Raw genomic sequence first — 56145 nt, 5'->3', positions numbered from 1 at the left:
ACCGCGCCCTCGTCGATCTCGCCCGCCGCATCATGGCCGCATAGGACCGCCGATGGACACGCTGACCCGCATGCGGACCTTCGTAGAGGTCGTCGAGGCCGGCGGCTTCTCGGCTGCCGCCCGCAAGATGGGCCGGTCCAAGGCGCTGATCTCGAAATATGTCCGCGAACTCGAGGACGAACTCGGCGCGCGGCTGCTCAACCGCACGACCCGTACCCTGTCGCTGACCGAGGTCGGCCAGACCTATGCCCGCGACGCGACCGAGATCCTGCAGCGCATCGACGACCTGCAGAGCTCGGTGGGCGACGCGCATGCCGCCGCCCGCGGCCGCCTCAAGGTCAGCGCGCCGCGCACCTTCGGCGACGGCGAGCTCGGCCGCGCGATCATGGATTTCGTGCTCGAGGAGCCCGACATCTCGCTGGAGCTGCATCTCGAGGACCGCTTCGTCGATCTCGTCGACGAGGGCTTCGACGTGGCGATCCGCATCTCCTCGCTGAGCGATTCGAGCCTCATCGCCCGGCGCCTCTCCTCGTTCCGCATCGTCTGTTGCGCGACCGACGAGGTCATCGCCCGCTACGGCCTGCCGGAGATGCCGATCGATCTGGCCGACCGACCCTGCATCGTCGACTGGAACGTCAATCGCGGCAGCTGGCCCTTCATGGTCGAGGGCGAGCGGGTGACGATCGCGGTCAAGGGGCGGGTGGAGGTCAACAGCCCCAATGTCGCGCGCCAAGCCGCCCTCGCCGGCCTCGGCTTCGTCATGGTGCCCTATCTCGTGGTCCGCGACGACATCGCGGCGGGACGCCTCAAGGCGGTGCTCGAGCCCTACGAGACCTCGGCGGTCGCGATCCATGCCGTCTATCCGCATCGCCGCCACCTTTCCGGCAAGGTGCGCGCCTTCATCGACTATCTCGTACGCTGGTTCGAGGGTGCCGGCCGCAACGAGGGCGGCTGCTGAACGACACGATCTGGCCGCAGTTTTCGGGCGAAGTGGATCGCATCGCCGCCGGGATTCCTCATGCTGAACCGCTTTCTGATCGTCTCCTTCGCCGTTCTCGGCAGCACGCTCGCGGCATCCGCCCATCCGCATGTCTTCGTCGATGCCCGCGAGGAGCTCGTCTTCGATGCCTCAGGCAAGATGACGGCGATCCGCCACGTCTGGCAGTTCGACGAGGCCTTCACCTCCTTCGCGGTGCAGGGACTCGATGCCGATGGCGACGGCAAGCTTTCCGACGAGGAGCTGAAGCCGCTCGCCAAGGTCAATGTCGAGTCGCTGAAAGAATACCGCTATTTCACCAATCTCAAGGTCGGCAACAAGCACATCCCGGTCAATCCGCCGACCGAATATTGGCTCGACTTCCACAGCGGCCGCCTGACGCTCTTCTATACGCTTCCCTTGCGAACGCCGGTGGCGCCGGGACCGGAAACGACGCTCGAGGTGTTCGACCCAGAATATTTCGTTGCCTTCAACTTCGTGAAGGGCCACCAGATCACGCTCGACGGCGCCCCGGCCTCCTGCACGACCACAGTCCGGCCGCCGCATGCGCTCGACGACGCCACCATGGCGCAGATCGCGGCGATCCCCGCCGATCAGCCCGACCTGCCGGCCGAGCTCGCCGATGCCGCGGCCAGCCTCGCGACGCTCATCTCGGTGCGCTGCTGATGCGCCGCCTCGCCCTCGCTCTCGCCGCCCTCCTCGCGCCGGCCCTCGTGCAGGCCGCGCCGAGCCCCTTCGGCATCGCGACCCCCGACGGCGGCGGCACGGTCGCGTGGGCGGGTCCGCTGCGCGGCTTCTTCGTCTGGATCGCGGCCGAGCAATCGAGCTTCTACCGCGCGCTGACGGCGGCGCTCTCCGCCTTCGCCGACAACCCGCACGCCGCCTTCATCCTGATCGGCCTCTCGCTCGCCTATGGCGTCTTCCACGCGGTCGGCCCCGGCCACGGCAAGGCGGTGATCGCCTCCTATCTGCTGGCGACGGGCGATACGCTGAAGCGGGGCATCGCAATTTCCTTCGCCTCCGCCTTCGTCCAGGCGTTGACGGCGATCGTCGTGGTCACGATCGGCGCCGTCGTGCTCAACGTCACCGCCGTCACGATGACCCGCGCCACCGATGCGCTCGAGATCGCGAGCTTCGCGCTCATCGCCATCTGCGGCGTCTGGCTGCTGTGGTCGAAGACCCTCGGCCGCCACGGCGACGAGGCCGGCCCGGCGCCGCATGTGCATGACGCGTCCTGCGCGATCAATCACGGTCGTCTCGGCCTTTCCGGGACCAATCTTTCCGGCAATCTCGGTTCCGGCCTCGGCCGCAATCTCGGCGGCGCGCCTCGCCTCGCCTTCTCGGCCACCCCCGTCTCGGCCTCCTCCGCATCGGCGGCGGCGGTCTCCAGCTTCGCCTGCGACTGCGCGCACGGCCATGCGCCTGATCCCTCGACGCTCACCGCGCCGCTGACGCTGAGGAGCGCCTGGACGGCGATCCTCGCCGTAGGCATCCGCCCGTGTTCGGGCGCGGTGATCGTTCTCGTCTTCGCGCTGTCGCAGAAGCTGTGGTGGGTCGGCATCCTCTCGGTGCTGGCTATGGCGCTCGGCACGGGCGTTACCGTCGCGGTGCTGGCGGCGATCGCCGTCAAGGCCAAGGATATCGCGCTGCGGGTGTCGAACCGCGGCGAGTCCCCAATCGCGCTCCGCGTGATGCGCGGCGTCGAGATCGCCGCGGCGGCCGGGATCCTGCTGTTCGGCCTCGCGATGCTGGGCGGCGCGCTCGCCGGGCTCTGAGCCTTATTCGGCCGCGGTAGCGAGCCCCCCGCGCGCCGCGATCCGCTCGCGCATCGCCTCGCCGAAGGCACGGAACAACCGTCCCGACGGCGCATCCGTCGCCACCCAGTATTCCGGATGCCACTGCACGCCGACGGCGAAGCCGCGCGCGCCGGTGACGCTCACCGCCTCGATGGTGCCGTCCGGCGCGACGGCTTCGACCGTGAGCCCTTCGGCCAGCCGGCCGACAGCCTGGCGGTGCAGCGAGTTCACCTGAAACGCCTCGGCTTCGACGATGCGGCCGAGGCAGCCGCCGGTGGTGATGACGACATCCTGCCGGATGGCGAAGCGCTCGGCCTGCACGTCGGAGACCGGCGCGCGATGATCGTGCCGGCCGGGCAGTTCCTGCACCTCGGAGATGAGCGTGCCGCCGAGCGCGACATTGAGCTCCTGGAAACCGCGGCAGATGGCGAGAAGCGGCACGCCGTGCCGGAGCGCCGCGCGGATGAGCGGCAGCGTGGTGGCATCGCGCGCATGGTCATAAGGCTCCGACGCGGCATCGGCCTCGGCGCCGTAGATCGGCGGATGGACATTGGAGCGGCTGCCGGTCAGCAGCACGCCGTCGACCCGCTCCAGCAGCGCCTCGATGTCAAGCGCGTCGCCGAGCGAGGGGACGACCACCGGCAGGCCGCCGAGGCCGATCGTCACCGCCTTCACATAGGTCTCGGCCGCTGCGTGCCAGCGATAGCCGTCCGCGTCGCGCACATCGGCGGTGACGGCAACGAGCGGTATGGGGCGGGAATGGCTCATGGTCGAATCCGGTCACTTCGGCTCGGGGCTTCACTACACCCGGCAGGAAAAGATGGCGAGACCGCAGGAAGGCTGCAAGGCTGTCCGTCACACTGCGCCGGAACGGCGGCCGGCCGCAGCGATTGATGCTTCGCATGCCTGACCGACGGCGCTATTGCGGTTGAAGCGCGGCCGCGCTCCGACCATCCTCCTCCCCCATCCTTTCCGGAGTTCCCCCATGGCCACCAAGCTTCCTACCCGCCCTCTCGGCAAGACCGGGCTCGAGATCACGCCGGTCGGCATCGGCGCCTGGGCGATCGGCGGCGAGGCCTGGGGTCCGCAGGACGACAAGGTCTCGGTCGACGCCATCCGCCATGCCGTCGCCCGCGGCATCAACTGGATCGACACGGCCGCGATCTACGGCCTCGGCCATTCCGAGGAAGTGGTCGGCGAGGCTCTGCGGCAGATTTCGCACGAGGAACGCCCGCTCGTCTTCACCAAATGCGGTCTCGTCTGGCCGGAGGAGACGCCCGAGCGCAAGCATGTCCGCCGCTCGGGCAAGGCGGAGAGCGTCCGCCGCGAGGCGGAAGCCTCGCTGAAGCGGCTCGGGGTCGAGGTGATCGACCTCTTCCAGATGCATTGGCAGCCCGAGGATGCGCCGATCGAGGAGTACTGGCAGGCGATGCTCGATCTGAAGCAGGAGGGCAAGGTGCGCCATGTCGGCCTCTCCAACCACGATGTCGCCGCGCTTGAAGCCGCCGAGGCCGTCGGCCATGTCGAGACGCTTCAGCCGCCCTTCTCGATGATCCGCCGCGATTCCGGAGCGACGGTCCTGCCCTGGTGCCTCGAACACGGCACGGGAACGCTCGTCTACAGCCCGATGCAGGCTGGCCTCCTCAGCGGCGCCTTCTCGGCGGAGCGCGTGGCGAACCTGCCCGACAGCGACTGGCGCAAGAAGGACGTCCAGTTCACCGACAATCTCGACAAGAACCTCGCCCTCGTCGACGCGCTGCGCCCGATCGCGGCGAAGCACGAGACCTCGGTCGGCACGATCGCACTCGCCTGGGCGCTGACTTGGCCGGGGCTGACCGCGGCGATCGTCGGCGCCCGCTCGCCCGAGCAGGTCGACGGCTGGATCGGCGCGGCGAGCCTCGCGCTCGACGGCGAGGACCTGACCGCGATCACCGCCGCGATCCGCGCGACCGGCGCCGGCAGCGGCCCCGTCGAGCCCTTCTGAACGCGCGCGATACCGCGTCTTCCCCGTTGACAGAAAGGGGCGGATGACATCGGCTGTCCTTCCTGAAAAGCGCCGTCATAAGGCACCACCGGGAGGGATCATCCATGGACGAGACACGGCTCGACCGCCGCAAATTCTTCAAGACCGCCGGCCTCGGCGCGGGCGCCACGCTCGCGACGACGGCCCTCGCCGCGCCCGCCATCGCACAGGCGATGCCGGAGGTGAAATGGCGCGTCCAGTCGAGCTTCCCGAAATCGCTCGACACCATCTATGGCGGCGGCGTCACCATCGCCGAGACCGTAGCCGCGCTGACCGACGGCAAGTTCCAGATCGATCTCGGCGAGGCCGGGCGCTTCGTCCCCGGCCCGCAGGCGCTCGATGCCGTGCAGAACGACACCGTCGAGGCCTGCCACACCTGCTCCTATTACTTCGTCGGCAAAGATCCGACCTTTGCGATCGGCACGGCGCTGCCCTTCGGCCTCAATGCCCGCATGCAGAACGCCTGGATCATCGAGGGCGGCGGGCAGAAGCTGCTCGATGATTTCTACAGCAACTACAACATCGTCTCCTTCGTCGCCGGCAATACCGGCGTGCAGATGGGCGGCTGGTTCCGCAAGGAGATCAAGGGCATCGACGATCTCAAGAGCGTCAAGATGCGCATCGCCGGCCTCGGCGGCATGGTGATGGCGAAGCTCGGCGCCGTGCCGCAGCAGATCCCCGGCGGCGACATCTATCCGGCGCTGGAAAAGGGCACCATCGACGCCGCCGAATGGGTCGGCCCCTATGACGACGAGAAGCTCGGCTTCTACCAGGTCGCGCCCTATTACTATTATCCCGGCTTCTGGGAGGGCGGTCCGTCGATCCACCTTTTCGTCAACAAGGCGAAATGGGAGGCGCTGCCGCCAGCCTATCAGGCGGCGCTGAAGGCGGGCGCCGCCACCGCCAACCAGACCATGCTCGCGAAATACGACGTCAAGAACAACACGGCGATCCGCAGCCTGGTGGGCAAGGGAGTCAAGCTGCGCCCCTTCCCGCGCGACGTGCTGGAAGCCGCCTATGGCGCCGCCTTCGACATCTATGGCGAGATCTCGGCGAAGAACGCCAAGTTCAAGACCATCTACGAGCCGTGGAAGAAGTTCCGCGACGAGAGCTACCAGTGGTTCCGCGTCGCCGAATACACCTTCGACTCGTTCGGCTTCGCCCAGCAGGCCAAGGGCGGCTGAACAGGACTGCTTAAGGAAGCGATCCCGATCTTTGGGACCGTCATGGCCGGGCTGGTCCCGGCCATCGATGTCTTCGCAGGACCCGACTGAGGGTCACTTCGTGGGCGCTCCGAAATCCGGCTGCGGCAGGGCTCCATCGACTGGGGCGCCGAAATCGGGCGCCGCCGGCGCCGCGTCGCCGGGCGTCTCGAACGGGTTCTGCGCGCCCTCCTCTCCGAACGGGTTGCCGCCGCCCCCCGCGGGCGCCTGATCGTCCGGCATCGGCACGTTGAGCTCGATCGTCGAAGGATCGATGGCCTTCTCCGCCTTCAGGAAGGCGGAGACCGTCTCCGGCCAGATGATGACGATCGCGACGAGGATGATCTGGAGCGCGACCCAGGGAATGGCGCCGAGATAGATGTCGGAACTCTTCACTTCGCGGGGTGCGATGCCGCGCAGATAGAACAGCGCGAATCCGAAGGGCGGGTGCATGAACGAGGTCTGCATGTTCACGCAGAGCAGCACGCCGAACCAGACGAGATCGATGCCGAGCGCGGAGGCCACAGGCGCCAGAAGCGGGATGATGATGAACGCGATCTCGAAGAAATCGAGAAAGAAGGCGAGGAAGAAGATGAAGATGTTGACGAATATCAGGAAGCCGATCTGACCTCCGGGAAGGCCGGTCAGCAGATGCTCGATCCAGTGCGCCCCGTCGACGCCCTGGAATACCAGCGTGAACACAGTCGAGCCGATCAGGATGAACACGACCATCGAGGTCAGGCGCATGGTCGATTCCATCGCCTGCCGCACCAGCGGCCAGGTGAGGCGGTTATGCATGGCGGCGAGCACCAGCGCGCCAATGGCGCCCATCGCACCGGCCTCGGTCGGGGTCGCGAGACCGAGGAAGATCGTGCCGAGCACGAGGAAGATCAGCACGATCGACGGGATCATGCCCCAGAGGATGCGGCGGATCAGCGGCCAGCCGCGCTGGACGCGGATATCGGCCGGCAGCGGCGGCACGTAATGCGGCCGCATGATCGAGACGGCGAGGATGAACAGCGCGAAGAGGACCACCTGCAGCACGGACGGTCCGATCGCGCCGCGATACATGTCGCCGACAGAGCGGCCGAGCTGGTCGGCGAGGAGGATCAGCACCAGCGAGGGCGGGATCAGCTGCGTGATCGTCCCCGACGCGGCGATCACGCCGGTCGCGATGCGCATGTTGTAGCCGTAGCGCATCATGATCGGCAGCGAGATGACGCCCATCGCGATGACCGACGCGGCGACTGTTCCCGTGATTGCACCGAGCACCGCGCCAACCAGGATCACCGCATAGGCAAGCCCGCCCGGTACCTTGCCGAAGAGATGGCCGGTGCCCTCGAGCAGATCCTCGGCGAGCCCGCAGCGCTCGAGGATGGCACCCATGAAGGTGAAGAACGGGATCGCCAGCAGGAGTTCGTTGGAAAGGATGCCGAAGACGCGCAGCGGCAGCGCCTGCAGGAACTCGGGCGTGAAATGGCCGGTGAAGATGCCGATGATGCCGAAGAAGAGCCCGACTGCCGCCAGCGAGAAGGCGACCGGGAAGCCGATCAGCATGAACAGCACCATGCCGGCGAACATCACCGGGGGCATGATTCCGTAGGAGAACATCGGCGCGTCTCCTACTGCAGCGGCTTCTCATAGGTGGTTTCGAGCGTGATCACGCCCCGCACCGCCGCGATGCGCTTGATGAGCTCCGAGAGCGCCTGCAGGAAGAGCAGCGCGAAGCCGAGCGGCAGCATGAACTTGACCGGCCAGAACGGCAGCCCGCCCGGATTGGCCGAATGCTCGTCGAGGCGGAAGGAATCGGCGAAGAACGGCACCGACAGCCAGAACAGCAGCACCAGCACCGGCAGCATGAACAGGATGATGCCGACGAGGTCGATCCAGAGCCGTGTCGCCGGGGACACCCAGGAATAGAGGATGTCGACGCGCACATGCTCGTTCTTCTTCAGCGTCACCGAGGCGCCGAGCATCACGATGGCCGCGAAGAGCTGCCACTGGATCTCGAGGAAGGCGTTCGAGGAAAGGCTGAAGGCGTAGCGCGATGCGGCGTTGCCGGCGCTGATGAGCACGGCGAGGAGCACGAGATAGTCGCAGACGGCGCCGATGCGCGTGTTGAGCGCGTCGATCGCCCGGCTCATGGCGAGCAGGAACGGCATGGATCGGATCCCCTCCCGGATGCCGGCCACCGGATCTTGTCGCCCGGTCGGCCAGCCCCTCCAGCGGGCGGCGCCCCGCCGCCCCGATCCCTCAAGCTAGCGCGCTTTTCATGAGCCGCGCCAGATCGCTATTTCTCGACGATGCGGCCTTCCACCTTCGGCGCGATCGTCTTTTCGGCCGCGACATAGTCGATGACCTGGCTCGCCATCAGTTGCGCATCGATCGGCCCGAGCAGCACCTTCGCGTCGCGGAAGACGGTGTAGCCGTCGCCACCACCGGCCATGAAGTCGTTGGTGGCGAGCGTGTAGGTCGCGGCGGGATCGAGCGGCTTGCCGCCGACCGTCACGGAGAGGACGCGCTCGCTCGGCCGCTTCGAGAGATCGACCTCGACGGCGAGCCCCGACACCTGCGGGAAGCGGCCGCCGCCCATGTCGGCCTGGCTGAAGCCGTTGACGAGTGCACCCTTGAGCTCGGCGCCCGTCACCTCGAGCTTCACCGTCTTGTTGCCGAAGGGGAGCTCCGCGAAGATATCAGCGCGGGTCAGCACGGTACCGGCCGGATATTCGCGGTCGGCGCGGATGCCGCCGCCATTGGTGATCGCGACATCGGCGCCGGTGGCGGCGCGCATCGCATCGGCGATGAGATTGCCGATCGCCGCCTCCTCGCCGCGCACGGTCGCCCGCCGGCTGTCGAGCGCGGTCTCGCTGGTGCCGATATCGACCTTGAGCTCGGCGTCGAGCTTGTCCTGGTAGCCCTTGACCACCGCGGCGATCTTCGGGTCCGGCGTCACGGTCGCGGTGTCGACGATGGTGAAATGCGGCGTCCAGCTGACGCTTGTCTTGCCGTCCTTCTCGGTCTTGTCGACGCTGACCGTCGTCACGACGACGCTGTCGCCCTGCGAGCCGCTCTCGGTCAGTACGGTCTTGCCGTCAAAGAAGGCGAGCAGATGCTCGTCATGGCCCGAAAGGATGAGATCGCCGGCATGGCCGCGGGTGAGCGCGATGTCGACCGACAGCGGCGTATGCACGACGCCGACGACGAGATCGGCGCCGGCCTCGCGCAGCGCCTTGGCGCGTGCCTTGGCCGTCTCGATCGACGAGTTGAACACCATGTCGCCGGGGCTGGAAACGATCGGCGTATCCTCGGTCGTCAGCCCGTAGAAGCCGATCTTGATGCCGTCGACCTCGACCATCTTCGTGTCGATGGTGTTCGGCGGCTGGCTGCCGTCCGGCTCGCGCATGTTGGAGGTGACGACCGGGAACTTCGCCTCGCCGATCCGGGTCTCGAAATTCGCCTTGCCGAGGTCGAACTCGTGATTGCCCGGCGTCATGACGGCGACGCCCATCTGGTTGAGGATGTCGACGATATGCGCGCCCTTGTCGATGCCGGAGAGCAGCGAGGGCGACAGCGTGTCGCCGGAATGGACGAAGAAGGTCGGCCCCTTGGCACGCTCGGCCTCGACGACGGCGGCGACGCGGGCGAAGCCGCCGCGGCCCTTCTCTTCCTCCATGCGGTCGATGTCGTTGGTCTGGACGAAACGAAGCGTCACGGTCTCGGCCAGGGCCGCGGCCGGGAGAGCCGTTGCGAGAAGGGCGGCGAGGAGCGCGCCGGCGGGGCGGATTGTCGCGAGGGCGATCATCGGGAACTCCTTTGGAACCAGGACGGGACGGCGGAACTCTAGACGCCCAATGTGTCAACCGCACCGCGCGCTGTCACGCCGGATCGCCGCACGGGGTTTGAGGCGCGCGCGGCGGGCCCTATGTTCAGCGCCAATGAGGCTCCGGGGACCCGAGAACACATGATGGATGCACTGCCTGACGCGACGGCCCTGCCGCCCGGCCATCCGCCGGTGAATTTCGGCCGCATCGGCGTGCTGATGGTCAATCTCGGCACGCCCGACGCGACCGATTACTGGTCGATGCGGCGCTATCTGAAGGAATTCCTGTCGGACCGGCGCGTCATCGAGGTGCCGAGGGCGATCTGGTGGCCGCTGCTCAATCTCGTGATCCTCACCACGCGGCCGAAGCGCTCCGGCCATGCCTATGCGTCGATCTGGAACAAGGAGCGCAACGAATCGCCGCTGCGCACCATCACACGTGCCCAGGCCGAGAAGTTGGCGCCGCGCTTCGCCGGCGATCGCCGCATCGTCGTCGACTGGGCGATGCGCTATGGCACGCCGTCGATCCCCGAGCGGTTGGAGGCGCTGCAGAAGGCGGGCTGCGAACGCATCCTCCTGATGCCCCTCTATCCGCAATATGCGGCCTCGACGACGGCGACCGTCAACGACAAGGCCTTCGACGCGCTGAAGGCGATGCGCTGGCAGCCGGCATTGCGCACGCTGCCGCCCTATCACGACGACCCGGTCTATATCGACGCGCTCGCCACCTCGATCACGCAGTCGCTGGAAAAGCTCGATTTCGAGCCGGAGATCGTGCTCGCCTCGTTCCACGGCCTGCCGAAGGAGTATCTCGACAAGGGCGATCCCTATCACTGCCACTGCCACAAGACGGCGCGCCTGCTCCGGAAGCGGCTCGGCTGGTCGGAGGATCGGCTGAAGCTCACCTTCCAGTCGCGCTTCGGCCGCGCCGAATGGCTACAGCCCTACACCGACGAGACGGTGGAGGGACTGGCGAAGAGCGGCGTCAAGCGCCTCGCCGTCGTCAGCCCCGGGTTCGCGGCCGACTGCGTCGAGACGCTGGAGGAGATCGCGATGCAGAACGGCGAGATCTTCCGCGAGCATGGCGGCGAGCACTTCGCCGCCCTCCCCTGCCTCAACGACAGCCCCGAGGGGATGGCGCTGCTCGAACACCTCGCCCGCCGCGAACTGATGGGCTGGGTTTAGCGAAAGACGGACTTCGCGGCCGGACGAGCCCGGCCGCGCGCGCCCTCACCCCGCCTGCGCCGCCTTGATCGCCGGATAGAGGCGACTCCACAGCGCGAAGCGCTCGGCATAGGCATCGACGAGGGCGCGGTCGGGCGCGAAGGTGCGCAGCCGCTTGGCAGGCGGGCAGACCTCGGCGGGCGAAAGGCCGGTTGCCGCGATGCGGGCGAGGCGGGCCGCGCCGAACGCGCCGCCGATCTCGCCGTCCTCGACCGTATGGACCGGAATGCCGAGCACATTGGCGATGATTCCGGCCCAGAGCGCCGAGCGCGAGCCGCCACCGACGAGGTCGATCTCGGCGACATGGCTGCCGGCGGCTTCCAGCACCTGCTGGCAGCTCTTGGTCGCGAAGGCGACGCCTTCGAGCACCGCCTGCGTCAGCACCGCCCGGTCGCTCTCATGCGCGAGGCCGATGAAGGCGCCGCGGGCCGCAACGTCGTTGTGCGGGGTGCGCTCGCCCGAGAGATAGGGCAGGAACAGCACCGGCGACGGCGCCGGGACGCTCTCGCCAAGCGCGGCCAGCAATTCGCCTTCCTTGACGCCGACGAGGCCCGAATACCAGGAGAGCGCCGAGGCGGCGGAGAGCATCACGCCCATCTGATGCCAGGTCTCGGGCAGCGCATGGCAGAAGGCGTGCACCGCCGAGGACGGGTTGGGCAGGAAGCGGTCGGTCGTTACCCAAAGCACGCCCGAGGTGCCGAGCGAGAGGAAGGCCGAGCCGGCGGCGATCGCGCCGAGGCCGACAGCCGCCGCGGCATTATCGCCGGCGCCGCCCGCGACGACCGGGATCGACGTCATTCCCCAGCGCCTGGCGAGATCGGCCGAAAGCGGCCCGCCCGACTGCGAGCCTTCGACGAGGCGCGGCATGTGCGAGCGATCGAGCCCGGTCGCCGCGAGCACGGCGTCCGACCAGTCGCGCTTGCCGACATCCAGCCAGAGCGTGCCGGAGGCGTCCGACATCTCCTCGACCATGTCGCCCGTCATGCGGTAGCGCACATAGGCCTTGGGCAGCAGAACATGGCGCGTCTCGGCGAAGATGTCCGGCTCGTGCTTCCGCACCCACAGCAGCTTCGGCGCCGTGAAGCCGGGCATCGCGAGATTGCCGGCGATGGCGTGCAGCTCGGGACAGGCAGTCTCGAGTTCCGCGCATTCGGCCGCCGAACGCCCGTCGTTCCACAGGATGCACGGGCGCAGGACCTTGCCGTCCTTGCCGAGCAGCGTGGCGCCATGCATCTGGCCGGAAAGGGCGATGCCCTTCGTCGCCGCGACGGCGGCAGGATGCGCAGCCGCGAGCGCGTCCATAGTCTCGACCGTGGCGGTCCACCAGCTCTCCGGGTCCTGCTCGGACCAGCCGGGGTGAGGCCGCTGCACGGTGAGCGGCCGCGATTCCGACGCGATGACGGCGCCGTCCTCGGACATCAGCACCGTCTTGACGCTGGACGTCCCAATGTCGATCCCGACAAACATCTCTTCCTCCACATGGCCATCAGGACGACCACCAGGCCGCGCCGATTTTTGAGTTGCGTACCGCAAAACCCGCCTGTATACCACCCCCATCAGGCATCAGACGGACCGCGAGATCCTGTCGGGGAGGCTGTTTTTATTTGATTATCGAATCAAATATTGAGCCGTATCGCCTCTTCCGCCCCTGACGTACGCCCCTCAGACGCCCTCTGGTCAAGGCCGTCGATCCCGGCCCGGCTCATGCGGCCACCGTCCTCATAGCCCGGCGATCATTCGAGACCGCAAGAGTTCGAGACCACAAGGAGGAACCGCCGGTGACTTCATTCTTCACCCAGAAAGAGACCATCACGTTCGAGGGCCAGGACGCAACCTCGCCGCTCGCCTTCCGCTGGTACGACAAGGACAAGGTCGTGCTCGGCAAGCGGCTCGAGGACCATCTGCGCTTCTCGGTCGCCTATTGGCATTCCTTCACCTGGCCGGGCGGCGACCCGTTCGGCGGCGAGACCTTCCTGCGTCCCTGGATGCACGGTTCCGACGCGCTCCAGCTCGCCAAGGACAAGGCCGACGTCGCCTTCGACATGTTCCGCCTGCTGGACGTGCCCTTCTTCGCCTTCCATGACGTCGATGTCGCGCCCGAGGGCGCCTCGCTCAAGGAAACGATCGACAATCTGAAGGTCATCACGGACATCTTCGCCAAGAAGATGGAGACGTCGAAGACCCGCCTGCTCTGGGGCACGGCCAATCTCTTCTCGCATCGCCGCTACATGGCCGGCGCCGCGACCAATCCCGATCCGGACGTCTTCACCTATGCCGTCGGCCAGGTCCGCGCGGCGATCGACGCGACCCATGCGCTCGGCGGCGCCAACTATGTCTGCTGGGGCGGCCGCGAGGGCTACGAGACGCTGCTCAACACCGACATGAAGAAGGAACTGGACCAGCTCGGCCGCTTCCTCAACATGCTCGTCGACTACAAGCACAAGATCGGCTTCAAGGGCCCGATCCTGATCGAGCCGAAGCCGAAGGAGCCGACCAAGCACCAGTATGACTACGACACCGCGACGGTGTACGGGTTCCTGGAGCGCTACGGCCTTGCCAAGGAAGTAAAGCTCAATCTCGAGCAGAACCACGCCATCCTCGCCGGCCACTCCTTCCATCACGAGGTGATGCTGGCCTTCGCGCTCGGCATCTTCGGTTCGCTCGACATCAACCGCGGCGACAATCTCCTCGGCTGGGACACCGACCAGTTCGCGATGGATGTCGGCGAGCTGGTGCCGGTCTTCCACGAATTCCTCAAGGGCGGCGGCTTCACCACCGGCGGCCTCAACTTCGACGCCAAGATCCGCCGCCAGTCGATTGATCCGGACGATCTCCTGATCGGCCATGTCGCCTCGATGGACGCCTGCGCCCGCGCGCTCATCGCCGCGGCGCAGATGCTCGAGGACAAGGCGCTCACCGGCCCGCTCGAGGCCCGCTATGCCGGCTGGGCGAGCGCCGACTCGAAGGCGATCCTCGCCGGAGAGAAGAGCTTCGACCAGGTCGCCGACCGCGCGCTGACGATCGCCGATCCGCAGCCGCGCTCGGGCAAGCAGGAAATGCTGGAAGGCATCGTCAACCGCTACGCGTAAGTCAGCGCGAGGCCGTGGCGCGGCGTTGGCTGCGCCACGGTTCAGCGATGCGGCACCTCTTCCGCCGTCATGCCCGGGCTCGTCCCGGACATTGACGTCCCGGAGATGGCCCGGGTGCTCGGCATCACGACGCTGGCGCGAGGTTCAGGCAGGCCTGATTGCGTCTGCGTCCGAAATCCGCGAAGCTTCGTCCCGGGGCGGAGGGGTCGCGCATGGATGTCTTCGGCTTGAACGTGACGGTGCTGGTGCTCGTCGCGCTCGTGGTTCTCGTGCTGGCGGCCGGCGTGAAGACCGTGCCGCAGGGCTTCAACTACACGATCGAGCGTTTCGGCCGCTACACGCGGACGCTGAAGCCTGGCCTCAATCTGATCGTGCCCTTCATCGACCGTGTCGGCGCGAAGTTGAACGTCATGGAGCAGGTGCTCGACGTTCCGACCCAGGAAATCATCACCAAGGACAACGCCACCGTCAGCGTCGACGGCGTGACGTTCTTCCAGGTGCTGGATGCCGCGCGCGCCGCCTATGAGGTGCGCGGGCTGGAGAATGCGCTGCTCAACCTCACCATGACCAATGTGCGCACGGTCATGGGCTCGATGGATCTCGACCAGCTGCTGTCGCATCGCGACGAGATCAACGACCGCCTGCTGCGCGTTGTCGACAGCGCCGCGGCGAGCTGGGGCATCAAGGTCACCCGCATCGAAATCAAGGACATCGTACCGCCGGCCGATCTCGTCGATTCCATGGGTCGCCAGATGAAGGCGGAGCGCGAGAAGCGCGCGCAGATCCTCGAAGCGGAGGGGCTTCGCCAGTCTGCCATCCTGCGCGCCGAAGGCGAGAAGCAGGCGCAGATCCTGCAGGCCGAAGGCCGGCGCGAGGCGGCCTTCCGCGATGCAGAGGCGCGCGAGCGCGCCGCCGAGGCCGAGGCGAAGGCAACCGAGCTCGTCAGCCGGGCGATCGCCGAGGGCGACGTGCAGGCGATCAACTATTTCGTGGCGCAGGGCTATACCAAGGCGATCGAGGCGCTCGCCTCCGCGCCCAACCAGAAGGTGCTGATGCTGCCGATCGAGGCCTCGGCGCTGCTGGGATCGATCGGCGGCGTCGCCGAGATCGCGCGCGAGGCCTTCGGCGGCGAGCCGCATTCCGGGCCGCAGCAGCGTCGCGGCCCGACCGTCCCGCGCAGCGGAGCAACCGGCGAATGAACCTCGACTTCGTCGCTGGCCCCTGGGGCTGGATCGTCGCCGGCCTCGTGCTGCTCGGCCTCGAACTGTTCGCGCCCGGCGCTTTCCTGATGTGGCTCGGCCTTGCGGCCGTCGTCGTCGGCCTCGCGACTCTGGCCGTCGATCTGCCCTGGCAGGTCGCGGCGGTCCTTTTCGTGGTTCTCGCGTCGATCTTCGTCCTGATCGGTCGGCGCATCGCCGTCCGCCGGGCGACCGCCGAGGACGATCTCCGCCTCAACGACCGCGCGGCGCGGCTCGTCGGCCTCACCTTTCCGCTCGCCGATGCGATCGAGGGCGGGCGCGGCCGCATCCGGGTCGACGATTCGAGCTGGGGCGTCGAAGGGCCCGACCTGCCGGCCGGAACCACCATCCGCGTCGTCGGCCATGACGGCGCGCGGCTGAAGGTGGTCGCGGCCTGAGCTCAGGCGACGCCGAGCCGCAGCAGATCGTGCATGTGCAGGATGCCGATCGGGCGGCGATTCTCGACCACGAAGAAGGCGGTGATCCGCGTCGTATTGAGCAGGTCGATCGCCGTGCCGACCAGCATGTCGGGCGGGATGGTCTTCGGATCGCGCGTCATCACCGCTTCCACCGGCCGCTCGAGCAGGTCGGGGCCGATATGGCGACGAAGATCGCCGTCGGTGACGATGCCGACGAGGCGCCCCTCGCCGTCGGCCACACCGACGCAGCCGAAGCGCTTGGCCGTCATCTCGGCAATCGCCGCCGCCATCACCGTCCCGGCCGGAACGAGCGGCATCGCCGCGCCGGCATGCATGACATGGGTGACGAAATGCAGGCTCGCGCCGAGCTTGCCGCCCGGATGATAGAGGCGGAAATCCTGCGCGGTGAAGCCGCGCGCCTCAAGCAGCGCGATGGCAAGCGCATCGCCGAGCGCGAGCTGCATCAGCGCCGAGGTGGTCGGCGCGAGACCGTGCGGGCAGGCCTCGTCGGCGCGCGGCAGCAGCAGCACATGATCGGCCTGCCGGGCGAGCGAACTCTCGGCATTGGCGGTCATCGCGACGAGCGGATTGCGGAAGCGGCCGGCAAACTCGACGATGGCACGAAGCTCGGCCGTTTCGCCCGACCATGAAAGCGCGAGGATCACGTCGTCCTTGCCGACCATGCCGAGATCGCCGTGACTGGCCTCGGCGGCGTGCATGAAGAAGGCCGGCGTTCCGGTCGAGGCGAGCGTCGAGGCGATCTTGACGCCGACATGCCCGCTCTTGCCGACGCCGGTGACCACGACCCGTCCGGTCGCCCGGCGGATGAGCGCGACCACGGCGACGAAGCTCGCCGCGAGTTCGTCCTCCAGCGCCCGGCCGAGCGCGGCAAGGCCCGCGGTCTCGCTCGAAAGCGTCCGCAGCGCCGAGGCGAGCGCGTCCCCCGCCTCCGTTTCCCCGCTCCGCTGCCGCTCCATCGCCGCCACTCCGCGCCTGTTCGAATTGACGCCTCCGTTTAGCACGGCCTGGCGCCCTGCCCGCAAGGAGCCGTGACAACCGCTCTGGGTAGCCTCCTGAAAACCATCTCTTAACCAAGCCTGTTTACATTTCGGAAACCATGAAACCGGGCCGCCAGAGCCCGGTCAGGCAAGGACGTCCGAAGGCCGATGCGTCCCCTCTCCCGCACCCTGCTCCACGCGGCGCTGCTCGGCATGCTCGCGCCGGTCGGGCACGCGCTTGCGCAGGGGGTGCCGGCGGGGAGCGGCCCCGGGATCGGTTTCGATACGGCCGACGACTTCTCGACCCTGCGCGGCACGGATCCGGGACAGCCGGTGGAGATCTCGCCGGTGCAGGGCATCGAGGCGATCGATGTCGGCACGCTCCGTACGACGACGACGGATGCGGCGGAGGAGTCGCAGGGCCGCGTCACCCGCCAGGCCGCCGAGCAGCCCGTCACCGGAAACGAGGAGGATGGAACGGCGAAGCGGAAGAAAACCGCCGACGCGCGCGACGAGACCGCCTATGACCCCACCGGCATCGCCGTCGGCAGTTTCACGCTGTTTCCGGCGCTCGAGCTGCGCGGCGGTTATACCTCCAACGCGGCGCAGGTCAGCACCGGCGGCCCATCCGGCCTCGTGACGCTGGCGCCGGACATCCTGCTGCAGTCGAACTGGGACCGGCACGACTTCCAGTTCCGCCTGAAGGGCGCCTACGAATACTTCACCGACACCACGGTCTCGCCCGATCCCTATCTCTATGTCGAGGCCAACGGCCGCATCGACCTGCCGCGGGACTGGGCGCTGCGCCTCAAGGCCGACTACACCTACGACACGCAGTCGACCAACCAGCTCGGCTATCCCGGCAATGTCGACAACCCGCCCGGCGTCAGCACCTATGATGGCGGCGCGACGCTCGACGGATCCGTCGGCAACACCATCCTGCAATTGCGCGGCACCGCGACCTATACCGGCTACGACCCCGTCGAGGTCGGCGACATCACGGTCACGCAGGCCTATCTGGACAACACGCTGGTCAACGGCGCCGTCCGCGTCGGCTACAAGGTCTCGCCGACGCTGGCCCCCTTCGTCGAGGCGGAGCTGTCCTCGCGCATCTTCAACCGCCCCACCGACCCGCTCGGCTACAGCCGCAATTCGAACGGGATCACGCTGAGGGGCGGCCTCGCCTATTCGGCCGACCCGATCCTCAAGGGCGAGATCGCGCTCGGCTGGCGGCATCAGCAATATGTCGATTCGCAGTTCGATTCCTTCGACCTGCCAACCATCGACGCCTCGCTGATCTGGTCACCGACGCCGCTGACGCAGGTTGCCCTGCTGGCGGCGACCTACGTCGATCCGGCCTACGACATCAACGCTTCCAGCACGATCGTCTACGATCTCGGCCTGCAAGTGCAGCGCTATATCCGCCGCAACTTCACGCTCGAGGCCGACCTTGGCTACCAGTACCAGCATTATCTCGACTTCGACGTGAACCAGGTGACCTACGAGGCTGCGCTGCAGGGCACCTGGAAGCTCAACCGCGAGGCCTGGCTGGTCGGCCGCCTGCAGCAGGAATACTTCCAGAGCGCCAGCGACGGCGGCTCCTATCCGACCACGACCGCCACGATCGGACTGCGCCTGCAGCGCTGAAGCGGCCGCGGCCTCGCCCGATGCTTTCCGATGCTTTGCCGTGTCATCAAGCGGACATGATCCTTCGGCATGGTTCCGCATCATGGCTTTCAACCATCGCAAGACCATCACCTTCCGCCTCGCGCAGACGGCCCGCGCCGCCCGCGGCCGGTCCGGCATGCATCTCGTCAGGATCGGGCTTCATCCCGGCCAGGAAAGCGTCCTGAAGGCGCTGGCCGAGCAGGACGGGCTGTCGATGAGCCAGCTGGCGCAGACCCTCTCGGTCCAGCCGCCGACCGTCACCAAGATGGTGAGCCGGCTTGCCGCACAGGGCTATGTCGAGCGTCGTGCCTCCAAGGGCGACGGCCGTCAGGCGCATGTCTTCCTCACCGCGCAGGGCAGCGAGACGATCGCCGATGTCGATCGCGGCTGGAAGCGACTCGAGAAGGAAGCGCTCGTCGGCATCGACGAGAAGGACGTTAAGCGGCTGCGAAAGCTGCTGCGCCAGATCGAGAAGAACCTCTCGGCAAGCATCGACGAGCCGGAGGAGCCAGCCGAGGACGATGGCGAGGAGCATGGCGAGGCCGGCAACCGCCGCCCTGCCGATCCCGCAGATGCCGACGCCGCCCGCGTGGAGGCCGAGCCGGCCTGAACACAGCGCATGGCGCGCATGCGCCGAAGGCACGTGCATCCGCTTCAGTGACGACCTATAACGGGGCGAAGCATCGCGGCGGCACCCCCGGTCGTCCGCCCATGCGCGCCGCTTCCGCGCCAGCCGGTTCCCGAGTGCCCGCCTCCCGCAACATTCCCGCCCGCGGCTTCGTCGCCCTCGCGATCATGGTCGCGCTGCTGAACAGCACTGCGTCGTCGCCGCTCTACGCCGTCTATCGCGAGCTCTGGTCGCTCGACACCTTCACCATCAGCGCCGTCTTCGCGACCTATGCCGGCGGCACGCTTCTGGCGCTGCTGGTGCTCGGCCGCCTCTCGGACCGCCTGCCGGACCGGCGCATCGTCATCTGCGGCGCGCTGCTCCTCGTCATCGCCGGCTCGCTCGTCTTCGGAACGGCGTCCGACCTCGAGCACCTCTTTCTCGGGCGCTTCCTGGCCGGCGCCGGCACGGGCGGCGTCGCGGGAACGGCGAGCGCGGCGCTGCTGGAGCTCGATCCGAAGCTCGACGCCCGCCGCTCGGCGACGCTCGCCACCTCGGTCTTCACCATCGCCTGCGCCCTCGGCCCGGTCATCACCTCGGCCTGCCTTGCGCTCGATCTCGATCCGCTCCGCCTCCCCTTCCTGATCGTGGCGGCGCTGTCGCTGGTCGCGCTCGCCGGCCTTGTCGCGGTGCCGTTTCCGGCGCGGCGGAGCGCCGGCAGTCCGCCGCTCTCCGCTACGGCGGCCGATGGTTCGGCGCAGCCGCCGCGGATCGCCGGCTTCGCCATCGCGGCCGCAGCCGTCTTCATCGCCTGGGCGGTCGGCTCGTGCTTCGCCGCGCTCGGTCCGAGCTTCGTGCGCGATCTGCTCGGCGCTCGCTCCGTCGCCACGGCGGGCCTGATCGTCACGGTGTTCCAACTCGTCGGGGGCATCAGCCAGATGGGTTTCGGCAGCGTCGCCTCGCCGAAGGCGCTGGTCATCGGAAGCGGCATCATCGCGGCCGCGATGGCGCTCTGCGCGCTGGCGATCGAAATCGCCGCGCCCGCGCTCTTCGTCGCAGGAACCGTGCTGGTCGGCATCGGCTATGGCGCCGCCTTCGTGGGCGCGGCCGGCGTCGTCAACCGCGTCGCGCCGCCGGACCGCCGCGCGACCTATGTCTCGGCCTTCTATGTGACGGCGTATCTCTCGAACAGCCTGCCGGTGCTGCTGCTCGGCCGCCTCTCCGACATGATCGGCCTCGCCGATGCTTTCGTGGCCCTCACCGCCTTCGCCGTCATCTCGGTGATGCTGCTGCTTCCGGCTGCCGTCCCGATCCTGAAACCCTTCGCGCGCCGGCCGGCGCGCTGATCCTCAGGCGGTCTCGGCCGGGCAGCCGAGAATGCGATCGAGCGTCGCGAAGATGCGGCCGATCTCCTCCTCGGTCAGCGGATTGGCGTCGAAGAGCTGCAGACAGCGCAGCCCCTCGACCACGAGGAAGGCGATCATCGCGATCTCGGGTTCATGCGCCCGGCGCAGACAGGCCGCGACCCGCTCATTGTGCTGCCGGATCGGGTCCAGCATTTCCGGGGTCTCGGCCATTGCGGCGAGGAAACCCTGCGCCCCGCCTGGCTTGGCGACCGGGGTCAGCAGGAAAGCCCGCATCATGCGAAGCGCCACCCCGTCCCCGTCGGCATCGGCGTCGCCCCCGCAGGCCGGGATTCCGGCCGCCGTCGCGACCGTCTCCAGATGCCGCTCGACGATCGCCTTGATGAGAGACGCTTTGGTTGGAAAGTGATAAAGTAGGCCGCCCTTCGAGACACCGGCCTGCTCGGCCACGGCCTCCAGCGACAGATGGGCTGGTCCGACGGCGTGGGCGACGGCCGTCGCCGCTTCCATGATCCGCTCGCGGGTCGCCCCGCGGGGTACTTTAGGGCTCTGTTCCAGGTCCACGCCTTCTCCTTGGCCGACGACTGTTGCCGTTCGGCAATGCAACCGCGCAATTCGATCTATTGCGGCGCAACATGTTGACTTGACCGTCCAGACGGTACACTCTTTCCGGATGCCCGATCAAGCGGCGACTGCGCTGCTGCGCGCCTGCGCCGCATGAAGGGCCGCCCGAGAGGCACAGGCTGGGCGCAAGCCCGAAACTTGGATTGGGTCATGCTGAGTAAGGTCCTGCGGATCGTCATCGCTTTTGTCCTGCTCATCATCGTCGTCGTCATCTGCGGCGCGCTGATCGGGCTGAACATGTTCTCCGACAAGGCGATGGCGCAGTTCTTCGCCAACATGCCCCGGCCGGTCGTCACCGTCTCCGCCATCGAGGTGAAGCCGACGACGTGGAGCCCCGGCATCGACGCCGTCGGCACGGTCGCGGCCTCGCAGGGCGTCGACGTCGCCGTCCAGACGGGCGGCATCGTCGAGAAGATCCTGTTCAAGGCCAACGACAAGGTCGAGGCCGGACAGCTCCTGGTGCAGATCGACGATGCGGTCGAGCGCGCCAATCTCGGGTCCGCCCAGACCTCGGTCGCGGTCGCCCAGGAGGCGCTGGCCCGCGCCCAGCAGCTGCTCGACCGCAAGGTGGGCACCATCGCTTCGCTGCAGGACGCGCAGAACAACCTGGACAAGGCCAAGGGCACGCTTCAGCAGCTCGAGGCGACCATCGACCAGAAGGCGGTGAAGGCGCCCTTCGCCGGCACGATCGGCATCGCGCGCATCGATGTCGGCCAGTATGTCCAGCCCGCGACCGTCGTTGCGACGCTCCAGAATCTCGACACGATGAAGGTCAACTTCACCGTGCCGGAGCAGCAGCTCGGCTCGCTGAAGATCGGCCAGACCGTCCAGTTCGGCATGGAAGCCGACAACCTTCCCTACAAGGGCGCGATCACCGGCATCGATCCGAAGATCGACCCGGCCTCGCGCCTCGTGAGCGTCCAGGCGGAGCTGACCAATTCCGACGGCGCGCTGCGTCCCGGCATGTTCATCCATGTGCGCATCGACCTGCCGGTCGAGAGCAACGTCCTCGCGCTGCCGCAGACGGCGGTCACGATCAGCCTCTACGGCACCTATGTCTATGTGATCGAGAAGGCGCCGCCGCCGGCTGCGAAGCCTGCCGACGCCGCCGCTGGAGATGCCGCAGCGCAGCCGGCGCCCCCGCCGCCCGAATTCGTCGCCAAGCAGGTCTTCGTAACGACCGGCCGCCGCTCGGGCGACACGATCGAGATCGTCAAGGGCGTCACGCCCGGCGAGCTGATCGCGACCTCGGGCCAGAACAAGCTTTCGCCCGGCAGCCCGGTCGCCATCGACAAGGATGGCGAGCCGCCTGAGGGCGCCGTCAAGCCGGCCGGAGCCGTGCAGCCATGAATTTCTCCGAGATCTTCATCCGCCGGCCGGTCCTCTCGACGGTCGTCAGCTTCCTCATCCTGCTCCTCGGCGCGCAGGGCATCCTCTCGATGTCCATTCGCCAGTATCCGAAGGTCGACGAGACCGTGATCACGGTCACGACGGCCTATCCAGGCGCCAGCTCGGACGTGATCCAGGGCTTCATCACCGCGACCATCACCAAGTCGGTGTCCGCGGCCGAGGGCGTCGACTATGTGACGTCCTCCTCGGCGCTCGGCCTCTCGACCGTGTCGGTGCACATGCGCCTCAACACGGATCCGGACAAGGCGCTGACCGAGGTCATCGCCAAGGTCCAGCAGGTGCGCGGCGAATTGCCGACCGAAGCCAAGGACCCGGTCATCCAGAAGGGCACTGGCTTCACCTTCGCGCTCATGTATCTCGCCGCCCGCAGCGAGACCATGAACACGCAGCAACTGACCGACTACCTGATCCGCGTCATCCAGCCTCGCTTCGCGACCGTCAACGGCGTCGCCAATGCCGAGGTGCTGGGCGCGCAGGAGTTCGCGATGCGAGTCTGGCTCGACCCGATGGCCATGGCCTCGCGCCAGGTCACGGCGACCGATGTGCTGACCGCTATCCAGAGCTCGAACTTCCTCTCCGCCCCCGGCAAGACGAAGAACGACTATTACGCCTATTCGATCGAGGCGAAGACGACGCTGCAGGACGCCGAGACTTTCGGCGCGCTGCCGATCCGCACCAATGGCGACGAGGTCGTCCGGCTGCGCGACGTCGCGCGGGTCGAACTCGCGGCCGCGTCCAACGACACGCGGGTGCGCTTCAACGGCGAGGAGGGCGTGTTCCTCGGCATCTACCAGACGCCGTCGGCCAACCCGCTCGACGTCTCGGCCGGCGTCCGCGCCGAGCTGCCGTTGATCCAGTCCTCGCTGCCCGCCGGCATGACGATCGATCTCGTCTACGACTCGACGGAGGCGATCAGTGCCTCGATCGAGGAGGTTCTGCACACGATCCTCGAGGCGGCGCTCATCGTCGTCGTCGTCATCCTCCTGTTCCTCGGCTCGTTCCGCTCGGTCATCATCCCGATCGTCACGATCCCGCTGTCGCTGGTCGGCGTCTGCTTCCTGCTCTGGGCGCTGGGCTACTCGCTGAACACGCTGACGCTGCTCGCGATGGTGCTCGCCATCGGCCTCGTGGTCGATGACGCGATCGTGGTGGTGGAGAATATCCACCGCCACATCGAGGAAGGCCTCAAGCCGATGAAGGCGGCCATCGTGGGCATGCAGGAGATCTTCTCGGCCGTTGTGTCGATGACGATCACCCTCGCCGCGGTCTACGCGCCAATCGCCTTCACGCAGGGCGTCACCGGCGCGCTGTTCCGCGAGTTTGCGCTCACGCTCGCCGGCGCGGTCATCATCTCCGGCTTCGTCGCAGTCACGGTCGCGCCCATGATGGCGGCCCGGCTGCTGAAGCCAGGCGGCGGCCGCATCCAGAAGTTCATCGACCACGTCTTCGAGGCCTTCGCGAGCTGGTATGCCCGCCGTCTCGAAGGCTCGCTCAAGGTCCGGCCGATCACGCTGATGATCGTCGCGGTTGTGCTCGGCACCGTCGTCTTCCTCTTCATGAACACGACCTCCGAGCTCGCCCCCGAGGAAGACCAGGGCGCGATGTTCGCGGTGATCAACGCGCCGCAATATGCGACCGTCGACTACACGCAGCACTATGTCGACCAGATCGCCGACCGGACCAAGGACATCGCCGAACGCGACGCCCTGTTCTCGATAGCCGGCAGCGGCAGCGCCAACTCCGCCTTCTCCGGCATGGTGCTGAAGCCCTGGGACCAGCGCACGCGCTCGCAGGCACAGGTCCAGCAGGACTTCCAGGCCCGCCTCGACAAGGTCGCAGGCGTGCAGGCCTTCGCCTTCGGCGTCCCCTCGCTGCCGGGAACCGGCGGCGGCCTGCCGATCCAGATGGTCATCCAGTCGACCGCGCCGGCCGATCGCGTCTACGAAGTAGCCGAGCAGATCAAGAACAAGGCCCAGGCCTCCGGCAAGTTCATTGTCGTGCAGAACTCGCTGTCGTTCGACACGCCGAAGGTGAACCTGACCATCGACCGCGCCCGTGCCGCCTCGCTCGGCGTCTCGGTCGCCGATATCGGCAACACGCTGACGCTGCTGGTGGGCGAGAACGGGATCTCGAAGTTCGACCGCGAGGCCCGCGCCTACGACATCATCACGCAGGTGCCGCAGCAGTTCCGCAACAACCCGGAAAGCCTCGGAACGTTCTTCGTCCGCTCGCAGTCCGGCAAGATGGTGCCGCTGTCGGCCGTCGTCTCGGTCTCGACGCAGGGCTCCGCCCCCGCGATCGAACAGTTCAACCAGCTGAACTCGGCGACGCTGTCCGCCTTGCCGGTTCCGAGCATCACCTCCGGTGCGGGCCTCGCGGCCCTGCAGGAGATCGCCAACCAGACGATGCCGCAGGGCTTCTTCCTGGAGTATGCCGGCCAGTCGCGAACCGAGATCGAGACGGGCAACACGCTGCTCATCGTGTTCGGCCTTGCCATCGTGGTGATCTATCTCGTGCTCGCGGCGCAGTTCGAGAGCTTCCGCGATCCGCTCATCATCATGATGTCGGTGCCGCTCTCGATCTTCGGCGCGGTGGCGGTGCTGAATGTCTGCTCGCGCATGGCCTTCGCCGTACCGGCGCTCTCCGGAGGCACGATCAACATCTACAGCCAGGTCGGTCTGATCACGCTGGTCGGCCTCATCACAAAGCACGGCATCCTGATGGTGGAGTTTGCCAACCAGCTTCGCGAGGAGCGCGGGCTGGACAAGCAAGCGGCGATCATCGAATCGGCGAAGGTGCGCCTCAGGCCCATCCTGATGACCACCGCGGCCATGGTGTTCGGCGTGGTGCCGCTCATCACGGCCGTGGGCGCCGGCGCCAAGGCCCGCTTCGCGATGGGTGTCGTCATCGCCGCCGGCATGTCGATCGGCACGGTGTTCACGCTGTTCGTCGTGCCGATGTTCTACACCTATCTCTCCAGCGCCCACCGCAAGCACACCGACGAGGACGACGCGGCGACGCCGACGCCGACCGAAACCCGTCTCGCCGATGGCACGCCTTCGCTGCCACCGCCGACGCCGGAGCCTCAGGCCGGCGGGGTGCCCGCCCCGGCGCATTAGGCGCGCGAATATCGAGAACGACGAAGGCCGGCCCTTGCGCCGGCCTTCCTGTTTCTGCGACGCTCGCGCTGCATCTTCACCCGAGGACTCAACGCATGTCGCGACGGCTGATCTCCGCCTTCCTTCTCGCAACCCTCGCCGCCATCCCGGCGGCCCGCGCCGACGACAGCGCCGCGCTGAAGGCGGCGTCGGCCGCCGTGCTGGCCCGCCCGGTCGGGGCGACCGAGGAGACCGTGGTGAAGATCCCGCGAGGCGAAGCGACGATCGTCGGCACGCTGGAACTGCCGAAGGGCGTCGAGAAGCCCCCGGTCGTGCTGCTCCTGCACGGCTTCACGGGCTCGCGCGACGAACTGCCGATCAAGGATACCGACGAGGGCGTCTTCTCGCGTACCGCCCGCCTTCTCGCCGAGCGCGGCGTCGGCTCGCTGCGGATCGATTTCACCGGCTCGGGCGAGAGTTCCGGCAAGTGGGAGGACGTGACGGCCCAGAGCGAGATTGCCGACGCCCTCGCAGCCTTCGACTGGCTGAAGGGCCAGCCCAATATCGACTCCGAGAAGATCCACGTGCTCGGCTGGAGCCTCGGCGGCCTCGTCGCCTCCCATGTCGCGGCCGGGCGGCCGGTGGCGAGCGCGACGCTCTGGGCGCCGGCGCAGAACCCGGCCTACAACTTCGCGCATTTCCTCGGCACCGAAGCCGTCGAGGCTGCGATCGCCGATCCGGATGCGGAGAAGGTGGTCGAGATCAAGCTGCCCTGGGGCGCGACGACCAAGCTGAAGACCAACTTCTTCAAGTCGCTGACGACGGTCGATCCGGTCGCCGCGATCGCCACCTACAAGGGACCGCTGCTCGTCATCGTCGGCACGAAGGACACCGTGGTCACCCCGCAGCCGGCGGGCGGTGAAATCTTCCTCGCCTATCACGACGGCCCGGAGAAGCTCCTCGTGCTGCCGACCGACCACGCCTTCGACGCCTTCACCGGCCCCGCCACGGTCGACACCATGGCCGGCGCGAGCCTGGCGGTCATCGAGGGCATGTGAGGATCAGCGGGCCACCGGCCGCATCCGGCACGGCGGCCCGCTTCTGATGACTTACAGCGCGAAGCCGCCATCGGCTGAATAGCACTGGCCGGTGGTGTAGCTCGCCTCGTCGGAGGCGAGATAGACGGCGAGCCACGCGATCTCCTCGGCCGTGCCGAGCCGCGCCATGGGCTGGCGGTCGACGAACTGCTGACGAATCTCCTCCACCGTCTTGCCGGTCTTCGCCGCCTGGTCGGCGATGCGGCCATCGAGCGACGGCGACTGGATGGTACCCGGCGCAATGGCGTTGACGCGGACGCCCTGGCGGATGTGGTCGGCGGCAACCGCCTTGGTGAGACCGATCACAGCCGCCTTGGACGCGCCATAGACATAGCGGTTGGGCAGGCCGCGGATCGAGCTGGCGCCCGATGCGATGTTGATGATCGAACCCGAGCCTTTTTCCAGCATGCCGGGCAGGAAGGCCCGGATGGTGCGATGCATCGACTTGACGTTGACGTCGAACGAGAAGTCCCAGTCCGCATCAGACGTCGTCAGGGCCGAGCCGTGATGCACGAAGCCGGCGCAATTGAAGAGGATGTCGACCGGGTCGACGTCCTTCGCCACCGCCTCGACCGCGGCCGTCGATGTCACGTCAAGCGGATAGACGGCCTCGATCCCGTGGGCCGGTAGATCGGCCAGAAGGTCGGCCTTGAGATCGGTCGCATAGACCGTCGCGCCCTCGGCGGCAAAGGCGATGGCGGTCGCGCGGCCGATGCCGGCGCCGGCGGCGGTGAGAAAGGCGCGCTTGCCCTTCAGGCGGTCGGTCATGTCGAGTCTCCTCCCGGGAGATGGTTCTTGGTTGAAAGAGGCAGTGAGGATCAGGCGGCCGTCGGTGCGGCCAGGATCTTCGCCATATGCACGCGGCGTCGATCACCGGCGACTTCGACCTCCTCGACGGCATAGCCTTTGCGGCCATACCAGTCGATATTGAAAACCATCCGTGCATTCGCCGTGAGACGGGCGGCGCTGCGCCCTTCCTCCGCCGCGCGCGTCTCGGCGAGCGCAAGCAGCCGATTTCCGAGCCCGGACGACTTCGCGCCCGGCGCGACGGCGATGCTGTGGATGTAGATGTCGCCCGGGCGAGCCTCGATGATCAGCGCTCCGACAATCCCGTCGACGTCCTCGGCCAGCCAGACCTCGTGCGTTGCGAGCACATGGCCGTAATCCCAGGTCAGCGGCGTCGGCGTGCCGCCGAGGATGGCGCGGTTGGGCGCATAGGCTGCCTCCTGCATAGCGACCAGAGCGTCTCGGTCGGACGCGACCGCCCGCCGCAGCAGGATCGCCTCAGGCACCGCCGAGGCCCTCGCGGATGGTGGCGAGGTCGAAGCGCTGTGTGCCGTCCTCCGCGAAGTTCTCGGGCGAGAGCCAGGCCTCGAAGGCGGCCTTCACGCGTGGCCATTCGCTGTCGAGCATCGCGAACCAGGCCGTATCGCGGTTGCGGCCCTTGACGATCATGTGCTGGCGGAAGGTGCCCTCATAGGTAAAGCCGAGGCGGAGCGCCGCCCGGCGCGAGGGCGCGTTGAGCGCGTTGCACTTCCACTCGTAGCGCCGATAACCGAGATCCTCGAAGGCGTGGCGCGCCATCAGATACATTGCCTCGGTGGCGCCGCGGGTGCGCTGAAGAGCCGGCGTATAGAGGATGTTGCCGACCTCGATCGCCCGATCGCCAGGGGCGATGCGCATATAGGTTGCGTGGCCGAGGGGCCGGCCGCTCTCGCGATCGAGGATGGTGAAGAGCAGCGGGTCGGTCTTCTCCGCGGCGACCGCGTAGTAGTCGACGAAGCTCGCGAGATCGCCGAACGGACCCTGGCCCATATAGGCCCAGAGATCGTCATGGCCGGCCACCGCCTCGAACAGCGCGGCGCTGTGCTCCTCGACGTCGAAGGGCACGACGGCGACGCTCGCGCCTTCGAGGATCGTCCGCACCGGCATGGCGGCCGGCACGGGATCGACGAGATCGCCGAGCGGCAGCGCGGCACCGCCGGTGGGCGGGCTCGTCATGGTTTCGCGCCGCTTCGGCACGGGGACGCCGCGCCGCTTCAGCTCCTGCTTGATGCTCTCGGGAATGTCACGGCATCCGCAATGCGCCGAATGCTCGAGATGCCACGCGATGCGCTCGTCGAGCGAGGCTTGCGCGGGCATCGGATTGGCGTCGTGCCAGGCCTTGTTGATCACGGTGTTCCCTCGTGGCCCCGGCCGGCCGGACGACACCGGTCAGAAGCGCGTCTCGATCTCGAAGTCCTCGCCGAGCTCGTCCTTGAGCGCCGCGGCGATCAGCTGGCCCTCGGCCCGCCAGAGCACCTCGGCTTCCGGTGTCGGAAAGGCCGTCGCCGAGGGCTCGACTTCGTCCACGACCGCGTCGAATGCGTCGCCCCAGGCCTCGATACGATCGGCGAGTTCCTCGGAGATGTCGAGGTCGTCGATATCGACGGCACGGGCGGCCCCCCGCTCCGGCACGAGCCAGAGATGGAGGCCGATCCCTTCAGGGGCGAGACGCAGACGCGGCATGGAGGTCTCAGTGGTTGTCTCGCGGGATACCCATCTCCTGCGCCACATGCTGGTACTTAACGGCCGGCTTCAGCACCATGCCCTCGTCGAACTGGTCGACGAGCGCGCGCTGGATCTCCTGCCAGGGCGTCTGGTTGCCCGGGAAGTGATAGCCGCCGTCCTTCGACAGCGCGGCCCGGCGCTCGGCCAGTTCCTCATTCGAGATGAGGATGTCGGCCGTGCCCTTGCCGAGGTCGATGCGCACCCGGTCGCCGGTCCTGAGCAGCGCCAGGCCGCCCATCGCCGCCGCCTCGGGCGAGGCGTTGAGGATCGAGGGCGAACCGGACGTGCCGGACTGGCGGCCGTCGCCGATGCAGGGCAGCGAGTGGATGCCGCGCTTGATGAGCGCCGCCGGCGGCTGCATGTTCACAACCTCGGCGCCGCCCGGATAGCCGATCGGACCGGTGCCGCGCATGAAGAGCAGCGTGAACTCGTCGATCTCCAGCGAGGGATCGTCGATGCGGTGGTGATAATCCTCGGGGCCGTCGAACACGACCGCCTTGCCCTCGAAGGCGTTCGGATCGGCTGGGTTCACGAGATAGCGGTTCCGGAACTCCTCGGAGATCACGCTCGTCTTCATGATCGCGCTGTCGAAGAGGTTGCCCTTCAGCACGATGAAGCCGGCATCCTTCACCAGCGGCTGGTCATAGGGGAGGATGACGTCCCAGTCCTCGCTCTCCTTGCCGCGGCAATTGTCGGCGAGCGTCTTGCCGTTGACCGTCACTGCCTCGCGGATCTTGCCCTTCTTGACCAGCTCGTTGACCACGGCCGGCACGCCGCCAGCGCGATGGAACTCCTCGCCGAGGTACTTTCCGGCCGGCTGCAGGTTGACGAGCAGCGGGATCTCGTAGCCGACCTCCTGCCAGTCATCCATCTTGATCGGCACGCCGGCATGCTTGGCGATGGCGTTGATGTGAATCTGCGCGTTGGTCGAGCCGCCGATCGCCGAATTGACGACGATCGCGTTCTCGATCGCTTCGCGGGTGATGATGTCGGACGGCTTCAGGTCTTCCCAGACCATCTCGACGGCGCGCTTGCCGGTGTCATAGGCGATCTGGCCGCGCTCGCGATAGGGCGCGGGGATGGCGGCGCAGCCCGGCAGGCTCATGCCGAGCGCTTCGGCCAGCGCGTTCATCGTCGAGGCCGTGCCCATGGTGTTGCAGTGGCCGACCGACGGCGCCGAGGAGGCGACGATCTCGATGAACTCGTTGTAGTCGATCTCGCCGGCGGCGAGGCGCTCGCGGCTCTTCCAGACGATCGTGCCGGAACCTGCGCGCTCACCCTTCCACCAGCCGTTCAGCATCGGGCCGCCCGAGAGGACAATCGCCGGGATGTTGACGGTGGCGGCGGCCATGATGCAGGCGGGCGTCGTCTTGTCGCAGCCCGTCGTCAGCACGACGCCGTCGAGCGGATAGCCGTAGAGCACCTCGACGAGGCCGAGATAGGCGAGATTGCGGTCGAGCGCCGCGGTCGGACGCTTGCCGGTCTCCTGGATCGGGTGGACCGGGAACTCCATCGCCAGGCCTCCGGCCGCCGTGATGCCATCGCGCACGCGCTTGGCGAGCTCGAGATGGTGGCGGTTGCAGGGCGAGAGATCGGAACCGGTCTGTGCGATGCCGATGATCGGCTTGCCCGACTGCAGCTCCTCGCGCGTCAGGCCGAAATTGAGGTAGCGCTCCAGATAGAGCGCGGTCATGCCGGGATTGTCGGGATTGTCGAACCAGGCCTGCGAACGCAGCTTCTTCGGTGTGCTAGACGACATGGTGGTGAGTCTCCCGCTTCAATCGGTTTGATTTTGGCGGGAGGATGCGCTGAAACATCATACGAAATCAACAAGCGATCATGCTGCGCCGCCAATGCCGCGTCGCCGCGTCGCAAGAGGGATCAGGGAGCAAGCGCCAGCCATGTTCAGGACCGTCGCCCAGTTCGACCGGATCGGGGAGGAGAACGCCTTCGCCGTCCTGGCGCGAGCAACCCAGCTCGCCCGCGAGGGCCGCGACATCATCAATCTGGGCATCGGCCAGCCCGACTTCCGCACGCCTGATCACATCGTCGAGGCGGCGGTGAAGGCGCTGCGCGACGGCGAGCATGGCTATACGCCGGCGACGGGAATCCTGCCGCTGCGCGAGGCGGTCGCCGCCGATGTGACGAAGCGGACCGGCGCGCCCGTCTCGCCCGACAATGTCGCCATCGTGCCCGGCGGCAAGGTGACGATGTTTGCGGCGATCCTGCTCTTCGGCGAGCCTGGCGCCGACATCCTGTATCCCGATCCCGGCTTTCCCATCTATCGCTCGATGATCGAGTTCACCGGTGCGCGTCCGGTCCCGGTTCCGATCCGCGAGGAGAACGGCTTCGCATTCTCCGCCGAGGAGACGCTGGCGCTGATCACGCCGGCGACGCGGCTCATCATCCTGAATTCGCCCGCCAATCCGACCGGCGGTGTCACGCCGAAGGCCGAGATCGACAAGCTCGTCGCCGGCCTCGCCGCCTGGCCGGACATCGCGATCCTCTCCGACGAGATCTACGGGCAGATGACCTATGACGGCCTGCCGCACACCTCGCTGATGTCCTATCCGGAGATCCGCGACCGCGTGATCCTGCTCGACGGCTGGTCCAAGACCTATGCCATGACCGGCTGGCGCATGGGCTATTCGGTCTGGCCGGCGGCGCTCATCGACAAGATCCGCAAGCTCGCGGTCAACTGCTGGTCATGTGTCAACGCGCCGGCCCAGTTCGCGGGGCTCGCGGCGCTGACAGGCCCGCAGGACGCAGTGGCCGCGATGGTGGCCGAGTTCGACCGCCGCCGCCGCGTCGTCGTCGAGGAAGCCAACAAGCTGCCCGGCATGTCCTGCGCGACGCCGAAGGGCGCGTTCTACGCGTTCCCCAACATCTCGAAGACCGGTTGGAAGGCGAAGCCGCTCGCCTCGGCACTGCTCGAACAGGCCGGCGTCGCCACCATCGGCGGCCCCGATTTCGGCGTCCATGGCGAGGGCTATATCCGCCTCTCCTACGCCAACTCGACCGAGAACATCCTGAAGGCCCTCGCCCGCATCGGCGACTTTCTGGAGAAGAACCGCAAGGTGGGTTGACCGCGCCGCTCGCGCCCAACGCTCCCATGGCAGGCCAGCCCGCATTGCTCGCGGGCTGGCAGCCAAATCGACCGAGGCCGTGTCCGAGACAATGTCGCGCTTCTAGTAGGCGACGCCGATCTGCGCCCTCTGGCGGGTAGGATGCTCGATCTCGTCGAGGACGGCGCGCGCATAGTCTACGCCGCTGATCGCCGACTTGCCGTTCTCGTCGAACAGCGCGACCTCATCGCCGATCCGGTAGCGGCCGCGATCCTCGCCCGGCTGCCAGGCGGAAAACTCCATGGCCGGAGAGACGAACAGCCAGTCGACGCCGGTGGTGTCGGCGAGGAGGTTATTCAGGACGTCGAGATTTTCCTGCGCCTCGGCGACGATCTCGGCCGGAACGCCGTCTGGGAAGCCTTCGGCCTCCAGCATGCGCGGCGCGCCCGTCGTGCGGCGCAGGCAGGAGAAGCCGCCGACCAGAATGAGGCGCGCGCCGGTATCCGCCGCCTGCTTCGCAAGATCGGCATAGACCTTGACGAGAGCGCCCCTGTTGGTCCCACGCGGCGAGAACGCCCCGACGATGACGTCGGCGTCGGCGATCGACGCGCCGGCGCCTTCGATGCCGGAGGCGACATAGGTGACGCCAGCAATCGGTTCGGGGGGGACCGATCGGCTGACCGAGGTCACCTTGTGGCCGCGCTTCGCGGCTTCCCGCGCAATCGCCGAGCCGGCATAGCCGGTCCCGCCGATGATCGTGATTCTCTTCGCTGCAGTCATGATGGAGGTCCCGATTGTGTCGTGTGTAATTGGCGGCTGACTGGTCACGGCATCTGGTGCGGGGCGCAGGCTAGACGGGCGCGAGCTGGCCCATCCCGCCCAATTGGAAGCGCTGCCGGGCGCTGCGGATGCCTTCCGCGTCGTTCATGATGAACGGCCCTTCCGCGACCACCGGCTCGTCGAGCGCCGGTCCGGTGAGCAACAGGACATGCGCGCACCCTGCGGCGGCGGTGAGCTGTATCTCTCCGGCGCCGGAGATCGCGATGGCCGTCTCCGTCGTCAGGCGATGCACCGCGCCACCGATCGCGAGGTCGAGTTCCCCGCCCAGCACATAGACGACGCTGTTGTCGCCTTCCGCGAGCGGATAGGCGACGTGGCCGGTCAGGAACACCTCAAGGATGGAATAGGGCTCGACCGGCGCGATCGGGGAACGAACGTTTCCGAAGGAACCGACGAGAACGCGGATGCGGTCCCCAGTCCCGCTCCGCCATTCCGGAACATCGCCGGGCAGCAGGTACATCGTCGTCGGATCGGCGAGCTTGTTGCGACTGCTGAGATTGACGTAGATCTGGGCGCCATGCAGTTCGGCGCCGGGCACGGCCGGCACTTCCTGATGCTGCGCGCCGCGTCCCGCCTGCAGCCAGACGATGCCGCCCGGGCCGATCTCAAGATCATTGCCGAGCGAGTCGCGGCTGCGCAGCGCGCCGGGCGAATCCTCGAACACATAGGTGATGGCCGAGAAGCCGGCATGCGGATGCGGGCCGAAGGGCTGGCCGGAGACGCGAAAGTCGTCGAGCAGCGCGAGCGGCGACGCGAGGCCGGCCATCCGCGCGAGGTCGACGGCGTTGACCGAGAAGCTGCCGCCGCTGCTGCGGCGGCGTGCTTGGACGATATCGGAGACGCGCGTTGCCATGACCCTGCCTCTTGGTTGGTGAGGCCGTTATCCTCCGTTGTCGCCCATCGTCCAATCCTCTATGTCTCGATGGAAGATATCTGGATTATCGATGGATGCTAGACGGTTTCTCCCTCGATCAGCTGCGCACTTTCGTCGCCGCCGCCGATTCCGGCAGCTTTTCCGCGGCCGGCCGGCAGCTCGGCCGGGCGCAGTCGGTGGTGAGCCAGACGATCGCCAATCTCGAAGGCCTGATCGGCGTCACCCTCTTCGACCGCGGCGCGCGCTATCCCGTCCTGACCAGGGAGGGCCGCGCGCTGCTCGAGCAGGCGCGGGCCGTCACCGGTGCCATGGACCAGTTCAAGGCGCGCGCCCGCGGCCTCTCGGGCGGTCTGGAGCCGGAGCTCAGCGTCGTCATCAATGTGTTGTTTCCGACCCCCGTGCTGACGCAAGCCGTTGCCGCCTTCCAGATGCGCTTTCCGGATACGCCGCTGCGCATTTCGGTCGAGGGGCTGGGCGCCGTTCTGGAATTGGTTCTCGACGGAACCTGCGCCTTCGGCATTCGCGGGCCGATCGGTGGAGCGCATCCCGATCTCAGCAGCGAATATCTGCTGCAGGTCGGCTATCAGATGGTCGCCGCACCGGACCATCCGCTGGCGCATTATCGCGGGCCGATCCCGACAAGGACGTTGGGGCAGTATGTGCAACTGGTCCTGTCGGATCGCTCCAAACTGACCGAGGACAAGGACTTCCGCGTCTTTGCGCCGAAGACCTGGCGCCTCTACGACCTTGGCGCCAAGCACGCGCTGCTTAAGGCGGGGCTCGGCTGGGGTGGCCTGCCGGTCGAAATGATCCGCGAAGATCTCGACCGTGGCCTGCTGGTTCCGCTCGAGATTGCCGACATGACCATCGCCTCGACGATCACCATGTCGGCGATCTACCGGACCGACGCGCCACCCGGCCCGGCCGGACGCGGTCTGATCGAGGAACTGGTCAAGGCCTCGTCACAGCCTTGACCAGATTGGGGTGCGGCCTTCGCCGTCACGCCGGTGCCCGGCCGACTTTACGCCGCGGCGCTGGCAACCGTCTGTTCGATGGCGGTCTTGAGGCCGGGCTCGATGCCGAGGCGGGCGGCGAGCATGTCGAGATAGGCCCGCTCCGCGGCGTGGTCGGGCGTGATGGCGAGGAGCGAGGCCGCATAGAGCTGGATCGCCTGCTCCTGGCCGGTCGCGAGCGATACGACGCGGTTGAAGTCGAGCGGCGCGGCCAGCTCCTTCTCGAGGAAGGCCTGCTCCTCGGCGGAAAGCCCGTTTTCCGACAGTTTGCCGAGGATTTTCTGCCGCTCCTCGTCGTCGATATGACCGTCGGCCTTCGCCGCCGCGACCATGGCGATGATGACGGCGAGCGCGCTGGCATCCTCGGGCGTCGCGGCCTGCTGCGCCACGACCGGCGGAAGTTGCGCATTGGCCGGCGCGGGCGCGGGCGCCGGAGGCGCCGAAGGGTTGTTGATCTGGTACTGCTGGTAGGCCTTGTAGGCGAGCGTCCCGAGCGCGGCGAGACCGCCCAGCGTCAGCGCATTCGAGCCGAGCTTCTTGCCGCCCTTGCCGAGCAACACCGAGGCGAGGCCGCCGGCGATCACCGTCGACATGCCGGGGTTCTTCTTGGCGTAGTCGGTCACCTGGCCGAGCACGCCGCCGAGGCCGCCCGGACCGCTGCCGCCACCCTGGCCGCCGAGGCTGCCCGCAAGGCCACCGAGGAGATCGCCAAGCCCGCCGGTGGAACCACCGCCACCGGCCGGGGCTCCCATGCCGCGCGGCACGCCGGAACGGCCGCTATCGGCGCCGAGGAACTGGTCCAGAAGCTTCTTGCCGTCGATCATGCGCGTCTCCTCTCCCCGAAGGACGTCCACAGCCTGAATGGGCGGACAAGCGCAAGGTAGGCAGCGCATCGGCCGCTCGCAAGGATGGCCGGGGAGAGAACGGGATCGGACGAGGATCGGGCGTCAGGCAGCCTTCAGCGCCACCGCCTCGGCAGCGAGCGTGGTGATCGCCGCCCAGTCGCCCGCCGCGACCGCGGCCGCCGGCGCCACCCAGGAGCCGCCGACGCAGACGACGTTCGGAAGCGCGAGATAGGTCGGCGCATTCTTGAGGCTGACGCCGCCGGTCGGGCAGAAGACGAGGCCGGGGATCGGCGAGGACAGCGCCTTCAGATAGGGCGCGCCGCCCGCCTGCTCGGCCGGGAAGAACTTGGCGGCGCCGTAGCCTTCTTCGAGAAGCGCCATCGCCTCGCTCGCCGTCGCGATGCCCGGGAGCAGCGGCACCGGCGAGCCCTTGGCATGGGCGAGGAGCTTCGGCGTCGCGCCCGGGCTGACGAGAAAGCTCGATCCGGCGGCGACCGCCGCATCGAACTGCTTCGCATCGAGGATCGTGCCGGCGCCGACATTCGCGCCCTCGACCTCGGCCTTGATGGCGCGGATGCAGTCAAGCGCGGCGGCGGTGCGGAGCGTTACCTCCAGCGCCGTCAACCCGCCGGCGACCAGCGCGCGGGCGAGCGGCACCGCCGTCTTCACGTCCTCGATGATCAGCACCGGGACGACGGGGGCAGCCTTGAGGACGGGGAGGAGCGCGGCAAGGTTCTGGGTCATGAGGCAAGGTGTAGCCAATGACGCGGCGCGACGAAAGAGGCTTCGGTGGGGGCCCGGCGGGCTTCGATTGACGCCCCGGCCAACCTTCTCTAGTGCATGCGGCATTGCAGCATCGGTGTGAGGCGCCCGAGACGCATGATCGTGCTGGATGGCGTCAGCCACGCCTTCGATGGCCGGCCGGTCCTCGCGGACCTCTCGCTCAGGCTCGCCGAGCGGCGCATTGGCGTCGTCGGCGCCAACGGCTCGGGAAAGAGCACCTTCGCCCGCCTCCTGAACGGCCTCGTCCTGCCCAGCGCCGGGCGCGTCCTTGTCGACGGCATCGACACGCGGCGCGATGCGAAGGCCGCCCGCCGCAAGGTCGGCTTCGTCTTCCAGAATCCGGACCACCAGATCGTAATGCCGATCGTGGCCGAGGATCTCGCCTTCGGCCTCAAGCCGCGCGGGTTCGGCAGGGCGGAGATCGCCGCCCGCGTCGACGCGGCGCTGGCGCGCTACGGTCTCTCCCATCTCCGCGACCGGCCGGTCCACCAGCTCTCGGGTGGCGAAAAGCAGCTGATCGCGCTTTCCGCGGTGCTCGTCCTCGAGCCCGAGCTCATCGTCATGGACGAGCCGACGACACTTCTGGACCTGCGGAACCGCAATCGCCTCGCGGACGCCGTTGCGGCGCTGCCGGAGCCGGCCGTGGTGGTCACGCACGATCTCGATTTCATCGCGACCTTCGACCGCGTGCTGATGATCGAGGATGGACGCCTCGCCGCCGACGGGCCTCCGAACGAGGTGCTGCCCTTCTACCGGGCGCGCATGCAATGACCATCGGCCTCTTTGCGCCCGGCGCCTCGGCGCTGCACCGCCTGCCGGCCGGATCGAAACTCGGCGCCCTCGTCGCCGCCTCGCTCGCGCTCTTTGCCATTCCCTCGACGATGTTCGCGCTCGCGGCGGTTCCGCTCGCGTTTGCAGTCTATCTCTCGACCGGCCTCGGCTTTCGGCGGCTCGTCGGCGAACTGCGCGGCACGGCTATGCTGCTCGCTTTCGTGTTCGTCTTTCATGTGCTGGCCGGCTCGGTGGAAGACGGCACCGCTGCCGTCGCGCGCTTCGCCGCGCTCATTCTTCTCGCGAGCGCCGTCACACTGACGACGCCCGTCTCCGAAATGGCAGCGCTGGTCGAGCGGTTGCTGGCCCCGCTCGCCCCGCTCGGCGTTAATCCGGCCAAGGTCGGGCTCGCCATCGCGCTCGCGATCCGCTTCATCCCGCTCATCGCCGAGGAATATCGCCAGATCCGCGAGGCGCAGGCGGCACGCGGGCTCCAGCGCAATCTGCTGGCGCTCGTCGTGCCGCTCGTCATCCGCACCCTGAAGGCGGCCGACGACCTCGCCGACGCCATCGAGGCGCGGGGCTACGAGGCTTGATTGCCGCCGCCATGCCGGCGCACAGTTTCTACGACCACGAAGGGGCCTTCGACCGATGACCAGAGACGTTTCCACCCGCGACATCGTCTATATCGCGCTGTTCGCGGCGCTCATGGCGGCCGTGAACCTCGTGCCGCCGATCCAGGTCGCTTTCCTGCCGGTGCCGATCACCGCCGCGACGCTCGCGGTCATGCTGGCCGGCTGCCTGATCGGCGCCAAGCGCGGCGGCTTCGCCATCCTGCTCTTCGTGCTGCTTGTGGCGCTCGGCCTGCCGCTGCTCGCCGGCGGGCGCGGCGGCCTCTCGGTGTTCTTCGGCCCGACGGCGGGCTTCATCCTCTCCTGGCCGGTCGGCGCCTATGTCACCGGCTGGCTCACCGAGAAGAACTGGCCGCGCATGAACGCCGTCTGGTTCTTCATCTTCTCGGTGATCGGCGGCATTGGCGCGGTCTATCTGATCGGCATTCCCTGGCTGGCGCTGGTCGCGAAGCTTTCGCTCTTCGACGCGGCGAAGGGCTCGCTGATCTTCGTTCCGGGCGATCTCGTGAAGGCCGTCGCCGCAGCCGCGATCGCCGAGACCGTGCGCCGCGCCTATCCGCTGATGCAGGCCGCGCGCTGACGAAAAAGGGCGGCCTCGCGGCCACCCTTATATCTTGTGCCCCTCATCGGATCAGCGCGCCAAACGGACGCCGATCGCGATGGGCTGGTCGTCCAGCACCGTCTCGGAGACATAGCCTTCCGGCACCGCATCGGTCGGCCGGAGGCTCTCGGCGAGCGTCTCGGACTTTACCGTGTCCTGATGGTCGAGGATCGCGGCCGACGCGGCGTTGGCCGCCTTCACCTCGATATGGATGCGGTCCGAGATACGGAAGCCGGCATCCTTGCGCGCCACCTGCACGAGGCGGATGAAGTCGCGCGCGATGCCCTCGCGCTCCAGCGCCGCATCGACATGCGTGTCGAGCACGACGACACCGGCCGAGCCATCGAACGGCGCCGCGTCGACACCCTCGTTGGCCTGGAACTTCAGGAAGTACTCGCCCGCCGCCAGCTCGACGCCGGCGATCGTGACGGTATCGCCCGTAAGCGTCCATTCGCCTGCCTTGGCGGCGGCGATGACGCCCTTCAGCGCCGGGCCAAGCCGCTTGCCGACCACGGGCAGGTTCGCCGTGAGCACCGGACGGCCATAGGCGGAAGGATCGTCGACGAAGCTGACCTCCTTGACGTTGACCTCGTCGGCGATGACGGCGGCGAGCGGCTCGAGCACCGCATGGCGCGGATGCGCGACGATCAGGCTCTTGAGCGGCAGCCGCGTGCGGAGGTTCTTCGCCGTCCGCAGCGCGGCCGCGGCGGAAGCGACCGACCGCGCCATGTCCATGCGCGCAACGAGCTCGACATCGGCGACCAGAGCCGACGCATCCGGCCAGTCGGCGAGATGCACACTCTCCCCGTCCATCAGGGCGCGATGGATGTGCTCCGTCAGATAAGGGAGGAACGGCGCCAGCGCGCGGCACATCGTGACGAGCACGGTGTAGAGCGTGTCATAGGCCGCCTGCTTGTCGGCATCCTTCTCGGCCTTCCAGAACCGGTCGCGCGAGCGGCGGATGAACCAGTTGTTCAGCGCCTCGATGAAGGGCGGGAACGCCGCCGTCGCACCGGCGAGGTCGAGCTTCTCCATCGCCGCTTCGATGCCGCGGATGAGATCGCCGGTCTTCGCCAGGATATAGCGGTCGAGCTCGGCCTCGGCGCTCGTCACCATGCGGCCCTTGAGACCGTCGATATTGGCATAGAGCGTGAAGAAGGAGTAGGCGTTCCAGATCGGCAGCATGACCTGCCGCACCGTCTCGGCGATGGCGCGCCCGTCCTTCGGCATCGCGAGATCGCCGCCGGAAAGGAGCGGCGAGGACACGAGATACCAGCGCAGCGCGTCGGCGCCATAAGTGTTGAAGACGTCGATCGGGTCCGGATAATTCCTGAGCCGCTTCGAGAGCTTCTGCTTGTTCTCGTCGAGCACGACGCCGTGGCAGACGCAGGAGCGGAAAGGCGCGCGGTCGAACAGCGCCGTCGACATCACCATCAGCGTGTAGAACCAGCCGCGCGTCTGCGCGACATACTCCACGATGAAGTCGCCCGGGAAGTGGTTCTCGAACCAGTCCTTGTTGTCGAACGGGTAATGCACCTGCGCGAAGGGCATCGAGCCGCTCTCGAACCAGCAGTCGAGCACGTCCTCGACGCGGCGCATCACCGACTTGCCGGTCGGATCGTCGGGGTTCGGGCGCGTCAGGTCGTCGATATAGGGCCGGTGCAGGTCATGCGGGCGCACGCCGAAGTCCCGCTCGATCTCGTCGAGCGAGCCATAGACGTCCATGCGCGGATAGTTCGGATCGTCCGACTTCCACACCGGGATCGGCGAGCCCCAGAAGCGGTTGCGGCCGATGTTCCAGTCGCGCGCATTCTCCAGCCACTTGCCGAACAGGCCGTCCTTGATGTGGTCCGGCACCCAGGTGATGCCCTGGTTGAGCTCGACCATCCGGTCCTTGAAGGCGGTGACCTTCACGTACCAGGAGCGCAGCGCCTTGTAGATCAGCGGCTGGTCGGTGCGCCAGCAATGCGGATAGTTGTGGTCGTAGGTCTCGTGGCGCAGCACCACCCCCGCCTGATGCTTCAGGTCGCGGATGATCTCCTTGTTGGCCTCGAAGACGTTCATGCCGGCATAGGGCGGCACCTCGCCGGTGAAGTTGCCGGCGAAATCGACCGGGTCCACGACCGGGATGCCCTGCTCCTGGCCGACGCGCATGTCGTCCTCGCCGAAGGCGGGGGCGATGTGCACGACGCCAGTGCCGTCGGTCATCTCGATGAAGTCGCCGCCGATGACGCGGAAGGCGCCCTCCTCACGGCGTGTCTCGAAGAAGGGGAACAGCGGCCGGTAGCTGCGGCCGACGAGCTCGGCCCCCTTCAGCTGGCCGACCTCGACGAAGCCCTCGAGTTCCTTCGCATAGTTGCCGACGAGCGGCGCGCCGAGCACGACCCGCTGGCCGGCCTTTTCGAGCACGGCATAGTCGGCCTCTGGCGCGACGGCGAGCGCCATGTTGGAGGGCAGCGTCCAGGGCGTCGTCGTCCAGGCGACGAGCCGCGTCGGCACCTCGTCCGCCGCAAGCGGATCGAGCAGGAAGCCGACCGTCAGCGCCGGGTCCTGGCGCATGCGGTAGGAATTGTCGAGGCGGGTCTCGAAATTGGACAGCGGCGTTTGCGCGGCCCAGCTATAGGGCACGACGCGGTAGCCCTCGTAGATGAGGCCCTTGTCGTGCAGTTGCTTGAACGCCCACATGACGCTCTCCATGAAGGAAAGGTCCATCGTCTTGTAGTCGTTCTTGAAATCGACCCAGCGCGCCGAACGGGTGACGTAATATTCCCAGTCCGCCGTGAACTGCTGCACCGAGGTACGGCAATGCTCGTTGAAGCGCGCCACGCCATATTTCAGGATCTCGAGCCGCCCGGAGACACCGAGTTCCTTCTCGGACTGCATCTCGGCCGGCAGGCCGTGGCAGTCCCAGCCGAAGCGGCGGTCGACCACCTTGCCGCGCATGGTCTGGTAGCGCGGCACGAGGTCCTTCACGAAGCCCGTGACGAGATGGCCGTAGTGGGGAAGCCCGTTCGCGAAGGGCGGGCCGTCATAGAAGACGAACTCGGCGGCGCCGGCCTCGCGACGCTGCTCGATCGACCGCTCGAAGGTCCGGTTCTCTTTCCACCAGGCGCCGATCGCTTCCTCGATCTTCGGGAACGAAGGCGAGGGATCGGCGGCGGGATAGACGGTCTTCGCTGCGGTCATGGCGGATGTCTTCGCTGAATGGGCGGAAATCGGCGCCTTCGATAGCGCCTTTGGGCGGCCTGCGCCACCCCTGGGGAAGCGCCGTCATATGGGGTGCCGCCACCGCTGGCGAAAGGGATCGGCCGCGCGGTCGCGAGCCCCCGGCAGCGCCCGGTCCGCAAGCCGTCGCGGCGCATCGGCGCTGTGCATCAACTCTCCCATCGGCAGAGCCGGAGGCAGGCCGTTGCGCGACGATGGAAGACGGGTCGGTTCTTCCCGCAGGCGCGAAGGCCCCTATCCCCGCTTCGGCGTGATCCGGTTGACATGTCCCATCTTGCGGCCGGGACGGCTTTCTGCCTTGCCGTAGAGATGGAGCCGCGCGCCCGGCTCGGCGGCGAGCGCGTGCCAGTCGTCGGCCTCGGCGCCGATGAGATTGGTCATCACCGCGTCGGAATGGCGGGCGGTCGAGGCGAGCGGCCAGCCAGCCACGGCGCGGATATGGTTCTCGAACTGCGAGGCGAGCGCGCCGTCCTGCGTCCAATGGCCGGAGTTATGGACGCGCGGCGCAATCTCGTTGACGATGAGGCGCTCGCGCCCGCCCTCCTCGACCAGGAACATCTCGACCGCCAGCACGCCGACATAGTCGAGCGCCTCGGCGATGCGCATGCCGACGCCCTTCGCCTCCTCCGCAGTCTCCGGCTGGATCGCCGCCGGCACGGTCGAGGTGGCAAGGATATGGTTGCGGTGCACGTTCTCGGTGATGTCGTAGCAGGCCGTCTCGCCGCGGCGGCCGCGGACGACGATCGCCGAGACCTCGCGCGTGAAGGTGACGAACCCTTCGAGTACCGCCGGGTGATGGTTGATCGCCGCCAGCGCCGCGGCCGGATCGTCGCCGGGGCCGATCTTCACCTGACCCTTGCCGTCATATCCGAAGCGGCGCGTCTTGAGGATCGCCGGGCGGCCGACCCGTTCAAGGGCCGCAACGAGATCGTCGAGGCTGTCGATGGCGGCGAAGGGAGCGACCTCCAGCCCGAGTGAGCGCATCAGCTCCTTTTCGGTCAGCCGGTCCTGCGACGCCGCCAGCGCGCCGACGCCGGGCAGTACCATCGCCTGGCCGGACAGGAACTCGGCCGTCTCGGCGGGGACGTTTTCGAACTCGTAGGTGACGACATCGACGGAGCCCGCGAAGGCCGCGAGCGCCTGCTGGCTCTCGTAGGACGAGATCGTTCGCGCCGCGGCGACGTCGAAGGCCGGGCTCTCGCCATCGGGAGAAAAGACATGGCAGCGGAAGCCGAGCTCGGCAGCCGCCGTGGCCAGCATTCGGCCAAGCTGGCCGCCGCCGAGAATGCCGATCGTGGCGCCCGGCGCGAGGACGCCGTCAACCAGCACGCCGTCACCCATGGGACTTCGTCTCCTCGATCTGCGCCGGTCGCTCGGCAACGCGCGCCGTCTGCTCTGCCCGCCAGTCATCGAGGCGCCCCGCGAGCGCGGGATCCTCCAGTGCGAGGATCGCCGCCGCGAGCAGGGCCGCGTTGACCGCGCCCGCCCGGCCGATCGCGAGCGTGCCAACGGGAATGCCGGCCGGCATCTGCACGATCGAAAGGAGGCTGTCCCGGCCCGACAGGGCCTTGGACTCGACGGGAACGCCGAGCACCGGCAACGGCGTCATGGCGGCGCACATGCCCGGCAGATGCGCCGCGCCGCCGGCGCCGGCGATGATCACCTTGTGACCCGACGCGCGCGCGTCCTTGGCGAAGGCCACGAGCCGGTCGGGCGTGCGATGCGCGGAGACGATCCGATCGTCATGGCCGATGCCGAGGGCATCCAGCGTCTCCGCGGCCGCCTTCATGGTCTGCCAGTCGGACTGGCTGCCCATGATGATCGCCACCGGCTGAGCTTTTGCGGCCAAGCGCGTTCCTCCGATCGAGTCTCAGGATTCGCCGGGGACACTAGAGAGGCAGCCGGCACGGTGCAAGCATCGATCCGGGGCCGCCGCGACAGCGAGGACACCTCCCTCGGCAAAGAAATCCCTGCGATTCGCAAACTACTTGCGCAAGAGACGTCGTTAACCGATGCTGAACCAGTCTATGTCATTGAATCTCTTCATGCCCGAACCGCGCCCCGTCCCGCCGTTCCCCGCTCCCGCCTTCGACGCCGACCAGCCGGCGCGCCGCCGACCGCTTGCCGTCGAAGAGGATGCTTTGCCGGTTCCGATGGAGCAGCGGGCGCTGGTGGTGCGCCTTTCGCAGGAGGTGGCGGCGCTTCGCGCGGCGCTCGATCTCTCGCGCCACCGCATCGCGACGCTCGAGGTCGAGGCGTCGGCCGACCCCGTCACGGGGCTTCTCAACCGTCGCGCCTACGAACGCGAGGTCGAGAAGGCCGCCGCATTCCGAAACCGCTACCGCACGCCGGCCCTCGCTGTCCTCGTCGCGGTCGACGGCCTTGCCGGCGTCGCCGAGCGCCATGGCCAGAACGTCGCCAATCGCGCGCTCCAGACCATCGGCGCGCGGCTGAAGGGCCAGCTCCGCTCCTGCGACGTGGCAGCGCGGCTCGATCCCTATGCCTTCGGCCTTGTGCTCTGGAATGCCGGTCAGGCCGATATCGCGCCGCGTCTCGACGCGCTGCGCGCGGCCGCGGGCGGGATGGACCGCCTTCTGGAAGGACGCGTCACCTCGGTCAGCGTGCGCATCGCGGCGCTGCCGATTGAAGCGGACCACCAGCCGGCCTCGCTGATGGAGCGCCTCGAGGGTCTGCTCGGTGCCCGGCGGCGCGGGCCGCGCGAGACTATGCGATGATGTCTGGCAGGAGCTGATCCTCGAGGACCGCGATCCGGTCCTTGAGTGCGAGCTTCTTCTTCTTCAGCCTCTGGATGCGCAGCGGGTCGATGCGACCCGTCTCCGACATGACCGCGATCGCCGCATCGAGATCGGCATGCTCCTGCCTGAGGCGCGCCAGCTCGAAACGGACTTCCTGCTCTTCTTCCTCGGTCATACGCACGCCACCCCAAAGGGCCCGCCGACGCCTCGCGGCGCGCAGGCCTTCCGCGTCAGGACGATACATGCTCGCGCCGGGTGAGGCGAGCCCAATCACCGTGCGGAGGGTCTTGAACGAGCCGCCGGAGACCACACATCGCCATAGGGAAGTTGTTGAGCCGGCGGCGTCACAAAGCCGTCATCGAGCCGGTCCGCCGTTCGACACTGCCCATCGATTGTGGCACCATCGCCAGGCCGTCATCGTTAGCAAAGGGAGGCATTGCAGATGTCCATGCTGTCGCATCTCGAAGCGTTGGAGCGTCGTCACGAGGCGCTCGCGAAAGAGATCGAGGATGTGATGAAGGCTCATCCAAGCGTCGATTCGGTTGAAGTGCAGGCACTCAAGCGAAAGAAGCTTCAGGTAAAGGACGAGATCGCAAGGCTGAAGGGCAACGAGACGATGCACTGAGCATCGCTCCACCAAGACAAGTTCCGGCATGGCGCTGCGGTCCCGCCGCGGCGCCATCGCTTTTTTGGAGACTATTCCGCCGGCTCGAGCCGTGCCGCCGGCACGGGGGCCGGCCGCGCCTTCCCGCCGGGCTTCGTCCAGTCGAGCAGGAAGGCCAGCGCGAAAAGGAACACCATTCCCGCGCCGACCAGCGTGCAGTCGAGGACGAAGGACTTGCCCGTCAGGAGCGGATCGTTGGGAAGGTGGAACAGCTCCTGGCGGATGATGTGGGCCGTGACGGCGAGCAGCGTCGAGAGCCAGAACACCGGCAGCGTGTTGCGGCCGAGGCTGACGATCCAGTTGTCATGCGTGAGCCAGCGCTTGAGGAAAGCCGGGATCGGACTGCACAGGACGACATAGACCAGCGCGAGCAGGTGAGCGAGACGGAAGGCGCCGACCCAGCTCTTGTTGAAGCCAGTGATCCAGACCCATTCCGGCATCACGGGGAAGCGGTCCCACAGCGGCAGCATGACGAGCAGCGCCGACGCCACCAGATAGGCGAGAGCGAGCGCATAGAGCACCGGCGAAGGCCGGAGCGACACGCCACGCCGCAGCATGACGCCGCCGCAGAAGCCGATGGTGAAGATCAGCTGCCAGGTGAGCGGGTTGAAGTACCAGACGCCGTTGCCCGGATAATTGGGCGGACCGAAATGCAGGATGTTGGCAACGAGCCAGACCGCCGCGCTCGCCGCGAGCGCCACGAGGAGGTTGATCCGCGCCAAAATCATGATGATCGGCAGCATCGCCATCATCCCGATATACATCGGCAGGATGTTGAAGTTGCCGGTCTGGTATGTGAGCGCACCGATACCGGCCAGCGCGCCGAGCGTGTTGTCGAGGATCCAGTGCCGCTCGTCCGGCACCATCAGCTGCGGCGCGGAGAACCAGATCGTCGCAGCCGCATAGACCGCGAAGCCGATCGCGATGGACGACAGATGCGCGATGTAGATGGTGCCGATCCGCTTGGCGATCTGCCCGATCGATAGAGCCGCCTGGCCGTTTACGAAGCGCGGATAATAGGCGAGCGCGGCGGATATGCCGGCCAGCAGCACGAACACCTCGGCGGCGTCGGACAGGCCGAAATTGCGATGGGTGAAATTGGAGAAGAAGTTGCCGGGGATGTGGTTGACGAAGATCGAGACGAGCGCGAGGCCCCGGAAGAAATCGATCCGGTAGTCGCGCGGCATCCTGCCCGAAATCGCCTCGCTCAACGCAACGCTCCCTGAAACGCCATCGACGCGGCGCTAACCGCGAAACAAGGCGAGCTTACGGCAGCGCCGACCCGATTCAACGCCGTCACAGTGCAAAAGCCCATGCTTGTCCGCAGCTTCCTGCATGGCGCCGCACGGTCGGGCGACCAAATCGTGACTGTTGATATTATCACTGAGACTTATTATCTTCGGGCTATGGAAAACGACCCGCCCGAAAAGCATCTGGCCTTCCTGATAAACGATGTCGCGCGCCTCATCCGCCGCGCCTTCGATCAGGCCGCGCAGGGCTGCTCGCTCACCCGCGCGCAGTGGCAGGTGCTCGCCTTCCTGCACAAGAACGAAGGCTCCAACCAGGCCGCGGTGGCCGAGGCGCTGGATGTCGAGCCGATCACGCTGTCGCGCCATATCGACCGGCTGGAAGCGCTCGGCTTCGTCACGCGCCTGCCCGATCCGACCGACCGGCGCGCACGCCGCCTCTATCTGACGCCGGCGGTGCAGCCGCAACTTGCCGAGATGAAGGTGATCGGCAGGAGCGTCATGACCTCGGCGCTCGAAGGCGTCGATGAAACCGACACCGAGCGGCTGATCGCCGTGCTGACGCTGATGCGCGCCAACATGGCACGCTATGGCGGCGAATCCGAACCTGCGGATGTGTGCACCGACGCCCTTGCCGAACCGAGCATCGAAAAGGTCCCGTCGTGAGTGCCGAACCCGCAACAGAGGCTGAGAAGCCCGCCCCGCAGCTCAGCGTCGTGCCGGAGGCGCCGCCGCCGAAGCGCCGCCGCAGCCTGCGTCTGGTGCTGATGCTCGTGGTGCCGCTCGCGATCATTCTCGGCGGCGGCTATCTCTGGCTGACCGGCGGCCGCTTTGTCTCCACCGACAACGCCTATCTCGAGCAGAACCGCGTCTCGATTACCGCCGACCAGTCCGGCCGCATCGTTGATGTCGCAGTGCGTGAGAACCAGACGGTGAAGAAGGGCGATCTCCTGTTCAAGATCGACCCGCAGCCCTACCAGATTGCACTCAACCAGGCCGATGCCGCCGTCGCGGCGGCGCGGCTGCAGGTGGAACAGCTTCGATCCACTTGGCAGCAGGCTGTGGCCGAGGAGAAATCGGCCGAGGAGACGCTCGACTATCAGCAGAAGGTCTTCGCCCGCCAGCAGGACCTCCTGAAGCGCGGCGTCAGCTCCAATGCCGATTTCGACGCGGCCGAGAACAATCTGCGCAATGCCGAGCAGTCCGTGGCGCAGGCCAAGGAAAAGGTCTCCGGCGCGCTCACCGCCCTCGGCGGCGATCCGGACATCCCGACCGACCAGCATCCGTCCGTCATGCAGGCGCAGGCGGCGCGCGAGAGCGCCGCGCTCGCCCTCGAGCAGACGGCCGTGTATGCGCCCGCCGACGGCGTCGTCTCGCAGACGGACCGTCTGCGAGTCGGGCAATATGTGACCAATCCGGCCATGGCCCCGACCGTTCTGATGACGCTGGTCGAAACCAGCACGGCCTATGTTGAGGCGAATTTCAAGGAAACCGACCTCACCCATATGCGGGTCGGCCAGCCGGCGACGATCACCTTCGACGCCTATCCCGACCAGACCTTTCGCGCCCAGGTCGAGTCGATCGATGCCGGCACCGGATCGGCCTTCTCGCTGCTCCCGGCCCAGAACGCCAGCGGCAACTGGGTGAAGGTCGTCCAGCGCGTCCCCGTCCGCCTGAAAATCGACGGCGATCTCGACATCGCGGCCGTCCCGGCCGGCCTCAGCGCCTCGGTCGACGTCGACACCGGCCATCGCCGAACGCTACCGGGCTTCGGCACGGCGGTCGCCGAGACGACGACCCGCTGACCCTTCGCTGATGCGCCTCGGGAGGCGCTGCGCACGATGAGCACTACCAGCGCCGATACCGTGCCGTTCCGCGGGCTGATCACCGTTTCGATCATGCTCGCGACGATCATGCAGGTGCTCGACACAACGATCGCCAATGTCGCCCTGCCATCGATGCAAGGCTCGCTCGGCGCCGCCCAGGATACGATCACCTGGGTGCTGACCTCCTATATCGTGGCCGCAGCCATCGCGACGCCGGTGACCGGCTGGGTCGCCGACCGCATCGGCATCAAGCGTCTGTTCCTCACCTGCATCGTCGGCTTCACCCTCGCCTCGATGCTCTGCGGCCTTGCCGGCAGCCTCTACCAGATGGTCGGCTTCCGCATCCTGCAGGGCATCTTCGGCGCCGCCCTGGTGCCGCTCTCCCAGTCGGTTCTGCTCTCGATCAACCCCAAGGAGCGGCACGGCCAGGCCATGGCCATGTGGGGCGCGGGTATCATGGTCGGCCCCATCATCGGCCCGACGCTCGGCGGCTGGCTCACCGACAGCTTCAACTGGCGCTGGGTGTTCTTCATCAACCTGCCAGTCGGCATCGTCGCTTTTCTCGGCATCTTCTTCTTCATGCGCGAGGGGCCGATCCGTCTCAGGAAGTTCGACTTCTTTGGCTTCGCCTTCCTCTCGCTCGGCATCGGCGCGCTTCAGATGATGCTCGATCGCGGCGAGCAGCTCGACTGGTTCTCGTCTACCGAGATCCTGATCGAGACCGGCCTGATGGTGATCGGCTTCTGGGTGTTCGTCGTCCACATGGCCACATCGCGCGAGACGTTCATCGACCCGCATATCTTCAAGGACCGCAACTTCGTCACCGGCCTCGTCTTCATCTTCATCATCGGCATCATCCTGCTCGCCACCATGGCGCTGCTGCCGCCGATGCTGCAGAACCTCTACGGATACCCGGTGATCACGACGGGGCTGATCCTCGCACCGCGCGGCGTCGGCACCATGATCGCAATGATGCTGGTGGGCCGGCTGGTCGGACGGGTCGATCCGCGCATCCTGATCTTCATCGGCCTCTCGCTCACCACCTGGTCGCTCTACGAGATGACGACCTGGTCGGAGCAGATGGGCGCGATGCCGTTCATGATCACCGGCATCACGCAGGGCTTCGGCCTCGGCTTCGTCTTCGTGCCGCTGTCGACCATTTCCTTCGCGACGCTGCCGCCGAAATGGCGGACCGACGCCGCCTCGCTGTTCAGTCTGGTACGCAATCTCGGCTCGTCGATCGGGGTATCCATCGTCGCGACGCTCTTGGCGCAGAACACGCAGATCATGCACCAGGCGATGGCTGGCCATGTGACCGCCACCAATCCGGCGCTGCCGATGGACATGGCGATGGGCGATCTCGGCGCGCTGGCGCAGCTCAACGGCTTCATCACGCGCGAGGCCGCCTTCATCGCCTATATCGACGACTTCAAGCTCATGATGTTCGTCACCATGACGACGATCCCGCTTCTGCTCCTCCTGCGCAACAAGCCGCAGAAGGGGCCGGCGGAGCACGTCGCCCTCGATTGACGGTTCCGGTGTCTCCGGCTCCTGGCGCTGCGGCCCCTACCCGCCGCGCCCTGGAGCCGGAGATGCCGGATGCTCAGGCGAAAGGATGCGCGAAGCCCGCCGCGGCGCCGAGGATCACCACCAGCCAGGCCGGCCAGCGGGCGACCGCGAGCAGCCCCCATGCCACGATGGCCAAGGCGAGATCGTGGGGCGCATGCACCGCCGTGGTGAAGACAGGGTCGTAGAGCGCGGCGGCGAGGATGCCGACCACGGCGGCGTTGACGCCGGTCAGCGCGCGGCGGGCGGGGCCGAAGCCCGCGAGCCGCCGCCAGAACGGCAGCACCCCGATCACCAGCAGAAAGCCGGGCGCGAACAGCGCCAGCGTCGCGATCAGCGCGCCGGACCATGGCCCCGGCATCGCCGCCGTCGCTCCGAGAAAGGCAGCAAGCGAGAACAGCGGCCCGGGCATCGCCTGCGCGGCGCCATAGCCCGCAATGAAGCTCTCGGGAGCGATCATACCTGTGCCGACCACGCCGCGCTCCAGAAGCGGCAGCACCACATGGCCGCCACCGAAGACGAGCGCGCCCGCCTGATAGAAGGGTGCCGCCAGCGCGGCGATGCTCGACTGGCTTGCCAGCATCGGCAGCGCGGCGAGAAGCAGCGCGAAGAGCACCAGTGCCGCAATGCCGAGCCGCCGCGATCCCGGGGCGGCGACTCCAGCGGGGACCGTCGGCGGCCGGTCGGGTGCGAGGGCGAGGCCGATCAGCGCTGCGGCAGCGATGATGCCGATCTGCGTCAGCGCGAAGGGAAGGAGCAGCGCCGCCGCCGCGGCCGCGACGGCAAGGCCGGACGTGAACCGCGTCGTGGCGAGCGAGCCCGCCATGCCGCGCACCGCCTCGGCGACAACAGCGACCGCGACGAGAGCGAGCCCGCCAACAAGCCCGGCATCGATGCCGATGCCGGAGGCGAGGCCCAGCCCAAGGCCGGCCATGACGAGGGCCGATGGCAGCGTGAAGGCGACAAACGCCGCGATCGCGCCGGGGAGCCCCGCCTTCTCGTAGCCGACGCCCATGCCGACCTGGCTCGAGGTCGGCCCCGGCAGGAACTGGCAGAGCGCCACGAGATCGGCATAGGCGCCCTCCTCCATCCAACCGAGCCGGCGGACGAAGGCTTCGCGGAAATAGCCGAGATGCGCCACCGGGCCACCGAAGGAGGTGAGGCCAAGACGCAGGAACTCAAGGAAGATCGCACCGGGACTGGGCTCGTCCTCCGGCTTCTTCGCGTCGTACATGGCAGCCGCCGGTGTCCGCTGCCGCTCAGCGCTTGTGCCAGCCGCTGAACGGTGTCTCGGTCACCGGGCTGATCGGCGGCCGGCCATCCTTCCACGCGAGGAGATTGTCGACGACGCGCTGGCCCATGGCGTCGCGCGTATGCTCGGAGGCCGAACCGACATGCGGCAGCAGCACGGCATTCTCGAGCGCCATGAGTTGGGCCGGCACCTGCGGCTCCTTCTCGAAAACGTCAAGGCCGGCGGCATGGATCCGCTTCTCGGTCAGCGCGGCGATCAGTTCCGCCTCGTCGACCACCGTGCCGCGGCCGATATTGATGACGATGCCGCGCGGCCCGAGCGCATCGAGCACAGCGCGATTGATCAGCTTATCGGTCGAGGCGCCACCCGGCAGCACGCTGATCAGCATGTCGACATGGCGCGCCATTTCGACGAGATCGCCATAGTAGCGATAGGAGACATCGTCCTGCGGGCGGCGGTTGTGATAGACGACCGGCACACCGAAGGCCTCCAGCCGGCGCGCAATCGCCTTGCCGATACGGCCGAGCCCGACGATGCCGGCGACGCGGTCGCGCAGCGTCGCCTTGGTGAGGGGATAGGACGCCGACGGCCATTTTCCGGCGCGCAGATAGCGCTCCGCCGCGGAGAATTCGCGCACCGTCATCAGGATGAGACCGAGCGCCGTGTCCGCGACTTCCTCGGTCAGCACGTCGGGCGTATTGGTCACGATGACGCCCTTCTCGGCGGCGTAGCGCGCATCGACATTGTCGTAGCCGACGCCGAAATTCGCGACGATCTCGAGATGCGGCAGCGCGTCGATCAGCGCCGCGTCCACCTTGGCATGGCCGCCGGCGGCGACGGCGCGGATATGCGGGGCGAGCGCCTGCAGAGCCGCGGCGGGATCGTCGCGCAGATGCAGCCGATGCACGGTGAACTGGGCGTCCAGCGCCCGCTCGACGCTGTCGCTCATGCGTCCGGGCATCAGGATTTCGGGCCGTGACATCGTTTCCATGCTCCAGTTTTGAGAAAGGCGGGTCAGGGGCGGGTCGAGGCGCGAATGCGCAGCTCGGGCTCGATGAGAATGCGCTCCGGCTCCATTTCGGCGCCGTCGATCTGCGCGGCGAGAAGCCCGGCGGCGAGGCTGCCGATCCGCTCGGCGGCATTGAACACCGACGTCAGGGCCGGCGCTGCCCAAGCCGCGCCGTCGGTGTCGTCATAGCCGGCGACGGCGACGTCGCGCCCCGGCTCGCGACCGGCATGGCGCAGCGCGGAGACGAGGCCGAAGGCAACGAGATCGTTGAAGCCGATCAGCGCTGTCGGTGGGTCTTGCAGCGCCAGCAGCCGCTCCGCGCTCGCGCGCACCGCCTCCTGGCTCATCACCTCCGGACAGTCGAGCGCCGGATCGGCCTTGATGCCGGCCTCCGCCAGCGCAGCGACATAGCCGGCGTGGCGCTCGGCGCCGGCGCTGGTGGCGCGCCGGCCGCCGACGAACCCGATGCGCCGGTGCCCTTCCGCCACCAGATGGCGGGCGAGCGCGCGCGCGCCGGAGAAATCATTGCCGCGCACGAGCGGCACGGCCGCGCCGGAGACCTCGCGACAGATCATCACGAAGGGTAGCCCCTGGTCGGTGATCCGCGCGACGGCGGCCGCGTCTGTGCCGATCGCCGGGCACATGATCAGCCCGTCGGCGCGGTGCTGCAGCAGCGTATCGACGAAGGTCCGCTGGCGGCCGATATCGTCGCCATGGTTGCAGATCATGATCGCCAGCGAGCGGGCATTGAGCGCCGTCTCGAGCGCACGAAAGATCTCGGCGAAATAGGGGTTGATCACGTCATGGACCATGACGCCGACCATGTTGGTGCGCGCGGTCCGGAGGCTGGCGGCGGAGCGATTGGCGACATAGCCCGCCTCGTCGGCAAGCGCGCGGACACGCAGCCGCGTCGCCTCGGCCACCAACGGCGAATCGCGCAGCGCCAGCGAGATGGTCGCGGTGGAAAGGCCGAGCTCCTGCCCCAGCATGCGCAGCGTCAGCACGCGCCGGCCGGCGCGCCGCTGCGCAGCTCGGGGAGCGCCGTCCTTGTCGGGATCCACCATTTCTCGAGACCCGCCGTCCCCTGACCGCGCGTTTGCGGCACCCCCGCCCCGCGCGACCCTATGCTCTTCGCTTAAACCAATTTAGGTTTCGGCAAAACCACAAACTCCCCGCTCGCGCGAGCGCAATAAGGCAGGACAGCAGCATGCAGGACAGGGCGAAGGCGACGGTCGGCTTCATCGGGCTCGGCTATATGGGCGAGGGCATGGCGGCCAACCTGCTCGCCAAGGGCAATGCGCTGGTCGTCATGGCCAACCGCAAACGCGACGCCGTCGAGCGGCTCGTGGCTGACGGTGCCCGCGAGGTGAAGAGCGCGGCCGAGATGGCGTCGTTCTGCGATGCGATCTTCCTCTGCGTCACCGGTTCGCCTGAGGTCGAGGCCATCATCGAGGGACCGGACGGTATCTTCGCCGGCGGCAAGCCCGGCCTCATGGTCATCGATTGCAGCACGGCCGAACCCGCTTCGACGCTGCGGCTCGCCGAGGTGGTCGCGGCCAAGGGCATGAGCCTCGTCGATGCCCCGCTCGGCGGCACGCCGGCCGGCGCCAAGGCCGGCACGCTGCAGGCGCTGGTCGGCGCATCGGATGACGACTTTGCGCGGGCCGAGCCGCTCATCGCCTGCTGGGCCGCGACGATCGCCCATGTCGGGCCGGTCGGCGCCGGCCACAAGATGAAGCTGATCAACAACTTCCTATCGCTCGGCTATGCGGCGCTCTATTCGGAGGCGCTTGCGCTCGGCCAGAAGGTCGGCATCAGCCCTGAAACCTTCCACTCCGTCATCGGCCAGGGCCGCATGCGCTGCGGCTTCTACGACACGTTCATGACCTATGTGATCAAGCGCGACGAGAACGCCCACCAGTTCACGATCGCCAACGCCTACAAGGATCTCCGCTATCTCGCCGGCATGGCCGACAGCGCCCGCCTCGTGAACCCTCTCGGCAGCGCGGTGAAGAACCAGTTCGCGGCGATGGCCGCGGCCGGCCAGGCAGAGCGCTACGTCCCGATGCTGTCGGACTTTGTCGCCGAGGCGAACGGGGTGAAGAACCGGTAGCTTGGATCAGCCTGCACCAGAAAGTCGCTGCGAAGACGTTGTGTGGGGCAAATATGGTAGAGACAGATGATGATGATGTGGGCATGCGTCGTGGAGCCGAGGAGATCGGAGCGCGCGAACTCGACAAAGCACTGCGCGGACTGACACTGTTCGGCGACGACATCTACCTTGGCATGCAGGCTACAAACGTTGCGTTAGTCGATGTTTTTCTCATGCAGATGGAGACCGAGGCTCGTGAATATCGCTCCGATGACGAGGGCATAAATCTTGAGCACGCTGTTCTTCTGAACGCACTTAGCCAGCAATGGCTTTTTGCCGTCTATGAGCTGCTCCGGACATGGCGGGAGCGCGCTAAGAGTGTCTTGAAGTGGCACTCCAACGGCGGCCTCAAATTAAAGGCCGAAGCGCTGGAAAAGAGGCGCAATCCTGGAGACCTCAACCTAGGACGCGATCGCTTTGCTCAAACGATTCGTAAGATTATCGACCATCCGAAGATAACTAAGGAGATCGCAGATGATTTGGCTCGCACGCACGTTTTATTTAGGCAGCTAGAATTCCTACGAGTTGCCTTGGCGAAGCACGAGGTTTCAGGCCAGCCTAAGCTGTTCGCCAGAGCACCTGGCTACGCCCGGATTGACATGTGGACCGGCTCCATGTCCTACGAGCTCTCAAACGATTTTGTGATCTTGGGACAGGTCACGCGCCGTTCGTTTGCTGATGGGATACGGGCGCTCTCGACAGACCGCACCGTCCCGAGCAAAGAGGACATTGCCGCCTATGAAGCGTTCATGGCCTTGAAGCCAGACGATGTGCCAGACTTTGGAAAGGCCCCGGCTCCGAAACTCTGATCGAGCTGATGTCCCTGGTCAAGACACGTTGAGGCACCAGGCTTCGATCGGCCGGCTTGCCGATATTGGCGGCTCCGTTCCGTTCGCTAAGTCAGTATTTCGTCCTCGGCCACCGTTTGAGCCGCGGCGCCTGAAGCTCGGGCGGCCCCTCGCCTTCGGTCTTCTCCGCCCCTGCGCACGACAAAAAGCCCCGCCGAGCATTTCTGCTGGGCGGGGCTTTTTGGAAGGCGTGAAGAGAGGTTGTTTCTTTCTGCGTTTTGCAGGCCTGGCAGCGACCTACTCTCCCGGGTCTTGAGACACAGTACCATTGGCGCGGAGGAGTTTAACGGCCGAGTTCGGAATGGGATCGGGTTCAGGCTCCTCGCCATGACCACCAGGCCGGCAAAGCGCAGAAAGGGAAGAAGCTGGAATTGATCATTGGAGCGCATCGCGGATGCGATGGGCATTGTTAATGAGGGCGATCAAGCCGATCGAGTGATTAGTACCGGTAAGCTGCATGCGTTGCCGCACTTCCACACCCGGCCTATCGACGTGGTGGTCTACCACGACTCTCAAGGGAAAACTCGTTTTGAGGTGGGTTTCCCGCTTAGATGCTTTCAGCGGTTATCCCGTCCGTACGTAGCTACCCTGCAATGCGGCTGGCGCCACAACAGGTCCACCAGAGGTACGTCCATCCCGGTCCTCTCGTACTAAGGACAGATCCTCTCAATTTTCCTACACCCACGGCAGATAGGGACCGAACTGTCTCACGACGTTCTGAACCCAACTCACGTACCACTTTAATCGGCGAACAGCCGAACCCTTGGGACCTTCTCCAGCCCCAGGATGTGATGAGTCGACATCGAGGTGCCAAACGATGCCGTCGATATGGACTCTTGGGCATCATCAGCCTGTTATCCCCAGAGTACCTTTTATCCGTTGAGCGATGGCCCGTCCACGTGGGACCACCGGATCACTATGGCCGACTTTCGTCTCTGCTCGACTTGTCAGT

At 67.2% G+C, this 56145-nt stretch carries 52 protein-coding genes and 2 rRNA genes (2 of these 54 cut by a window edge); 28 read left to right on the top strand and 26 right to left on the bottom strand.

Features of this window, described 5'->3' with window-relative positions:
- The 4 genes in view from QO015_RS15595 to QO015_RS15580 are tightly spaced (at most 60 nt apart) and all read left to right on the top strand, a layout consistent with a single transcriptional unit that may run on beyond the window.
- Window positions 1-44, top strand: the 3' end of a protein-coding gene (locus QO015_RS15595; RefSeq protein ID WP_266283194.1) for an amidase. The gene continues 1141 nt to the left of window position 1, outside the view; only the last 44 of its 1185 coding nucleotides appear in the window; its start codon lies beyond the left edge, outside the window; it ends in the stop codon at window positions 42-44.
- An 8-nt stretch (window positions 45-52) separates the two neighbouring features.
- The gene (locus QO015_RS15590) at window positions 53-958 is read left to right on the top strand and encodes a LysR family transcriptional regulator (protein ID WP_266283196.1); all 906 of its coding nucleotides are present in this window, start codon (window positions 53-55) and stop codon (window positions 956-958) included.
- 60 nt (window positions 959-1018) lie between these two features.
- On the top strand, window positions 1019-1663 hold the full coding sequence (locus QO015_RS15585; RefSeq protein WP_266283197.1) for a DUF1007 family protein: 645 nt from the start codon (window positions 1019-1021) through the stop codon (window positions 1661-1663).
- Window positions 1663-2772: a nickel/cobalt transporter gene (locus QO015_RS15580; protein ID WP_266283198.1), complete on the top strand. Its 1110-nt coding sequence runs from the start codon at window positions 1663-1665 to the stop codon at window positions 2770-2772. The genes QO015_RS15585 and QO015_RS15580 overlap by 1 nt, the downstream gene beginning before the upstream one ends.
- A 3-nt stretch (window positions 2773-2775) precedes the next feature.
- On the opposite strand, the gene QO015_RS15575 is transcribed toward QO015_RS15580, so the two are convergent.
- Window positions 2776-3561, bottom strand: coding sequence for a gamma-glutamyl-gamma-aminobutyrate hydrolase family protein (locus QO015_RS15575; protein WP_266283199.1), 786 nt, complete (start codon window positions 3559-3561; stop codon window positions 2776-2778).
- Window positions 3562-3778: 217 nt separating this feature from the next.
- On the opposite strand from QO015_RS15575, the gene QO015_RS15570 reads away from it, so the two are divergent.
- Together QO015_RS15570 and QO015_RS15565 are read left to right on the top strand one after the other, a co-directional pair.
- On the top strand, window positions 3779-4777 hold the full coding sequence (locus QO015_RS15570) for an aldo/keto reductase (RefSeq protein WP_266283200.1): 999 nt from the start codon (window positions 3779-3781) through the stop codon (window positions 4775-4777).
- 104 nt (window positions 4778-4881) lie between these two features.
- A complete protein-coding gene (locus QO015_RS15565; protein ID WP_266283201.1) occupies window positions 4882-6000 on the top strand; it encodes a TRAP transporter substrate-binding protein in 1119 nt (372 codons plus the stop codon).
- A 93-nt stretch (window positions 6001-6093) separates the two neighbouring features.
- Here the strand turns inward: QO015_RS15565 and QO015_RS15560 are convergent, their stop codons facing one another.
- From QO015_RS15560 to QO015_RS15550, 3 genes are all read right to left on the bottom strand, one after another.
- Window positions 6094-7629 carry a TRAP transporter large permease gene (locus QO015_RS15560; RefSeq protein ID WP_266283202.1) on the bottom strand — a complete coding sequence of 512 codons (1536 nt, stop codon included), beginning with the start codon at window positions 7627-7629 and terminating at the stop codon, window positions 6094-6096.
- Between the two features lie 11 nt (window positions 7630-7640).
- The gene (locus QO015_RS15555; protein WP_266283204.1) at window positions 7641-8180 is read right to left on the bottom strand and encodes a TRAP transporter small permease subunit; all 540 of its coding nucleotides are present in this window, start codon (window positions 8178-8180) and stop codon (window positions 7641-7643) included.
- Window positions 8181-8308: 128 nt separating this feature from the next.
- Window positions 8309-9820, bottom strand: a complete 1512-nt coding sequence (locus tag QO015_RS15550; protein WP_266283206.1) for a bifunctional metallophosphatase/5'-nucleotidase — start codon at window positions 9818-9820, stop codon at window positions 8309-8311.
- Between the two features lie 159 nt (window positions 9821-9979).
- On the opposite strand from QO015_RS15550, the gene hemH reads away from it, so the two are divergent.
- Entirely contained in the window at window positions 9980-11023 is a 1044-nt protein-coding gene (gene hemH, locus QO015_RS15545; protein WP_266283207.1) for a ferrochelatase, read from the top strand.
- Between the two features lie 45 nt (window positions 11024-11068).
- On the opposite strand, the gene xylB is transcribed toward hemH, so the two are convergent.
- A complete protein-coding gene (xylB, locus tag QO015_RS15540; protein WP_266283208.1) occupies window positions 11069-12529 on the bottom strand; it encodes a xylulokinase in 1461 nt (486 codons plus the stop codon).
- A gap of 311 nt (window positions 12530-12840) precedes the next feature.
- Between xylB and xylA the strand changes: the two genes are divergently transcribed.
- The 3 genes from xylA (at window position 12841) to QO015_RS15525 (ending at window position 15787) form a co-directional block, all read left to right on the top strand.
- Window positions 12841-14151, top strand: coding sequence for a xylose isomerase (xylA, locus tag QO015_RS15535; RefSeq protein ID WP_266283209.1), 1311 nt, complete (start codon window positions 12841-12843; stop codon window positions 14149-14151).
- A gap of 212 nt (window positions 14152-14363) precedes the next feature.
- Window positions 14364-15350 (top strand): SPFH domain-containing protein, encoded by a 987-nt coding sequence (locus QO015_RS15530; RefSeq protein WP_266283210.1) that lies wholly within the window; start codon window positions 14364-14366, stop codon window positions 15348-15350.
- Window positions 15347-15787 (top strand): NfeD family protein, encoded by a 441-nt coding sequence (locus QO015_RS15525; protein WP_266283211.1) that lies wholly within the window; start codon window positions 15347-15349, stop codon window positions 15785-15787. Before QO015_RS15530 ends, QO015_RS15525 begins: the two co-directional genes overlap by 4 nt.
- Before the next feature lie 2 nt (window positions 15788-15789).
- Here QO015_RS15525 and QO015_RS15520 read toward each other — a convergent pair whose 3' ends face one another.
- Window positions 15790-16785 carry a KpsF/GutQ family sugar-phosphate isomerase gene (locus QO015_RS15520; protein ID WP_266283212.1) on the bottom strand — a complete coding sequence of 332 codons (996 nt, stop codon included), beginning with the start codon at window positions 16783-16785 and terminating at the stop codon, window positions 15790-15792.
- Window positions 16786-16974: 189 nt separating this feature from the next.
- Here QO015_RS15520 and QO015_RS15515 point away from each other — a divergent pair, with 189 nt between their 5' ends.
- The 3 genes from QO015_RS15515 to QO015_RS15505 all read left to right on the top strand — a co-directional run bounded on the left by QO015_RS15515 (window position 16975) and on the right by QO015_RS15505 (window position 20427).
- Window positions 16975-18453, top strand: a complete 1479-nt coding sequence (locus QO015_RS15515) for an outer membrane beta-barrel protein (RefSeq protein WP_266283213.1) — start codon at window positions 16975-16977, stop codon at window positions 18451-18453.
- An 82-nt stretch (window positions 18454-18535) separates the two neighbouring features.
- Window positions 18536-19084 (top strand): MarR family winged helix-turn-helix transcriptional regulator, encoded by a 549-nt coding sequence (locus QO015_RS15510; RefSeq protein ID WP_266283215.1) that lies wholly within the window; start codon window positions 18536-18538, stop codon window positions 19082-19084.
- 134 nt (window positions 19085-19218) lie between these two features.
- Window positions 19219-20427, top strand: a complete 1209-nt coding sequence (locus tag QO015_RS15505; RefSeq protein WP_266283216.1) for an MFS transporter — start codon at window positions 19219-19221, stop codon at window positions 20425-20427.
- A gap of 3 nt (window positions 20428-20430) precedes the next feature.
- Here QO015_RS15505 and QO015_RS15500 read toward each other — a convergent pair whose 3' ends face one another.
- Window positions 20431-20955: a TetR/AcrR family transcriptional regulator gene (locus tag QO015_RS15500; RefSeq protein WP_266283217.1), complete on the bottom strand. Its 525-nt coding sequence runs from the start codon at window positions 20953-20955 to the stop codon at window positions 20431-20433.
- A gap of 264 nt (window positions 20956-21219) precedes the next feature.
- Between QO015_RS15500 and QO015_RS15495 the strand changes: the two genes are divergently transcribed.
- The 3 genes from QO015_RS15495 to QO015_RS15485 all read left to right on the top strand — a co-directional run bounded on the left by QO015_RS15495 (window position 21220) and on the right by QO015_RS15485 (window position 26635).
- Window positions 21220-22419 (top strand): efflux RND transporter periplasmic adaptor subunit, encoded by a 1200-nt coding sequence (locus QO015_RS15495; RefSeq protein ID WP_266283218.1) that lies wholly within the window; start codon window positions 21220-21222, stop codon window positions 22417-22419.
- Window positions 22416-25598, top strand: coding sequence for an efflux RND transporter permease subunit (locus QO015_RS15490; protein WP_266283219.1), 3183 nt, complete (start codon window positions 22416-22418; stop codon window positions 25596-25598). The genes QO015_RS15495 and QO015_RS15490 overlap by 4 nt, the downstream gene beginning before the upstream one ends.
- A 95-nt stretch (window positions 25599-25693) precedes the next feature.
- On the top strand, window positions 25694-26635 hold the full coding sequence (locus QO015_RS15485; protein ID WP_266283220.1) for an alpha/beta hydrolase family protein: 942 nt from the start codon (window positions 25694-25696) through the stop codon (window positions 26633-26635).
- Window positions 26636-26686: 51 nt separating this feature from the next.
- On the opposite strand, the gene QO015_RS15480 is transcribed toward QO015_RS15485, so the two are convergent.
- The 5 genes from QO015_RS15480 to QO015_RS15460 are packed head-to-tail and all read right to left on the bottom strand — an operon-like array spanning window position 26687 to window position 30983.
- Complete coding sequence (locus tag QO015_RS15480) at window positions 26687-27442, bottom strand: SDR family oxidoreductase (protein ID WP_266283221.1); 756 nt, start codon at window positions 27440-27442, stop codon at window positions 26687-26689.
- A 50-nt stretch (window positions 27443-27492) separates the two neighbouring features.
- Window positions 27493-27966, bottom strand: coding sequence for a GNAT family N-acetyltransferase (locus tag QO015_RS15475; protein ID WP_266283222.1), 474 nt, complete (start codon window positions 27964-27966; stop codon window positions 27493-27495).
- Window positions 27959-28849, bottom strand: a complete 891-nt coding sequence (locus QO015_RS15470) for a GNAT family N-acetyltransferase (protein ID WP_266283223.1) — start codon at window positions 28847-28849, stop codon at window positions 27959-27961. The genes QO015_RS15475 and QO015_RS15470 overlap by 8 nt, the downstream gene beginning before the upstream one ends.
- Window positions 28850-28888: 39 nt before the next feature.
- A complete protein-coding gene (locus tag QO015_RS15465; protein ID WP_266283224.1) occupies window positions 28889-29182 on the bottom strand; it encodes an immunity protein CdiI family protein in 294 nt (97 codons plus the stop codon).
- 7 nt (window positions 29183-29189) lie between these two features.
- On the bottom strand, window positions 29190-30983 hold the full coding sequence (locus tag QO015_RS15460; RefSeq protein ID WP_266283226.1) for an IlvD/Edd family dehydratase: 1794 nt from the start codon (window positions 30981-30983) through the stop codon (window positions 29190-29192).
- A 142-nt stretch (window positions 30984-31125) separates the two neighbouring features.
- Here QO015_RS15460 and QO015_RS15455 point away from each other — a divergent pair, with 142 nt between their 5' ends.
- Window positions 31126-32310 carry a pyridoxal phosphate-dependent aminotransferase gene (locus tag QO015_RS15455; protein WP_266283227.1) on the top strand — a complete coding sequence of 395 codons (1185 nt, stop codon included), beginning with the start codon at window positions 31126-31128 and terminating at the stop codon, window positions 32308-32310.
- Window positions 32311-32412: 102 nt separating this feature from the next.
- Here QO015_RS15455 and QO015_RS15450 read toward each other — a convergent pair whose 3' ends face one another.
- Window positions 32413-33069, bottom strand: coding sequence for an NAD(P)-dependent oxidoreductase (locus tag QO015_RS15450; RefSeq protein WP_266283228.1), 657 nt, complete (start codon window positions 33067-33069; stop codon window positions 32413-32415).
- Between the two features lie 70 nt (window positions 33070-33139).
- On the bottom strand, window positions 33140-33982 hold the full coding sequence (locus tag QO015_RS15445; RefSeq protein WP_266283229.1) for a pirin family protein: 843 nt from the start codon (window positions 33980-33982) through the stop codon (window positions 33140-33142).
- 95 nt (window positions 33983-34077) lie between these two features.
- Here QO015_RS15445 and QO015_RS15440 point away from each other — a divergent pair, with 95 nt between their 5' ends.
- Window positions 34078-34977 (top strand): LysR family transcriptional regulator, encoded by a 900-nt coding sequence (locus QO015_RS15440; protein WP_266283230.1) that lies wholly within the window; start codon window positions 34078-34080, stop codon window positions 34975-34977.
- A 47-nt stretch (window positions 34978-35024) separates the two neighbouring features.
- On the opposite strand, the gene QO015_RS15435 is transcribed toward QO015_RS15440, so the two are convergent.
- Both QO015_RS15435 and QO015_RS15430 read right to left on the bottom strand, forming a co-directional pair.
- A complete protein-coding gene (locus QO015_RS15435; protein WP_266283232.1) occupies window positions 35025-35840 on the bottom strand; it encodes a tellurite resistance TerB family protein in 816 nt (271 codons plus the stop codon).
- A 123-nt stretch (window positions 35841-35963) separates the two neighbouring features.
- Complete coding sequence (locus QO015_RS15430; RefSeq protein WP_266283233.1) at window positions 35964-36605, bottom strand: 2-dehydro-3-deoxy-phosphogluconate aldolase; 642 nt, start codon at window positions 36603-36605, stop codon at window positions 35964-35966.
- Between the two features lie 135 nt (window positions 36606-36740).
- On the opposite strand from QO015_RS15430, the gene QO015_RS15425 reads away from it, so the two are divergent.
- From QO015_RS15425 to QO015_RS15415, 3 genes are read left to right on the top strand one after another with little or no spacing between them, the layout of a single operon-like run.
- On the top strand, window positions 36741-37415 hold the full coding sequence (locus tag QO015_RS15425; protein ID WP_266283235.1) for an energy-coupling factor ABC transporter ATP-binding protein: 675 nt from the start codon (window positions 36741-36743) through the stop codon (window positions 37413-37415).
- A complete protein-coding gene (locus tag QO015_RS15420; RefSeq protein ID WP_266283236.1) occupies window positions 37412-38011 on the top strand; it encodes an energy-coupling factor transporter transmembrane component T family protein in 600 nt (199 codons plus the stop codon). The genes QO015_RS15425 and QO015_RS15420 overlap by 4 nt, the downstream gene beginning before the upstream one ends.
- 55 nt (window positions 38012-38066) lie before the next feature.
- Entirely contained in the window at window positions 38067-38627 is a 561-nt protein-coding gene (locus QO015_RS15415) for a biotin transporter BioY (RefSeq protein ID WP_266283238.1), read from the top strand.
- A 51-nt stretch (window positions 38628-38678) separates the two neighbouring features.
- Here QO015_RS15415 and ileS read toward each other — a convergent pair whose 3' ends face one another.
- From ileS to purE, 3 genes are all read right to left on the bottom strand, one after another.
- Window positions 38679-41834, bottom strand: a complete 3156-nt coding sequence (gene ileS / locus QO015_RS15410; RefSeq protein WP_266283240.1) for an isoleucine--tRNA ligase — start codon at window positions 41832-41834, stop codon at window positions 38679-38681.
- Between the two features lie 273 nt (window positions 41835-42107).
- Window positions 42108-43214, bottom strand: a complete 1107-nt coding sequence (locus QO015_RS15405) for a 5-(carboxyamino)imidazole ribonucleotide synthase (protein WP_266283241.1) — start codon at window positions 43212-43214, stop codon at window positions 42108-42110.
- Complete coding sequence (gene purE / locus QO015_RS15400) at window positions 43207-43689, bottom strand: 5-(carboxyamino)imidazole ribonucleotide mutase (RefSeq protein WP_266283300.1); 483 nt, start codon at window positions 43687-43689, stop codon at window positions 43207-43209. The genes QO015_RS15405 and purE overlap by 8 nt, the downstream gene beginning before the upstream one ends.
- Before the next feature lie 229 nt (window positions 43690-43918).
- Between purE and QO015_RS15395 the strand changes: the two genes are divergently transcribed.
- The gene (locus QO015_RS15395; RefSeq protein ID WP_266283243.1) at window positions 43919-44608 is read left to right on the top strand and encodes a GGDEF domain-containing protein; all 690 of its coding nucleotides are present in this window, start codon (window positions 43919-43921) and stop codon (window positions 44606-44608) included.
- On the opposite strand, the gene QO015_RS15390 is transcribed toward QO015_RS15395, so the two are convergent.
- Entirely contained in the window at window positions 44598-44804 is a 207-nt protein-coding gene (locus tag QO015_RS15390) for a YdcH family protein (protein WP_266283244.1), read from the bottom strand. The genes QO015_RS15395 and QO015_RS15390 overlap by 11 nt on opposite strands.
- A 267-nt stretch (window positions 44805-45071) precedes the next feature.
- Between QO015_RS15390 and QO015_RS15385 the strand changes: the two genes are divergently transcribed.
- The gene (locus QO015_RS15385) at window positions 45072-45254 is read left to right on the top strand and encodes a YdcH family protein (protein WP_266283246.1); all 183 of its coding nucleotides are present in this window, start codon (window positions 45072-45074) and stop codon (window positions 45252-45254) included.
- Window positions 45255-45325: 71 nt separating this feature from the next.
- Here QO015_RS15385 and QO015_RS15380 read toward each other — a convergent pair whose 3' ends face one another.
- Complete coding sequence (locus QO015_RS15380) at window positions 45326-46504, bottom strand: OpgC family protein (RefSeq protein WP_266283247.1); 1179 nt, start codon at window positions 46502-46504, stop codon at window positions 45326-45328.
- A gap of 153 nt (window positions 46505-46657) precedes the next feature.
- On the opposite strand from QO015_RS15380, the gene QO015_RS15375 reads away from it, so the two are divergent.
- Genes QO015_RS15375 through QO015_RS15365 form a run of 3 tightly spaced genes read left to right on the top strand, consistent with a single transcriptional unit; the run spans window position 46658 to window position 49896 of the window.
- On the top strand, window positions 46658-47206 hold the full coding sequence (locus QO015_RS15375; protein ID WP_266283249.1) for a MarR family winged helix-turn-helix transcriptional regulator: 549 nt from the start codon (window positions 46658-46660) through the stop codon (window positions 47204-47206).
- Window positions 47203-48345, top strand: coding sequence for an HlyD family secretion protein (locus QO015_RS15370; RefSeq protein WP_266283251.1), 1143 nt, complete (start codon window positions 47203-47205; stop codon window positions 48343-48345). The genes QO015_RS15375 and QO015_RS15370 overlap by 4 nt, the downstream gene beginning before the upstream one ends.
- A 36-nt stretch (window positions 48346-48381) precedes the next feature.
- Complete coding sequence (locus QO015_RS15365) at window positions 48382-49896, top strand: DHA2 family efflux MFS transporter permease subunit (protein WP_266283252.1); 1515 nt, start codon at window positions 48382-48384, stop codon at window positions 49894-49896.
- Between the two features lie 73 nt (window positions 49897-49969).
- Here the strand turns inward: QO015_RS15365 and chrA are convergent, their stop codons facing one another.
- From chrA to QO015_RS15350, 3 genes are read right to left on the bottom strand one after another with little or no spacing between them, the layout of a single operon-like run.
- On the bottom strand, window positions 49970-51166 hold the full coding sequence (chrA, locus tag QO015_RS15360) for a chromate efflux transporter (protein ID WP_266283253.1): 1197 nt from the start codon (window positions 51164-51166) through the stop codon (window positions 49970-49972).
- 25 nt (window positions 51167-51191) lie between these two features.
- On the bottom strand, window positions 51192-52166 hold the full coding sequence (locus QO015_RS15355; protein WP_266283255.1) for a 2-hydroxyacid dehydrogenase: 975 nt from the start codon (window positions 52164-52166) through the stop codon (window positions 51192-51194).
- 32 nt (window positions 52167-52198) lie between these two features.
- Window positions 52199-53257, bottom strand: coding sequence for a LacI family DNA-binding transcriptional regulator (locus tag QO015_RS15350; RefSeq protein WP_266283257.1), 1059 nt, complete (start codon window positions 53255-53257; stop codon window positions 52199-52201).
- 125 nt (window positions 53258-53382) lie between these two features.
- Here QO015_RS15350 and QO015_RS15345 point away from each other — a divergent pair, with 125 nt between their 5' ends.
- Together QO015_RS15345 and QO015_RS15340 are read left to right on the top strand one after the other, a co-directional pair.
- Entirely contained in the window at window positions 53383-54306 is a 924-nt protein-coding gene (locus QO015_RS15345; protein WP_266283302.1) for an NAD(P)-dependent oxidoreductase, read from the top strand.
- 53 nt (window positions 54307-54359) lie between these two features.
- Window positions 54360-55154: a hypothetical protein gene (locus tag QO015_RS15340; protein WP_266283259.1), complete on the top strand. Its 795-nt coding sequence runs from the start codon at window positions 54360-54362 to the stop codon at window positions 55152-55154.
- 263 nt (window positions 55155-55417) lie between these two features.
- On the opposite strand, the gene rrf is transcribed toward QO015_RS15340, so the two are convergent.
- Both rrf and QO015_RS15330 read right to left on the bottom strand, forming a co-directional pair.
- A 5S ribosomal RNA gene (gene rrf, locus QO015_RS15335) occupies window positions 55418-55532 on the bottom strand.
- A 79-nt stretch (window positions 55533-55611) separates the two neighbouring features.
- Window positions 55612-56145: ribosomal RNA gene (locus QO015_RS15330) — 23S ribosomal RNA — on the bottom strand; it runs 2215 nt beyond the window's last position.

The sequence above is a fragment of the Kaistia geumhonensis genome (assembly GCF_030815145.1).
In the GTDB taxonomy this organism is placed as follows: Bacteria; Pseudomonadota; Alphaproteobacteria; order Rhizobiales; family Kaistiaceae; genus Kaistia; species Kaistia geumhonensis.
Note: the sequence above shows the minus strand (reverse complement) of the source record. Positions and strands in the feature narration are given on the sequence as shown.

Coding starts and splice junctions, on each gene's coding strand:
- QO015_RS15365 (WP_266283252.1), top strand. CDS start 48,382: ATGAGCACTACCAGCGCCGATACCGTGCCGTTCCGCGGGCTGATCACC.
- QO015_RS15555 (WP_266283204.1), bottom strand. CDS start 8,180: ATGCCGTTCCTGCTCGCCATGAGCCGGGCGATCGACGCGCTCAACACG.
- QO015_RS15500 (WP_266283217.1), bottom strand. CDS start 20,955: ATGGAAGCGGCGACGGCCGTCGCCCACGCCGTCGGACCAGCCCATCTG.
- QO015_RS15510 (WP_266283215.1), top strand. CDS start 18,536: ATGGCTTTCAACCATCGCAAGACCATCACCTTCCGCCTCGCGCAGACG.
- QO015_RS15455 (WP_266283227.1), top strand. CDS start 31,126: ATGTTCAGGACCGTCGCCCAGTTCGACCGGATCGGGGAGGAGAACGCC.
- QO015_RS15495 (WP_266283218.1), top strand. CDS start 21,220: ATGCTGAGTAAGGTCCTGCGGATCGTCATCGCTTTTGTCCTGCTCATC.
- QO015_RS15405 (WP_266283241.1), bottom strand. CDS start 43,214: ATGGGTGACGGCGTGCTGGTTGACGGCGTCCTCGCGCCGGGCGCCACG.
- QO015_RS15590 (WP_266283196.1), top strand. CDS start 53: ATGGACACGCTGACCCGCATGCGGACCTTCGTAGAGGTCGTCGAGGCC.
- QO015_RS15340 (WP_266283259.1), top strand. CDS start 54,360: ATGGTAGAGACAGATGATGATGATGTGGGCATGCGTCGTGGAGCCGAG.
- QO015_RS15570 (WP_266283200.1), top strand. CDS start 3,779: ATGGCCACCAAGCTTCCTACCCGCCCTCTCGGCAAGACCGGGCTCGAG.
- QO015_RS15435 (WP_266283232.1), bottom strand. CDS start 35,840: ATGATCGACGGCAAGAAGCTTCTGGACCAGTTCCTCGGCGCCGATAGC.
- QO015_RS15465 (WP_266283224.1), bottom strand. CDS start 29,182: ATGCCGCGTCTGCGTCTCGCCCCTGAAGGGATCGGCCTCCATCTCTGG.
- ileS (WP_266283240.1), bottom strand. CDS start 41,834: ATGACCGCAGCGAAGACCGTCTATCCCGCCGCCGATCCCTCGCCTTCG.
- QO015_RS15440 (WP_266283230.1), top strand. CDS start 34,078: ATGCTAGACGGTTTCTCCCTCGATCAGCTGCGCACTTTCGTCGCCGCC.
- QO015_RS15430 (WP_266283233.1), bottom strand. CDS start 36,605: ATGACCCAGAACCTTGCCGCGCTCCTCCCCGTCCTCAAGGCTGCCCCC.
- QO015_RS15420 (WP_266283236.1), top strand. CDS start 37,412: ATGACCATCGGCCTCTTTGCGCCCGGCGCCTCGGCGCTGCACCGCCTG.
- QO015_RS15585 (WP_266283197.1), top strand. CDS start 1,019: ATGCTGAACCGCTTTCTGATCGTCTCCTTCGCCGTTCTCGGCAGCACG.
- QO015_RS15355 (WP_266283255.1), bottom strand. CDS start 52,166: ATGTCACGGCCCGAAATCCTGATGCCCGGACGCATGAGCGACAGCGTC.
- QO015_RS15565 (WP_266283201.1), top strand. CDS start 4,882: ATGGACGAGACACGGCTCGACCGCCGCAAATTCTTCAAGACCGCCGGC.
- xylB (WP_266283208.1), bottom strand. CDS start 12,529: ATGTTTGTCGGGATCGACATTGGGACGTCCAGCGTCAAGACGGTGCTG.
- QO015_RS15480 (WP_266283221.1), bottom strand. CDS start 27,442: ATGACCGACCGCCTGAAGGGCAAGCGCGCCTTTCTCACCGCCGCCGGC.
- QO015_RS15490 (WP_266283219.1), top strand. CDS start 22,416: ATGAATTTCTCCGAGATCTTCATCCGCCGGCCGGTCCTCTCGACGGTC.
- QO015_RS15515 (WP_266283213.1), top strand. CDS start 16,975: ATGCGTCCCCTCTCCCGCACCCTGCTCCACGCGGCGCTGCTCGGCATG.
- purE (WP_266283300.1), bottom strand. CDS start 43,689: ATGGGCAGCCAGTCCGACTGGCAGACCATGAAGGCGGCCGCGGAGACG.
- hemH (WP_266283207.1), top strand. CDS start 9,980: ATGATGGATGCACTGCCTGACGCGACGGCCCTGCCGCCCGGCCATCCG.
- chrA (WP_266283253.1), bottom strand. CDS start 51,166: ATGTACGACGCGAAGAAGCCGGAGGACGAGCCCAGTCCCGGTGCGATC.
- QO015_RS15485 (WP_266283220.1), top strand. CDS start 25,694: ATGTCGCGACGGCTGATCTCCGCCTTCCTTCTCGCAACCCTCGCCGCC.
- QO015_RS15415 (WP_266283238.1), top strand. CDS start 38,067: ATGACCAGAGACGTTTCCACCCGCGACATCGTCTATATCGCGCTGTTC.
- QO015_RS15530 (WP_266283210.1), top strand. CDS start 14,364: ATGGATGTCTTCGGCTTGAACGTGACGGTGCTGGTGCTCGTCGCGCTC.
- QO015_RS15525 (WP_266283211.1), top strand. CDS start 15,347: ATGAACCTCGACTTCGTCGCTGGCCCCTGGGGCTGGATCGTCGCCGGC.
- QO015_RS15450 (WP_266283228.1), bottom strand. CDS start 33,069: ATGACTGCAGCGAAGAGAATCACGATCATCGGCGGGACCGGCTATGCC.
- QO015_RS15550 (WP_266283206.1), bottom strand. CDS start 9,820: ATGATCGCCCTCGCGACAATCCGCCCCGCCGGCGCGCTCCTCGCCGCC.
- QO015_RS15385 (WP_266283246.1), top strand. CDS start 45,072: ATGTCCATGCTGTCGCATCTCGAAGCGTTGGAGCGTCGTCACGAGGCG.
- QO015_RS15460 (WP_266283226.1), bottom strand. CDS start 30,983: ATGTCGTCTAGCACACCGAAGAAGCTGCGTTCGCAGGCCTGGTTCGAC.
- QO015_RS15560 (WP_266283202.1), bottom strand. CDS start 7,629: ATGTTCTCCTACGGAATCATGCCCCCGGTGATGTTCGCCGGCATGGTG.
- QO015_RS15350 (WP_266283257.1), bottom strand. CDS start 53,257: ATGGTGGATCCCGACAAGGACGGCGCTCCCCGAGCTGCGCAGCGGCGC.
- QO015_RS15395 (WP_266283243.1), top strand. CDS start 43,919: ATGCCCGAACCGCGCCCCGTCCCGCCGTTCCCCGCTCCCGCCTTCGAC.
- QO015_RS15580 (WP_266283198.1), top strand. CDS start 1,663: ATGCGCCGCCTCGCCCTCGCTCTCGCCGCCCTCCTCGCGCCGGCCCTC.
- QO015_RS15445 (WP_266283229.1), bottom strand. CDS start 33,982: ATGGCAACGCGCGTCTCCGATATCGTCCAAGCACGCCGCCGCAGCAGC.
- QO015_RS15425 (WP_266283235.1), top strand. CDS start 36,741: ATGATCGTGCTGGATGGCGTCAGCCACGCCTTCGATGGCCGGCCGGTC.
- QO015_RS15520 (WP_266283212.1), bottom strand. CDS start 16,785: ATGGAGCGGCAGCGGAGCGGGGAAACGGAGGCGGGGGACGCGCTCGCC.
- QO015_RS15390 (WP_266283244.1), bottom strand. CDS start 44,804: ATGACCGAGGAAGAAGAGCAGGAAGTCCGTTTCGAGCTGGCGCGCCTC.
- QO015_RS15575 (WP_266283199.1), bottom strand. CDS start 3,561: ATGAGCCATTCCCGCCCCATACCGCTCGTTGCCGTCACCGCCGATGTG.